Annotated in this window: 59 protein-coding genes, 2 tRNA genes and 4 pseudogenes (1 of these 65 running past the window's edge); 42 read left to right on the top strand and 23 right to left on the bottom strand. The window is 56.8% G+C overall.

The window, feature by feature from the left end:
* The first annotated feature begins 180 nt into the window (after positions 1–180).
* Together ACQ4MY_RS22280 and ACQ4MY_RS22285 are read left to right on the top strand one after the other, a co-directional pair.
* Positions 181–657: a hypothetical protein gene (locus ACQ4MY_RS22280; protein ID WP_440096487.1), complete on the top strand. Its 477-nt coding sequence runs from the start codon at positions 181–183 to the stop codon at positions 655–657.
* The gene (locus tag ACQ4MY_RS22285; protein WP_440096488.1) at positions 654–902 is read left to right on the top strand and encodes a hypothetical protein; all 249 of its coding nucleotides are present in this window, start codon (positions 654–656) and stop codon (positions 900–902) included. Before ACQ4MY_RS22280 ends, ACQ4MY_RS22285 begins: the two co-directional genes overlap by 4 nt.
* Positions 903–1,039: 137 nt before the next feature.
* Here the strand turns inward: ACQ4MY_RS22285 and ACQ4MY_RS22290 are convergent, their stop codons facing one another.
* The gene (locus ACQ4MY_RS22290) at positions 1,040–1,399 is read right to left on the bottom strand and encodes a hypothetical protein (RefSeq protein ID WP_008083244.1); all 360 of its coding nucleotides are present in this window, start codon (positions 1,397–1,399) and stop codon (positions 1,040–1,042) included.
* Between the two features lie 507 nt (positions 1,400–1,906).
* Here ACQ4MY_RS22290 and ACQ4MY_RS22295 point away from each other — a divergent pair.
* Positions 1,907–2,362: a DUF2214 family protein gene (locus ACQ4MY_RS22295; protein WP_440096489.1), complete on the top strand. Its 456-nt coding sequence runs from the start codon at positions 1,907–1,909 to the stop codon at positions 2,360–2,362.
* 209 nt (positions 2,363–2,571) lie between these two features.
* Here the strand turns inward: ACQ4MY_RS22295 and csrA are convergent, their stop codons facing one another.
* On the bottom strand, positions 2,572–2,766 hold the full coding sequence (gene csrA, locus ACQ4MY_RS22300) for a carbon storage regulator CsrA (protein ID WP_003179932.1): 195 nt from the start codon (positions 2,764–2,766) through the stop codon (positions 2,572–2,574).
* Positions 2,767–3,016: 250 nt separating this feature from the next.
* Between csrA and ACQ4MY_RS22305 the strand changes: the two genes are divergently transcribed.
* Together ACQ4MY_RS22305 and ACQ4MY_RS22310 are read left to right on the top strand one after the other, a co-directional pair.
* Positions 3,017–3,385: a hypothetical protein gene (locus ACQ4MY_RS22305; protein ID WP_008083248.1), complete on the top strand. Its 369-nt coding sequence runs from the start codon at positions 3,017–3,019 to the stop codon at positions 3,383–3,385.
* 87 nt (positions 3,386–3,472) lie between these two features.
* Complete coding sequence (locus ACQ4MY_RS22310) at positions 3,473–4,384, top strand: siderophore-interacting protein (protein ID WP_440096491.1); 912 nt, start codon at positions 3,473–3,475, stop codon at positions 4,382–4,384.
* A gap of 58 nt (positions 4,385–4,442) precedes the next feature.
* Here ACQ4MY_RS22310 and ACQ4MY_RS22315 read toward each other — a convergent pair whose 3' ends face one another.
* The 3 genes from ACQ4MY_RS22315 to ACQ4MY_RS22325 all read right to left on the bottom strand — a co-directional run bounded on the left by ACQ4MY_RS22315 (position 4,443) and on the right by ACQ4MY_RS22325 (position 6,696).
* On the bottom strand, positions 4,443–5,135 hold the full coding sequence (locus tag ACQ4MY_RS22315; protein ID WP_008083251.1) for an endonuclease: 693 nt from the start codon (positions 5,133–5,135) through the stop codon (positions 4,443–4,445).
* Between the two features lie 4 nt (positions 5,136–5,139).
* Complete coding sequence (locus ACQ4MY_RS22320; RefSeq protein WP_371924610.1) at positions 5,140–5,409, bottom strand: DUF1654 domain-containing protein; 270 nt, start codon at positions 5,407–5,409, stop codon at positions 5,140–5,142.
* A 198-nt stretch (positions 5,410–5,607) separates the two neighbouring features.
* Positions 5,608–6,696, bottom strand: coding sequence for an asparaginase (locus tag ACQ4MY_RS22325; protein ID WP_440096492.1), 1,089 nt, complete (start codon positions 6,694–6,696; stop codon positions 5,608–5,610).
* Positions 6,697–7,037: 341 nt separating this feature from the next.
* On the opposite strand from ACQ4MY_RS22325, the gene ACQ4MY_RS22330 reads away from it, so the two are divergent.
* From ACQ4MY_RS22330 to ACQ4MY_RS22365, 8 genes are all read left to right on the top strand, one after another.
* Positions 7,038–7,484, top strand: coding sequence for a hypothetical protein (locus ACQ4MY_RS22330; protein ID WP_008083258.1), 447 nt, complete (start codon positions 7,038–7,040; stop codon positions 7,482–7,484).
* A 196-nt stretch (positions 7,485–7,680) separates the two neighbouring features.
* Complete coding sequence (locus ACQ4MY_RS22335) at positions 7,681–8,637, top strand: sugar ABC transporter substrate-binding protein (RefSeq protein WP_007913476.1); 957 nt, start codon at positions 7,681–7,683, stop codon at positions 8,635–8,637.
* Positions 8,638–8,693: 56 nt separating this feature from the next.
* Complete coding sequence (locus ACQ4MY_RS22340; RefSeq protein WP_008083260.1) at positions 8,694–10,247, top strand: sugar ABC transporter ATP-binding protein; 1,554 nt, start codon at positions 8,694–8,696, stop codon at positions 10,245–10,247.
* Positions 10,244–11,221 carry an ABC transporter permease gene (locus tag ACQ4MY_RS22345; protein ID WP_008083263.1) on the top strand — a complete coding sequence of 326 codons (978 nt, stop codon included), beginning with the start codon at positions 10,244–10,246 and terminating at the stop codon, positions 11,219–11,221. Before ACQ4MY_RS22340 ends, ACQ4MY_RS22345 begins: the two co-directional genes overlap by 4 nt.
* A gap of 9 nt (positions 11,222–11,230) precedes the next feature.
* Entirely contained in the window at positions 11,231–12,250 is a 1,020-nt protein-coding gene (locus tag ACQ4MY_RS22350) for a LacI family DNA-binding transcriptional regulator (protein WP_440096493.1), read from the top strand.
* Positions 12,251–12,274: 24 nt separating this feature from the next.
* On the top strand, positions 12,275–13,192 hold the full coding sequence (rbsK, locus tag ACQ4MY_RS22355) for a ribokinase (RefSeq protein WP_440096494.1): 918 nt from the start codon (positions 12,275–12,277) through the stop codon (positions 13,190–13,192).
* Positions 13,189–13,593, top strand: a complete 405-nt coding sequence (gene rbsD / locus ACQ4MY_RS22360) for a D-ribose pyranase (RefSeq protein WP_008083269.1) — start codon at positions 13,189–13,191, stop codon at positions 13,591–13,593. Before rbsK ends, rbsD begins: the two co-directional genes overlap by 4 nt.
* A 31-nt stretch (positions 13,594–13,624) precedes the next feature.
* Positions 13,625–14,653: a nucleoside hydrolase gene (locus tag ACQ4MY_RS22365; protein ID WP_008083271.1), complete on the top strand. Its 1,029-nt coding sequence runs from the start codon at positions 13,625–13,627 to the stop codon at positions 14,651–14,653.
* A 148-nt stretch (positions 14,654–14,801) separates the two neighbouring features.
* Here the strand turns inward: ACQ4MY_RS22365 and ACQ4MY_RS22370 are convergent, their stop codons facing one another.
* Positions 14,802–15,008 (bottom strand): hypothetical protein, encoded by a 207-nt coding sequence (locus ACQ4MY_RS22370; protein WP_440096495.1) that lies wholly within the window; start codon positions 15,006–15,008, stop codon positions 14,802–14,804.
* Between the two features lie 132 nt (positions 15,009–15,140).
* On the opposite strand from ACQ4MY_RS22370, the gene ACQ4MY_RS22375 reads away from it, so the two are divergent.
* Together ACQ4MY_RS22375 and ACQ4MY_RS22380 are read left to right on the top strand one after the other, a co-directional pair.
* Positions 15,141–15,446: a hypothetical protein gene (locus tag ACQ4MY_RS22375; protein WP_007913485.1), complete on the top strand. Its 306-nt coding sequence runs from the start codon at positions 15,141–15,143 to the stop codon at positions 15,444–15,446.
* A gap of 167 nt (positions 15,447–15,613) precedes the next feature.
* Entirely contained in the window at positions 15,614–15,931 is a 318-nt protein-coding gene (locus ACQ4MY_RS22380; RefSeq protein ID WP_008083276.1) for an I78 family peptidase inhibitor, read from the top strand.
* A 72-nt stretch (positions 15,932–16,003) separates the two neighbouring features.
* On the opposite strand, the gene ACQ4MY_RS22385 is transcribed toward ACQ4MY_RS22380, so the two are convergent.
* Positions 16,004–16,216, bottom strand: a complete 213-nt coding sequence (locus ACQ4MY_RS22385; RefSeq protein WP_003179963.1) for a cold-shock protein — start codon at positions 16,214–16,216, stop codon at positions 16,004–16,006.
* Positions 16,217–16,506: 290 nt separating this feature from the next.
* Entirely contained in the window at positions 16,507–16,809 is a 303-nt protein-coding gene (locus ACQ4MY_RS22390; RefSeq protein WP_008083281.1) for a hypothetical protein, read from the bottom strand.
* Between the two features lie 371 nt (positions 16,810–17,180).
* On the opposite strand from ACQ4MY_RS22390, the gene thrS reads away from it, so the two are divergent.
* From thrS to ACQ4MY_RS22435, 9 genes are all read left to right on the top strand, one after another.
* Positions 17,181–19,103, top strand: a complete 1,923-nt coding sequence (gene thrS, locus ACQ4MY_RS22395) for a threonine--tRNA ligase (RefSeq protein ID WP_007913488.1) — start codon at positions 17,181–17,183, stop codon at positions 19,101–19,103.
* Positions 19,103–19,654 (top strand): translation initiation factor IF-3, encoded by a 552-nt coding sequence (gene infC / locus ACQ4MY_RS22400; RefSeq protein ID WP_170947229.1) that lies wholly within the window; start codon positions 19,103–19,105, stop codon positions 19,652–19,654. The genes thrS and infC overlap by 1 nt, the downstream gene beginning before the upstream one ends.
* A 60-nt stretch (positions 19,655–19,714) precedes the next feature.
* Positions 19,715–19,909, top strand: coding sequence for a 50S ribosomal protein L35 (gene rpmI / locus ACQ4MY_RS22405; protein WP_002553160.1), 195 nt, complete (start codon positions 19,715–19,717; stop codon positions 19,907–19,909).
* A gap of 28 nt (positions 19,910–19,937) precedes the next feature.
* Complete coding sequence (rplT, locus tag ACQ4MY_RS22410; RefSeq protein WP_007913489.1) at positions 19,938–20,294, top strand: 50S ribosomal protein L20; 357 nt, start codon at positions 19,938–19,940, stop codon at positions 20,292–20,294.
* A 109-nt stretch (positions 20,295–20,403) separates the two neighbouring features.
* Complete coding sequence (gene pheS / locus ACQ4MY_RS22415; RefSeq protein ID WP_003226365.1) at positions 20,404–21,420, top strand: phenylalanine--tRNA ligase subunit alpha; 1,017 nt, start codon at positions 20,404–20,406, stop codon at positions 21,418–21,420.
* A gap of 26 nt (positions 21,421–21,446) precedes the next feature.
* Positions 21,447–23,825, top strand: coding sequence for a phenylalanine--tRNA ligase subunit beta (pheT, locus tag ACQ4MY_RS22420; protein WP_440096496.1), 2,379 nt, complete (start codon positions 21,447–21,449; stop codon positions 23,823–23,825).
* A 3-nt stretch (positions 23,826–23,828) separates the two neighbouring features.
* Entirely contained in the window at positions 23,829–24,131 is a 303-nt protein-coding gene (ihfA, locus tag ACQ4MY_RS22425; protein ID WP_002553164.1) for an integration host factor subunit alpha, read from the top strand.
* Positions 24,112–24,468, top strand: coding sequence for a MerR family transcriptional regulator (locus ACQ4MY_RS22430; protein ID WP_003179985.1), 357 nt, complete (start codon positions 24,112–24,114; stop codon positions 24,466–24,468). The genes ihfA and ACQ4MY_RS22430 overlap by 20 nt, the downstream gene beginning before the upstream one ends.
* 89 nt (positions 24,469–24,557) lie before the next feature.
* Positions 24,558–24,634, top strand: a tRNA-Pro gene (locus ACQ4MY_RS22435).
* A gap of 79 nt (positions 24,635–24,713) precedes the next feature.
* Here ACQ4MY_RS22435 and ACQ4MY_RS22440 read toward each other — a convergent pair.
* The 3 genes and pseudogenes from ACQ4MY_RS22440 to ACQ4MY_RS22450 all read right to left on the bottom strand — a co-directional run.
* Positions 24,714–25,866: pseudogene (locus ACQ4MY_RS22440) on the bottom strand (tyrosine-type recombinase/integrase).
* Positions 25,752–26,165 (bottom strand): hypothetical protein, encoded by a 414-nt coding sequence (locus ACQ4MY_RS22445; RefSeq protein WP_440096497.1) that lies wholly within the window; start codon positions 26,163–26,165, stop codon positions 25,752–25,754. Before ACQ4MY_RS22445 ends, ACQ4MY_RS22440 begins: the two are co-directional and overlap by 115 nt.
* Before the next feature lie 179 nt (positions 26,166–26,344).
* Positions 26,345–26,665 (bottom strand): annotated as a pseudogene (locus tag ACQ4MY_RS22450) (hypothetical protein); the annotation flags it as partial.
* On the opposite strand from ACQ4MY_RS22450, the gene ACQ4MY_RS22455 reads away from it, so the two are divergent.
* A complete protein-coding gene (locus ACQ4MY_RS22455) occupies positions 26,642–26,869 on the top strand; it encodes a hypothetical protein (protein WP_440096498.1) in 228 nt (75 codons plus the stop codon). The pseudogene ACQ4MY_RS22450 and the gene ACQ4MY_RS22455 sit on opposite strands and share 24 nt — an antisense overlap.
* On the opposite strand, the gene ACQ4MY_RS22460 is transcribed toward ACQ4MY_RS22455, so the two are convergent.
* Both ACQ4MY_RS22460 and ACQ4MY_RS22465 read right to left on the bottom strand, forming a co-directional pair.
* Positions 26,848–27,228, bottom strand: a complete 381-nt coding sequence (locus tag ACQ4MY_RS22460) for a hypothetical protein (RefSeq protein ID WP_440096499.1) — start codon at positions 27,226–27,228, stop codon at positions 26,848–26,850. The genes ACQ4MY_RS22455 and ACQ4MY_RS22460 overlap by 22 nt on opposite strands.
* 75 nt (positions 27,229–27,303) lie before the next feature.
* Complete coding sequence (locus tag ACQ4MY_RS22465; protein ID WP_440096500.1) at positions 27,304–27,645, bottom strand: hypothetical protein; 342 nt, start codon at positions 27,643–27,645, stop codon at positions 27,304–27,306.
* Positions 27,646–28,031: 386 nt separating this feature from the next.
* Between ACQ4MY_RS22465 and ACQ4MY_RS22470 the strand changes: the two genes are divergently transcribed.
* From ACQ4MY_RS22470 to ACQ4MY_RS22480, 3 genes and pseudogenes are all read left to right on the top strand, one after another.
* Positions 28,032–28,307 (top strand): recombination protein NinB, encoded by a 276-nt coding sequence (locus ACQ4MY_RS22470; protein ID WP_440096501.1) that lies wholly within the window; start codon positions 28,032–28,034, stop codon positions 28,305–28,307.
* Between the two features lie 297 nt (positions 28,308–28,604).
* The gene (locus ACQ4MY_RS22475) at positions 28,605–29,696 is read left to right on the top strand and encodes an acyltransferase family protein (protein WP_440096502.1); all 1,092 of its coding nucleotides are present in this window, start codon (positions 28,605–28,607) and stop codon (positions 29,694–29,696) included.
* A 100-nt stretch (positions 29,697–29,796) separates the two neighbouring features.
* A pseudogene (locus ACQ4MY_RS22480) lies at positions 29,797–30,222 on the top strand (cell wall hydrolase).
* A gap of 13 nt (positions 30,223–30,235) precedes the next feature.
* On the opposite strand, the gene ACQ4MY_RS22485 reads toward ACQ4MY_RS22480, so the two are convergent.
* Positions 30,236–30,484 (bottom strand): hypothetical protein, encoded by a 249-nt coding sequence (locus tag ACQ4MY_RS22485; protein WP_440096503.1) that lies wholly within the window; start codon positions 30,482–30,484, stop codon positions 30,236–30,238.
* 454 nt (positions 30,485–30,938) lie between these two features.
* A pseudogene (locus ACQ4MY_RS22490) lies at positions 30,939–31,172 on the bottom strand (tyrosine-type recombinase/integrase); the annotation flags it as partial.
* Between the two features lie 310 nt (positions 31,173–31,482).
* Between ACQ4MY_RS22490 and ACQ4MY_RS22495 the strand changes: the two are divergent.
* Positions 31,483–32,607, top strand: coding sequence for an acyltransferase family protein (locus ACQ4MY_RS22495; protein WP_440096504.1), 1,125 nt, complete (start codon positions 31,483–31,485; stop codon positions 32,605–32,607).
* 57 nt (positions 32,608–32,664) lie between these two features.
* Here ACQ4MY_RS22495 and ACQ4MY_RS22500 read toward each other — a convergent pair whose 3' ends face one another.
* The gene (locus ACQ4MY_RS22500; protein ID WP_440096505.1) at positions 32,665–33,789 is read right to left on the bottom strand and encodes an acyltransferase family protein; all 1,125 of its coding nucleotides are present in this window, start codon (positions 33,787–33,789) and stop codon (positions 32,665–32,667) included.
* Positions 33,790–33,885: 96 nt separating this feature from the next.
* Here ACQ4MY_RS22500 and ACQ4MY_RS22505 point away from each other — a divergent pair, with 96 nt between their 5' ends.
* The 4 genes from ACQ4MY_RS22505 (at position 33,886) to ACQ4MY_RS22520 (ending at position 38,261) form a co-directional block, all read left to right on the top strand.
* A complete protein-coding gene (locus ACQ4MY_RS22505; protein ID WP_440096506.1) occupies positions 33,886–34,275 on the top strand; it encodes a cell wall hydrolase in 390 nt (129 codons plus the stop codon).
* Positions 34,256–34,483 carry a hypothetical protein gene (locus ACQ4MY_RS22510; protein WP_440096507.1) on the top strand — a complete coding sequence of 76 codons (228 nt, stop codon included), beginning with the start codon at positions 34,256–34,258 and terminating at the stop codon, positions 34,481–34,483. Before ACQ4MY_RS22505 ends, ACQ4MY_RS22510 begins: the two co-directional genes overlap by 20 nt.
* Positions 34,484–34,631: 148 nt before the next feature.
* A tRNA-Ser gene (locus ACQ4MY_RS22515) sits at positions 34,632–34,700 on the top strand.
* 417 nt (positions 34,701–35,117) lie between these two features.
* Complete coding sequence (locus tag ACQ4MY_RS22520; protein ID WP_440096508.1) at positions 35,118–38,261, top strand: DEAD/DEAH box helicase; 3,144 nt, start codon at positions 35,118–35,120, stop codon at positions 38,259–38,261.
* Positions 38,262–38,355: 94 nt separating this feature from the next.
* On the opposite strand, the gene ACQ4MY_RS22525 is transcribed toward ACQ4MY_RS22520, so the two are convergent.
* Positions 38,356–38,967, bottom strand: a complete 612-nt coding sequence (locus ACQ4MY_RS22525) for a type II secretion system protein GspJ (RefSeq protein WP_440096509.1) — start codon at positions 38,965–38,967, stop codon at positions 38,356–38,358.
* Positions 38,964–39,425, bottom strand: coding sequence for a type II secretion system minor pseudopilin GspH (gene gspH / locus ACQ4MY_RS22530; RefSeq protein ID WP_440096510.1), 462 nt, complete (start codon positions 39,423–39,425; stop codon positions 38,964–38,966). Before gspH ends, ACQ4MY_RS22525 begins: the two co-directional genes overlap by 4 nt.
* Before the next feature lie 111 nt (positions 39,426–39,536).
* On the opposite strand from gspH, the gene ACQ4MY_RS22535 reads away from it, so the two are divergent.
* The gene (locus ACQ4MY_RS22535) at positions 39,537–39,968 is read left to right on the top strand and encodes a type II secretion system protein N (RefSeq protein ID WP_440096511.1); all 432 of its coding nucleotides are present in this window, start codon (positions 39,537–39,539) and stop codon (positions 39,966–39,968) included.
* A 6-nt stretch (positions 39,969–39,974) separates the two neighbouring features.
* Here ACQ4MY_RS22535 and gspI read toward each other — a convergent pair whose 3' ends face one another.
* Positions 39,975–40,361, bottom strand: a complete 387-nt coding sequence (gene gspI, locus ACQ4MY_RS22540) for a type II secretion system minor pseudopilin GspI (RefSeq protein ID WP_440096512.1) — start codon at positions 40,359–40,361, stop codon at positions 39,975–39,977.
* A 147-nt stretch (positions 40,362–40,508) separates the two neighbouring features.
* Between gspI and gspG the strand changes: the two genes are divergently transcribed.
* The 7 genes from gspG to gspF all read left to right on the top strand — a co-directional run bounded on the left by gspG (position 40,509) and on the right by gspF (position 49,032).
* Positions 40,509–40,958 carry a type II secretion system major pseudopilin GspG gene (gspG, locus tag ACQ4MY_RS22545; protein ID WP_440096513.1) on the top strand — a complete coding sequence of 150 codons (450 nt, stop codon included), beginning with the start codon at positions 40,509–40,511 and terminating at the stop codon, positions 40,956–40,958.
* An 8-nt stretch (positions 40,959–40,966) separates the two neighbouring features.
* Complete coding sequence (gene gspK, locus ACQ4MY_RS22550) at positions 40,967–41,953, top strand: type II secretion system minor pseudopilin GspK (protein WP_440096514.1); 987 nt, start codon at positions 40,967–40,969, stop codon at positions 41,951–41,953.
* Positions 41,950–43,128, top strand: coding sequence for a type II secretion system protein GspL (gene gspL, locus ACQ4MY_RS22555; protein WP_440096515.1), 1,179 nt, complete (start codon positions 41,950–41,952; stop codon positions 43,126–43,128). The genes gspK and gspL overlap by 4 nt, the downstream gene beginning before the upstream one ends.
* Positions 43,121–43,663 carry a type II secretion system protein GspM gene (gene gspM, locus ACQ4MY_RS22560; RefSeq protein WP_440096516.1) on the top strand — a complete coding sequence of 181 codons (543 nt, stop codon included), beginning with the start codon at positions 43,121–43,123 and terminating at the stop codon, positions 43,661–43,663. Before gspL ends, gspM begins: the two co-directional genes overlap by 8 nt.
* A complete protein-coding gene (gspD, locus tag ACQ4MY_RS22565; RefSeq protein ID WP_440096517.1) occupies positions 43,660–46,068 on the top strand; it encodes a type II secretion system secretin GspD in 2,409 nt (802 codons plus the stop codon). Before gspM ends, gspD begins: the two co-directional genes overlap by 4 nt.
* A gap of 346 nt (positions 46,069–46,414) precedes the next feature.
* Entirely contained in the window at positions 46,415–47,821 is a 1,407-nt protein-coding gene (gene gspE, locus ACQ4MY_RS22570) for a type II secretion system ATPase GspE (protein WP_440096518.1), read from the top strand.
* Positions 47,821–49,032 carry a type II secretion system inner membrane protein GspF gene (gspF, locus tag ACQ4MY_RS22575; RefSeq protein ID WP_440096519.1) on the top strand — a complete coding sequence of 404 codons (1,212 nt, stop codon included), beginning with the start codon at positions 47,821–47,823 and terminating at the stop codon, positions 49,030–49,032. Before gspE ends, gspF begins: the two co-directional genes overlap by 1 nt.
* Before the next feature lie 362 nt (positions 49,033–49,394).
* Here gspF and ACQ4MY_RS22580 read toward each other — a convergent pair whose 3' ends face one another.
* Positions 49,395–50,537 carry a pectate lyase family protein gene (locus ACQ4MY_RS22580; protein ID WP_141126758.1) on the bottom strand — a complete coding sequence of 381 codons (1,143 nt, stop codon included), beginning with the start codon at positions 50,535–50,537 and terminating at the stop codon, positions 49,395–49,397.
* A 199-nt stretch (positions 50,538–50,736) separates the two neighbouring features.
* On the opposite strand from ACQ4MY_RS22580, the gene ACQ4MY_RS22585 reads away from it, so the two are divergent.
* Positions 50,737–51,492, top strand: coding sequence for a FadR/GntR family transcriptional regulator (locus tag ACQ4MY_RS22585; RefSeq protein WP_008079675.1), 756 nt, complete (start codon positions 50,737–50,739; stop codon positions 51,490–51,492).
* A gap of 4 nt (positions 51,493–51,496) precedes the next feature.
* Here ACQ4MY_RS22585 and ACQ4MY_RS22590 read toward each other — a convergent pair whose 3' ends face one another.
* The 3 genes from ACQ4MY_RS22590 to ACQ4MY_RS22600 all read right to left on the bottom strand — a co-directional run.
* Positions 51,497–52,390: an SMP-30/gluconolactonase/LRE family protein gene (locus tag ACQ4MY_RS22590; RefSeq protein WP_440096520.1), complete on the bottom strand. Its 894-nt coding sequence runs from the start codon at positions 52,388–52,390 to the stop codon at positions 51,497–51,499.
* Positions 52,387–53,229 (bottom strand): NAD-dependent epimerase/dehydratase family protein, encoded by an 843-nt coding sequence (locus ACQ4MY_RS22595; RefSeq protein WP_008079677.1) that lies wholly within the window; start codon positions 53,227–53,229, stop codon positions 52,387–52,389. The genes ACQ4MY_RS22590 and ACQ4MY_RS22595 overlap by 4 nt, the downstream gene beginning before the upstream one ends.
* Before the next feature lie 95 nt (positions 53,230–53,324).
* Positions 53,325–53,666 carry the final stretch of an oligogalacturonate-specific porin KdgM family protein gene (locus tag ACQ4MY_RS22600; protein WP_016987796.1) on the bottom strand. 384 nt of this gene lie beyond the right edge of the window, so the window shows 342 of its 726 coding nt (coding positions 385–726); the start codon falls outside the window, past its right edge; it ends in the stop codon at positions 53,325–53,327.

The raw sequence follows: 53,666 nt of genomic DNA on the forward strand, positions 1-53,666 counted from the left end.
AAATACAAAACGCCCGATGCGGTGCATCGGGCGTTTTGAGACTGAAACAGGTGTAAACCTATTTCAGGACTAGACACTGCGATTTGCAAAACTTTTGCAAAACATCCCACCTGATGTTTCTGTTAGAGCATTTTCAACTCTGCAGAGCGTCAAGGCACAGCAAGTAAATGGAGAGATGAAATGGAGCTTCGTACCGAGTTAATGCCGCCTGTGCTGGATGAATCCCGGGTTGCCCGACTGACCAAGCTGGCGCAAGAGATTGATTGCGGGCACCCCGAGCAGACGCTAAGTCAGTTGGCGCAATTCAATCGTGAGGCCATGACCGAACTTGAGTTCATCGACTTCCAGGGCATTTATGGTGGTCAGGATCACGATACGTGGGTTCGCAAGATCCTGGCCACGCCTTACGAGCAGCGCGTGGCGGACATCACCAGGCAAGAGTTGATCGAACTGGCTCGCAGGGTCATGGAGGGCGATGGCGCCGATCATGACGTCGAGTTCTGGCTGAGCATGCTGGAAATCAACATTCCGAATGAGCGGATATCGGATTTGATTTTCTGGCCAGACGAATACTTCGAAGATGTCAGTTATTCGCAGGCACTGTCCCCAGAGCAGGTGATCGATATCGCCTCAAAGGATGGACAGGCCACACCGTGAAAGTGCTCGCCACCATCCTGTGTCCCGTGAGCGCGGGTGTGCAGGGCGGGCTACGGACACTTGAAGTCCCAGGCGTCAACGACCAGGTCCTCAACCTCTTCGCCTGTCGTCGTGATGCCCAGGCATTCGCTGTTTTTTTGGTAATGGAATTCGCAATATTGCACGCCTTGGGTGCATCGCTCGATTTCTACAATGCCGATTCTTTCCAGTTCTACGGCAGTGCCAACGGGTTGCAGCTCTTTTGACGCGCTTGGCTGCCAGCCGTGTTTGATCAATGCTTTTCGCGCGGATAGAAACGGCATGCCTGTTTCAATCGGGATGTCGGTTGCGCAGGCAAACGCGCTGGAGAAACAAAGCAGGATGCAAGCGCCGGGGAGGCATCTCACTTTTCAAGGTTTTCCTGTTCTACGTCAGGGCATTCAAAGTTCCACGAGTAAATTCTCATGTCTTTGATCTCTTCCCCGACGGTGCCTACACCTAGGCAGGTGTTGTTTTTGGTGTAGTTGAAGATGCAGTACTGAACGCCCATGGAGCAGGATTCAACTTCAACAAAGCCTTTTCTCATTAGGATGTTTTCGACACCGTATTCGCCAGAATAGGTTTTGTTAGGTTTCCAGCCACTTTGCAGCAGTGCTTTTCTCGCGCTGACAAACGACATGCCTTCTTTGATAGGCACATCGGTCGCGTTGGCGAAGAGGCTGATGCAGCACAAGAAGCTGATGAGCAGGGTTTGGTGTTTCATTTTTCGCGGCCATCAACGCTTGTGGGGTTCTGGCGCGGCTTGCGTGGATTGTGCAGGCCTCCACGACGAATGAGGGGCGAGGGCGTCCTGTCCATAGGCGAAGAAGTTTTCAATGTTTACCGTCCGTGTAAATCTGCGCGCGAATAATCCTCCTGCGCGGAAGCGGGGGTCAACAACTCTTACACTGTCAGATTGGTTGATTTTTGACCGTCTGTCGCCAGCGTCCTTTTAAAAAGTGTGGATATTGAATGACTTACGATGATTATTAACCGACCGGTTATCAAAAATAAGTTGTTACACGTCGATTGATTCAGTAACATTCGCCCCGCGTTCACCACCACGGTTTATGCATTTTTAAATCCCAAGCTTCCATCAGCTGCTTGGGATTTTTTTTGCCTGCGATTTGGCATTTCTACCGTCGTCCTGACAATTGCGCACGGGCAAAACCATTCTTTTTCAACTACTACTGACTGGCCGATTTTCAACTCTTTGCGCAGGAGTGTGTCGATGCTGGTTCACTGGTCGCTTGCTGCTATTCATCTACTGGCGTTTGCCCTGGGGTTCTGGGCGGTGCTCACGCGAGGCATTGCATTCAGTCGCCTGGCGGCTGGGACGGCGGATGCCGGTCGTGTACTGATCGCCGATAACCTATGGGGTATTTCTGCCGTGATTTTGCTGATCACCGGTGGAATGCGTGCCTTCGGCGGTTATGAAAAGGGCACTGACTATTACCTCCACCAGCCGCTGTTCCACCTGAAGATGACGCTGTTCGTGCTGGTTCTGCTGGTCGAGCTTGCACCGATGATCACGTTGATCAAATGGCGCATTGCCTCAGCGCGGGGCACGGCGTTCGATACCTCTCGGGCAAAGTTGTTTGCGCGAATCAGTCATGTTGAAGCGCTGTTGTTGGTGCTGATCGTGATTGCAGCGACTGGGATGGCGCGTGGCGTGACATTTGGCTAGGAGGGCAAATTCGCTGAGTCCTATCGGAAATGTCCGACAGCCAGACTCAATCATGGCGGGTAGTATCGCCGGAACAGGAGGGGGTGAAGGGGCTCATGTGTCAGGCGCCGTGCCCAAGGGGATTGGGAAGCGGGTGGCAATACGGCGCGTGAATCTTTAGCCAGTCATTACGCGCAGGTAAAAGAACTGGCTACTGACTGCAATGTGGCTCAGGGCGTTTGTGGCTTGTCCGGTGCGGTCAGGCCAGCCTGAATGCGCTGATAAATTTCTTCTCGGTGCACGGCAACGTTTTTTGGAGCGTTGATGCCGATGCGGACTTGTTGGCCGCTTACGCCGAGGATGGTGATCGTAATGTCATCACCAATATTTATGCTTTCACCGACTTTGCGGGTGAGTATCAGCATGGTCTTCTCCTTGATTGCTTTGTAGGGCACCTGATTCAGACAGTGCAGAGGTCGGTGGTACGTATAGATTAGTGCGAAGTCTCACGGTTTGGGTGCCTCTTTCTGACGCGCAGAAGCGGCATTAATTCCCAGGGCGTAACTATACAGAGGCTGCAATCATCAATCTCGTTGTTTTGTGCCCATTTTGCGGGGCTCGCGAAGTATTTTTGAATGTTAAGATCGCCGCTTTGAGAATTTCGAGGAAAGCGTTGTGCGCAAATTGGTCTGGGTAGTCGCGGCACTGGTTTTGGCCGGTTGTGGTGAAGGCAAGAGTGTAGACGTGCCGAAGCCGAAAACGGCAGTGACAGCAGCGCCTGCGGTGGCCTCTGCTCCGCAGTGGGATCTTGAGGTGCGCGGTGAAACGCCTCAAGCGGTCAGCGACTTGAGCGGCTGGCTGATCGAGCATGCCTTCGTGCCCACAGTCATCAAGGACAGCAGCGGCAAGACGCGCATTCTGATTGGCCCGTTCAATTCCCAGGCCGAGGCTGAAGCACGAAAGGTGCAAGTGGACGCCGCCTTGGTGAAGGCGAAAAAGCAGAACGTTGAATCGGTGCTGGTCGAGCATCCGCTCACCCCGTAAGCGGTCCGTTCGGCGGAGCTGCCTAAAGGCAATCAAACGCGATTCGTTCCTATTGGAGTCGCTGATGATTTCCACAAGGAGCTCCCCATGGCCTCCGCCAATCCGTACAAATTGTTCGATGTTGTCCTGCACCGTAAAACCCGGCTGAGCCCGCACATGATGCGGATCACTCTCGCCGGTTCACCTGTCAACGAAATGGCCACTTGGGCGCCGGATCAGCGGGTGAAGCTGTTTTTTCCGGCCGCTGACGGTTCGCAATCAAGTCTCGCCCAGGAAGAGGGCTGGTACGCTCGATTCAAGTCGATGCTGGCCGATCGACGTCCCGCGATGCGCACCTACACCATCCGTCATCTGCGCGCCGAACAGGGTGAAGTGGATATCGATTTTGTCCTGCACGGTGAAACCGGTCCGGCCTCACGTTGGGCGTTGCGTGCGCAGCTAGGCGATTCGATGCAGATTCTTGCCCCTGACAATCATTTTTCAGCGCGTGAAACTGGCGGATTCGAATGGAAGCCCCCGCAAATCCTCAAACAATTATTGTTGGTAGCTGACGCCACGGCGCTGCCGGCGGCCATGGGCATTCTCGATGAGTTGGCGGCGCTCGCCGAGCCGCCGCAGGTGCAGGCCTTTTTCGAGGTGGACAGCGCTCAGGACATGCTTGCCGTGCCGGACTGGCCGGGGTTGTCGGTGCAATGGTTGATTCGCGATCAGGCAAATGAAACGGCCGCCGGAACACTGATGGTGGAAGCCGTGCGTGAGGCGACCTTGCCCGTCCATTTATCGCCAGCGGGGCGTGCAATCGAGTTGGCCGATGTCGATATCGACAAAGACATTCTCTGGGAAATTGCCGATACCGCCCCTGAAGGATTTTACGGCTGGATCGCTGGTGAGTCGGCAGCGGTGATGAGTTTGCGCCGGTACCTGATCAAGGAATGCGGCATCCCGCGCGAGTCGCTCAACCTGATGGGCTATTGGCGTTACAACAAGGCCGGCAGCTAGTCACAAACGAAAAGGCCCCGAGCATCACACTCGGGGCCTTTTGTTTTTACGCGTCTGTTCAGCCGCAGGTTTTCAGATTCACCGGGCCGACAAATTCGTTACCACGTCCCATCACGCACGCTACGCTCTGATTGCGCTGGCGCTCCCAGTCTTGCACCGGGTAAGTCTTGTCCCAGGCTTCATACAATTGCCGATCCTGTTTCGACAGGCGCAAGCCATATTGCTTGCTCATGTAGAAATAGGTGCGGGCAATCATGCCGCGAATCGACGGGCGAGGCATGACCTTCTTCGCCTTGAAATCGACCTGGGTCAGGCACGAACCGTACTGCCCGGATTGCACCGGCAGCCAGCCGTAGCTGAAGTTGCTGCGGTCGCCATTGACCTCGCCAATGCTCGGCACCAGGTTATGCAGATCGGCTTCGGCTTTTTGATAGGTCGGGTCGTAACGCGTGCAGTTCTTGCGCCCACCTTCTTGCCAGCATTGGCGCTGATGGCCAAATTGCCAGGCCGGCACAATGTGTTCCCACTCGATGCGCGACGCGCGCTTGGCATTCTTGCGCGGGACGTAACCACACGCCTTCAGATCGACCTTGTTGCCAGTGTATTTGCACCCGCAATAAAACTCGGTGGACTGCGGTGCGTAGAGCTTCCACGCAACCTTCTTGGCTTCAGAAAAAGTGCGTGGCGCCCCAGCCTGGGCGCCAAAAGCGATGAACGATAACAACAGCAAAGCAAAACAGCGGACACTCATTGAATCAATCTTCCTTCGGCACAACCCAAAAAATCTGCACGCCACCGTCGTCGCGGTAGGCAAGGGTAACGTTGTCGTTCTCGTCGATTTCCTCGAGCAGGCGCTCCCACTCATCCATCGGCTCGTCCGGCAGACGGAAGATCAGCGCCGCTTTGGCTTTTTGTGCGGTAGGGGAGTTGATGATTTTTTGAACGCGCAGACCCATGCGTTCGAAAGCGTCAGGAGCATCAGGGGAGGTGGCCACGAGGTTATCCTTATTGAGCTGTACGTGCATACAGTATTTAACTGTAAGCATTTTCGCAACTGCTTAAAATTCAAGAAAATCCTCTGACAGCGGTTTTCCGAATTTGGTGTAAGGCGCGTCGTGTTTTTTGTAGGAAAAATGCAGGAGGGATGTGGGCGACACACCACTCGCCCGGTAAACGAGTGGCGTGAAGAGTGCCCGATCAGGAAAAGGTCGGGCGAAGGTCAATCAGTATTCCCAGAACATCCGCTGCAGCTCTTTGCTGTCATTGGTTTTGGTCAGTGCGACCATGGCCAGGATGCGGGCTTTCTGTGGGTTCAAGTCGTGCGCGACAACCCAGTCATACTTGTCGTCAGGCTGTTCGGCGTTACGTAGAACAAAACCGCCGGCATTGACGTGGGACGAGCGAATGATTTGCACGCCGTCCTTGCGCAGTGCTTGCAGGGTTGGCACTACGCGCGAGGACACCGAGCCGTTGCCGGTACCGGCATGGATGATTGCCTTGGCGCCCGATTGGGCCAGTGCCTTGTAGGCGGTATCGCTGACGTTGCCGTAGGAATAGGCGATCTCTACGTCAGGCAGGCTCTTGATGTTCTTGATGTCGAATTCCGAATCCATGGTGTGGCGCTTGGCAGGCAAGCGGAACCAGTAGGATTTGCCTTCAACCACCATGCCCAGTGGGCCCCAGGCGCTTTTGAACGCTTCGGTCTTGATGTTGATCATTTTGCTGACATCGCGACCCGACTGGATCTCGTCGTTCATGGTCACCAGTACGCCTTTGCCGTGAGCTTCTTTGCTGCTGGCGACGGCCACGGCGTTGTACAGGTTGAGCATGCCGTCGGCGGACATGGCGGTGCCCGGGCGCATCGAGCCGACAACGATGATCGGCTTGTCGGTTTTTTCCACCAGGTTGAGGAAGTACGCGGTTTCTTCGAGGGTGTCGGTGCCGTGGGTGATGACGATGCCGTCGATGTCTTTGCTGTCAGCCAGTTCGGCGACGCGACGCCCCAGTTGCAGCAGGTTGTCGTTGGTGATGCTTTCGGAAGCGATCTGCATGACTTGTTCGCCACGCACATTTGCCAGTTTGCTCAGCTCGGGAATGCCGGCGATCAGTTGCTCGACGCCGACCTTGGCCGCTTGATAGGTCGCACTGTTGGCCGCGCTGGCGCCTGCGCCGGCGATGGTACCGCCGGTGGCAAGTACCACGACATTGGCGAGTTTGGTCTGGGTTTCGACTTCTTTTGCCTGAAGGGCGGTAGGCAGGAGCAGGAGGAGGGCCAAAGCGCCCGGAACCAAGGTGTTGAAAGCAGATTTCATTATTTTTCTCTCTAGTAGTGAGACGGTGCTGATGCAGGTTCATCTAGATACACCCCGAACCGATCTGGATGTCCGGGGTGCAGAGGAGGGAGCAGGATCTGTACCAGACGTACTATGCTGGAGAAAAATGTTTAACCTGATGATTTACATCAATATTTTGTAGATGGTCGAATCGTTGGTACGAAGCGCTCATCCGGGTTTCCGAACACCGGCGGGGTAGTTGTTCGGCTGACCGAAAAGTACAAGCGGTGATCGGGACGGTTGTTTCCCGCTCTCGGCTAAAGAAACCGCCGTGCAGGCCGATGCGTGTTCAAGGAATCTGGATTTATTGAGGAGTTAACATGTCACTGTCGGTTGGTTTTCCAAATGCCAGCGCTATCACCATTGGCGGCAAGTCCACGGCCACCGTTAATGCGCTCAGCGATGCGACTGCCGAGACTTCCACGCAGTTGTTGGGCAAGGAAGAGGGCGATTCCAAGCAGGTCAGAACCGGCGGTGCCGCGCAGGAAGACAGCAAGGCTCAGAGCGGCGGCGATCAAAGCATTGCGGTAAAAATGCTGCTCAAACGCATGCAGGAACTGCAAAAACAATTGCAGGAACAGCAGCAACAACTGGCGGCCGCGCAAGCTGCAAGTTACCCAACGCCGGAAGCCAAGGCGACTGCAGTCATGTCGATTCAGGGGCAGATTGCTGATACCAACGGTGCACTCTCGGAAGTTTCCGGCAACCTGATCAAGGAGCTGGCAAAAGATTCCAGCAGCGGCGGCCTGATCAGCACCACGGCGTGACAGTGGGGCGAATCGAGCGATTCGCCCTGCAACAATTACTATTTCTGAATGTTGACAAATGTCGGCGGGATTCGCATAGTCTGGTCTACGCAAACGTTTGCGCGGCTTTCTCGGTGGAGTATTCCGTTGAACAAGCCAAAGTAGCTTACGCCAGCGCAAGCGTTGCTCACAATAATCATAAGATCGGAGTGAACCCATGAAGCTGCCATTCGCTGGACGCCTTCTTGCTGTCGCTATGCTGGCTGCCACAGCCGCCGCACTACCTGTCTCCTCGGCGTTCGCCGAATCTGCTGAAAAACCCAAAGTCGCGCTGGTCATGAAATCCCTGGCCAACGAATTCTTCCTGACCATGGAAGATGGCGCCAAGGCCTACCAGAAAGAACACTCCGCCGATTTCGACCTGATCTCCAACGGCATCAAGGATGAAACCGACACCGCTGGCCAGACCCGTATCGTCGAGCAGATGATTCTGGCCAAGGTCAATGCTCTGGTGATCGCGCCTTCTGATTCCAAGGCCATGGTGCCGGTGATCAAGAAAGCCGTCGACGCCGGCATTACCGTGATCAACATCGACAACCAGCTCGATCCGGCCATCGTCAAAAGCAAAAACATCAGCGTGCCTTTCGTAGGCCCGGACAACCGTAAAGGCGCGCGTCTGGTCGGCGAATACCTGGCCAAGCAGCTCAAGGCCGGTGACGAAGTCGGCATCATTGAAGGCGTTTCGACGACGACCAACGCGCAGCAGCGTACCGCGGGCTTCAAAGATGCGATGGACGCCGCGCAGATCAAGATTGTTTCCCTGCAGTCTGGTGACTGGGAAATCGACAAGGGCAACAAGGTTGCTGCGTCGATCCTCAGCGAATACCCGGACGTCAAAGCGCTGCTGGCCGGTAACGACAGCATGGCCGTCGGCGCCGTTTCCGCCGTACGAGCCGCCGGCAAGGCTGGTCAGGTGAAGGTCGTCGGTTACGACAACATCAATGCGATCAAGCCGATGTTGAAGGACGGCCGTGTGCTGGCCACTGCTGACCAGTTCGCTGCCAAGCAAGCTGTGTTCGGCATCGAAACCGCGCTGAAAATCATCAAGGGCGAGAAAGTCGACAGCGGCGCCAACGGCGTGATCGAAACACCGGTCGAGCTGGTCACCCAGTAAGTCTTCTGGCGACACAACGGCGCTCGTCCGTCCGGGCGAGCGCATGGAGAGTTTTTATGTCAGTTTCCGCCCCGAACGCTGTCCTCTCGGTCAGCGGTATCGGTAAGACCTATGCGCAACCGGTGCTGACCGGCATCGAGTTGACGCTGATGCGCGGTGAAGTGCTGGCGCTGACCGGCGAGAATGGCGCCGGTAAAAGCACCTTGTCGAAAATCATTGGCGGACTGGTCACCCCGACCACTGGCCAGATGCAGTTTCAGGGCAAGGATTATCGCCCTGGCAGCCGTACCCAGGCCGAAGACCTCGGCGTGCGCATGGTCATGCAAGAACTCAATCTGTTGCCGACCCTGTCGGTGGCGGAGAACCTGTTTCTCGATAACCTGCCGAGCAACGGTGGCTGGATCAGCCGTAAGCAATTGCGCAAAGCTGCCATCGAAGCCATGGCACAAGTCGGCCTCGACGCAATCGATCCGGACACACTGGTCGGCGAATTGGGTATCGGCCATCAGCAGATGGTTGAAATCGCCCGCAACCTGATCGGCGATTGCCATGTGCTGATTCTCGATGAGCCGACCGCGATGCTCACCGCGCGCGAAGTTGAAATGCTCTTCGAGCAGATCACCCGCTTGCAGGCGCGCGGCGTTTCGATCATCTACATTTCCCACCGCCTCGAAGAGCTTGCCCGTGTGGCGCAGCGCATTGCCGTGCTGCGTGACGGTCATCTGGTCTGCGTCGAGCCGATGGCCAACTACAACAGTGAGCAATTGGTCACCTTGATGGTGGGCCGCGAGCTGGGCGAGCACATTGATATGGGCGCGCGCAATATTGGCGCCCCAGCGTTGACGGTCAAAGGCCTGACTCGCTCCGACAAGGTTCGCGATGTTTCCTTCGAGGTGCGTGCCGGCGAGATTTTCGGGATTTCCGGACTGATCGGGGCAGGGCGCACAGAGTTGCTGCGCTTGATCTTCGGTGCAGACACCGCCGACAGCGGCACCATCGCCCTCGGTTCGCCAGCGAAAGTGGTCAGTGTGCGCTCGCCGGTCGATGCGGTGCGCAATGGCATCGCGCTGATCACTGAAGACCGCAAGGGCGAAGGTTTGCTGCTCAGTCAGTCGATCAGCGCGAACATTGCGCTGGGCAACATGCCGGAAATTTCCAGCGGTGGTGTCGTCAATAACGGCGATGAAATCGCCTTGGCCAAGCGTCAGATCGACGCCATGCGCATCCGCAGTTCGAGCCCGACACAGCTTGTTTCAGAGTTGTCCGGTGGCAACCAGCAGAAGGTCGTGATCGGCCGTTGGCTGGAGCGTGATTGCTCAGTGTTGCTGTTCGACGAGCCGACCCGTGGCATCGACGTCGGCGCCAAGTTCGACATTTATGCATTGCTCGGCGAATTGACGCGCCAGGGTAAAGCGCTGGTGGTGGTGTCCAGTGACCTGCGCGAACTGATGCTGATCTGCGACCGCATCGGCGTGTTGTCGGCCGGGCGTCTGATCGACACGTTCGAGCGCGACAGCTGGACCCAGGATGATTTGCTTGCCGCCGCGTTCGCCGGCTACCAAAAACGTGATGCGTTGCTCAACGAAGCGGCGCCTAGGGATCTCCCATGAAAACTGCATCTCCTGCCGGCAAACGTAGTGGCAATTTCTACGGCCTGGGCACTTATCTCGGTCTGGCCGGGGCCTTGCTGGCGATGATTGCGCTGTTCTCGGTCTTGAGCAGCCACTTTCTGTCCTATAACACCTTCAGCACCTTGGCCAACCAGATCCCGGATTTGATGGTGCTGGCGGTCGGCATGACGTTCGTATTGATCATCGGCGGCATCGACCTTTCGGTCGGTTCGGTATTGGCGCTGGCGGCATCGACGGTCAGCGTGGCGATTCTCGGCTGGGGCTGGGGCGTGTTGCCCTCGGCGTTGCTGGGCATGGCGGTGGCGGCACTGGCCGGCACAGTCACTGGGTCGATCACTGTCGCGTGGCGGATTCCATCGTTTATCGTCTCTCTCGGCGTGCTGGAAATGGCTCGGGGCCTGGCCTATCAGATGACCGGGTCGCGCACTGCCTACATCGGCGACTCGTTTGCCTGGCTGTCGAACCCCATCGCGTTCGGTATCTCGCCGTCGTTCATCATTGCCTTCCTGGTCATCATCATTGCTCAGGCGGTTCTGACCCGCACCGTGTTCGGTCGCTACCTGATCGGCATCGGCACCAACGAAGAAGCAGTGCGACTCGCCGGGATCAATCCGAAGCCGTACAAGATTCTGGTGTTCAGCCTGATGGGGTTGCTGGCCGGTATCGCGGCGCTGTTTCAGATTTCCCGTCTGGAAGCAGCTGATCCGAATGCCGGCTCAGGTCTGGAACTGCAAGTGATCGCGGCCGTGGTCATCGGCGGCACCAGCCTGATGGGCGGGCGCGGTTCGGTGATCAGCACCTTCTTTGGCGTGTTGATCATTTCCGTACTGGCGGCCGGTCTGGCGCAAATCGGTGCGACTGAACCGACCAAACGTATCATCACCGGTGCGGTGATCGTCATCGCCGTGGTGCTCGATACTTATCGCAGTCAACGCGCCAGTCGACGGGGCTAAGAAACCGATATGGCAACGATCAAGGATGTGGCGGCGCTCGCGGGGATTTCCTACACGACCGTGTCCCACGTGGTGAACAACACCCGGCCGGTCAGCCAGCAAGTGCGGCTGAAAGTCGAGGCGGCGATCAAGAGTCTCGACTATGTGCCGAGTGCGGTGGCGCGCTCACTCAAAGCCAAGACCACCGCGACCATCGGCCTGCTGGTGCCCAACAGTCTGAACCCGTACTTTGCCGAGTTGGCGCGGGGTATCGAGGATTACTGTGAGCGTAACGGCTACTGCGTGATCCTCTGCAACTCCGACGACAACCCGGAAAAGCAGCGCAGCTATTTACGTGTCCTGCTGGAAAAACGCATCGACGGTTTGATTGTTGCCTCCGCCGGCGGTGACAGTGGTCTGGCGCAAGGGCTGGCGGGTGTGAAAACGCCCATGGTCATCGTCGACCGGGGTCTCGACGGCGTCGATGCCGATCTGGTGCGCATCGACCACGAGTACGGCGCCTACCTCGCGACTCGCCATCTGTTGGAATTGGGTCACCGCGACATCGCCACCATCGGCGGCCCGGCGAGTACCAGCGTGGCGCAGATGCGTCAGGCCGGTTATTGCCGGGCGCTGAAAGAGGCCGGTATCGAAGTGCGCCAGGCGCGCATGCTGGAAAGTGATTTCACCAGCACCGGCGGTTACAACGCGGCAGCGATCCTGCTCGAAGACAACCCGCCCAGCGCGATCTTTGCCGGTAACGACATGATCGGTATCGGCGTGCTGCGCGCAGCGGCGGAGCGCAACGTGCGTGTGCCGAGCGAGTTGTCGGTAATCGGCTTCGACGATATCCAGATGAGCCGCTACGTATACCCGGCGCTGACCACCGTCGGCCAGTCGATCCTGCAACTGGGTGAGATGGCGGCTGAAGTATTGTTGCGAAGGATTGCCACCCCGAATCTGGGCACCGATCAACGCATCGTGACCCCGAGTATTGTCCTGCGCGAATCGACCGCGCCGCTGTCCGGCGTGTTCACCGAATACCGCTGAAACCGAATTGACGAGTAATGATGTATGCCAGCAAATGTAGTGGTAATAGGCAGCCTGAACATGGATCTGGTGACCCGGGCGCCACGCCTCCCTGTAGGCGGTGAAACGCTGATCGGTCATTCCTTTGCCACGGTGTCCGGCGGCAAGGGTGCCAATCAGGCCGTCGCCGCTGCGCGACTGGGGGCGCAAGTGGCGATGGTCGGTTGCGTCGGCAACGACGACTACGGCGTGCAATTGCGCGACGCCTTGCTGGCCGAGCGGATTGATTGCCAGGCGGTGAGCGTTGTCGAGGATTCCAGTGGCGTGGCGCTGATCGTGGTCGATGACAACAGCCAGAACGCGATTGTCATTGTCGCTGGGGCCAATGGCGCGATGACACCGGCAGTGATCGACCGTTTTGATGCCGTGTTGCAAGCGGCTGACGTCGTCATCTGCCAGCTGGAGATTCCCGACGCAACCGTTGGCCATGCGCTGAAAAGGGCGCGTGCGCTTGGCAAAACCGTGATCCTCAACCCGGCGCCGGCCAGCCGTCCTCTGCCCGCTGACTGGTTCACAGCGATCGATTATCTGATCCCCAACGAAAGCGAGGCGAGCGCGTTGAGCGGGTTGCCGGTGGACTCGCTGAAATCCGCTGAAAAAGCGGCCAGTCACCTGATCGCCATGGGTGCGGGCAAGGTCATCATTACCCTCGGTGCTCAAGGCTCTTTGTTTGCCAACGATCAGGGTTTCGAGCATTTCCCGGCGCCGAAAGTGCAGGCCGTCGACACCACAGCGGCGGGGGACACCTTCGTCGGTGGTTTCGCCGCTGCATTGGCCGCTGGCAAATCAGAAGCCGAGGCGATTCGCTACGGGCAGATCGCTGCGGCACTGTCGGTCACTCGTGCCGGCGCGCAGCCGTCCATTCCAACCCTATCTGACGTACAGGCCTTTAAACCCGCATGAAAAAAACTCCTCTGCTCAACGTCGCGTTGTCGCGGCTGATTGCCTCCCTGGGCCATGGCGACATGGTGGTCATCGGTGACGCCGGGCTGCCGGTGCCGCCAGGTGTCGAGCTGATTGATCTGGCGCTGACCCACGGCGTGCCGGATTTCGTCAGCACCTTGAACGTCGTGCTCAGCGAGATGCAGGTGGAAAGTCATGCGCTGGCCAAAGAGATCTTCGACAAGCAACCGACGGCGCTGAATACGCTGGACGCGTTGAATGAAGAGGGCGCCTTGGGGCGTCGCGATCTGCTCAGTCACGAGCAATTCAAGGTGCTTAGCCGACAGGCGCGGGCGATTGTTCGTACCGGCGAATGCCAGCCGTACTGCAACATCGTGCTGGTCGCCGGGGTTACCTTTTAATTTTTGATTTCACCAGCACAAGGAATGCGCCATGCAACGCTATGCTCTGAAACTGCACCAACTGCTCCGGAGTCTGCTGCTCTTGTCCGTTATCTCTGCAACCGGCGCTCACGCGGCGGAAAAAATCGATCTGATCATCGACACCGATCCAGGCGCTGACGATGTCGTCGCCTTGCTGTTCGCCCTGGCCTCGCCGGACGAGCTGAATATTCGCGCGCTGACTACCGTGGCCGGCAACGTCCGTCTGGACAAGACATCGCGTAACGCCCGCCTGGCCCGCGAGTGGGCAGGGCGCGAAGACGTACCGGTTTACGCCGGAGCGCCGAAGCCGTTGATGCGCACGCCGATCTACGCCGAGAACATCCATGGCAAGGAAGGCCTGTCGGGTGTCGCCGTGCATGAGCCGAAAAAAGGCCTGGCTGAAGGCAATGCGGTCAATTACTTGATCGATACCCTGAAAACAGCCAAGCCGCACAGCATCACTATCGCCATGCTCGGTCCGCAGACCAACCTGGCGCTGGCACTGATCCAAGAGCCGGAAATTGTTCAGGGCATCAAGGAAGTGGTGGTCATGGGTGGCGCGCACTTCAATGGCGGCAATATCACCCCGGTTGCCGAATTCAACCTGTTTGCTGACCCGCAAGCGGCCGAAGTGGTGCTCAAGAGTGGCGTGAAACTGACCTATCTGCCGCTGGACGTGACCCACAAGATTCTCACCAGTGACGCGCGCCTGAAGCAGATTGCCGCGCTGAACAACAATGCGAGCAAAATTGTCGGCGACATTCTCAACGAGTACATCAAGGGCGATATGGAGCACTACGGTATTCCAGGTGGTCCGGTGCATGACGCTACCGTTGTCGCCTACCTGCTCAAGCCTGAGCTGTTCACCGGTCGTTCGGTGAATGTCGTGGTTGATAGCCGTGAAGGGCCGACTTTCGGTCAGACCATTGTTGACTGGTATGACGGCCTGAAGGCGCCGAAGAATGCGTTCTGGGTGGAAAATGGCGATGCTCAGGGCTTCTTTGACTTGCTCACCGAGCGTCTGAAGCGTTTGAAATAAAGCATTCGCACTCGCAGAAGGTGCGTCGCCAGGAAGGCCGCCTTCGCGAGCAAGCTCGGCTCCTACAAATTAACGCGACCCTGTAGGAGTCGAGCTTGCTCGCGAAGAGGCCCGCACAGACACCCCGAACGTTCGATCCTGCAAACCTTCATGCCTTTTCCACGTGTTCGATTTTTTCAGTCGGATATCGCTCGAAAATCTGCTTGATGAATTGCTGGGCCGCTTCCGTGCCCAGCTCTTTGACCAATAGATCGATCCCGATCAGTGCCAGTTCTTCCGTAGTCCCCGGACTATAGGAGCTGTGTCCGTCTGCCCACTTGGCTTTAATGTCGGCGTCGATGCTGATGGTGGTCATGAGGTACGCTCGAGAAGTCGCGAAGTCTGTGCGTCGAGTTAACCATTTTGTCGGGCATTTGGCACTGCGACTTAGGCATGAGCGGAGTGCTATGCGACACTTGGTCTTTTACGGCTTTCCAAGGATCGTGCTGTGCAGATCGATTTGAATACCCCTGACGGCCTCACGCTTGATGCCGTGCGCCAACTGCTCGCCTCGGCCAGTGACGACGAACACACTCAATTGCGTGTGACGAAGGGCGGTATTGCTTACATTTCCTCAGGCGTGACCGGTGGTCAGGATATCGACGGCCTGCTGTTCCGACTCGAAACCTGGGCCAAGGGCTCCGGTTATGTGGGCAATGTCGCGGCCAGCGATGAGGTGTGGGTGATGCAGATTTTCAATGCGCTAAAGGACAATTGGCCGAATCCGCCGTACGACTACATCGACGTCTACTGAGCACCGTTAATATTCAGTCACGATTGATTGATGAAGAGCCGGTTGTCGCTCAGGCACACTCGGCGTTTTTCCGATAGTGGGGCAAGGTGATGGCATTTGCCGTGAAACCAAACGCCGGAATGGCGGTCGCACGATCTCAGCTTAACTTTTGAAAACAAGGAGGCTTCATGCCTTTGAAGTTCGCGACACTGGGTGCACTTATGGCCGTTGCCATGTTGGCCGGTTGCAGTACGACCTCCAGCGAGTCGGCAAAGGATCCGGTGGCGACCGAAGCCGGTCACAGCCGTTGTGAAGCATCGGCGGCGCAATTCGCCATCGGCAAGAAAGCTTCGCCAGAGCTGCTGGAGCAGGCGCGGGCCAAGGCGGGTGCGCAGAATGCACGGTTCCTCAAGCCGACCGATATGATCACGCTGGAATACCGTTCTGATCGCCTGAACCTGAACACCGATAACAACCTGGTGATCAATCGCGTCAACTGCGGCTGATTGCAGGGCGCTTTTGTTGCAGGCATAAAAAACCCCGTCACATGGACGGGGTTTTTTTAGTGCGCCGAGAAATTACTCTGGGCGAACCTGTGCAGCTTGCATACCCTTTTGGCCTTTCTCAGCCACGAAGGAGACGGTCTGGCCTTCTTTCAGGCTTTTGAAACCGTCGGATTCGATAGCTTTGAAGTGTACGAACAGGTCGTCACCGCCACCTTGAGGAGTGATGAAGCCGAAGCCTTTTTCATCGTTGAACCATTTAACGGTGCCGGTTTGGCGATTAGACATGGTGTATCTCCAAGAAACATATATTTTCAGTAGTACTGTGCTGCTCAGGCCAACTGGGCACACCGGAGTATCATAGTCGAAATGTTCGCTTTGGTAGCCCCCCGGACGTGCTGTTTGCCAATCAGTCGTGTTTTCTTTACTGCCTTTATCGGCTGAAAGCCCCGGTTTACAAGGCTTTCAGCGGAACGTAAAGACGATAAAAAAACCTGTAAAACCTGCATAAATCGTCTGAAAAGACGCAAATTCAGCCCTTTTCAAGGGCGCTGAGCCGGTTCAGAACGCTTTTTTGATCACTTTTTCGCCGGGGTGTTGGCCTTGCATTTGGCGATTTGGCCCAGCGCTTTCTGCTGCAGTTCAGGGGTGGCCTTATTGTCCATCAGTGCCTGAATGTCGCTCGCTGGATAGGATTTGATGGCGTCAGCGCCACAGGCGCAATGAGATTTGGCCGCCGCAGCGCCAATCTGAGGGGTCGCCGCCTGGGTGCACTGCGCCATGTACTTCTCGCGTTCACCCTTCGGCCAATCGGCGTGGGCGCTCAGCGGCAGCAGCAGAACAATGGGGGCGACTACGGCGAACAGGGTATTCAGACGCATGCGAGGATGCTCCTTGTGGGTCAATGTCTTGTTATCTGAGGGCTTGAAGGCCGATCAAGTTCAGCACTCTGGCATAAAAACGGACGATTTGCCTTCTGATCAAACAGAGACATAAGTGACCGCTCATCTGTGCTAGCATGCCGGGCTCAAGCGTTCTCAGGCGCCGGATGGCCTTCAGCCCCGGACGCGGTCAGCGTGCGAATACTTCGATTTGAATCCCAGTCACTCTGGTTCGGTTTTCCGGTTGGCCGCAAGGCTCCTGCCGCTGTAAGGCAGGCGTTCGTCATTGAATGGCCTGGATCGGATCTTGTACTGGCTCATCCCAACCCACGTGACCTTTGGTAGGGGTCACCACTAGGAGAGGAGGCGCCATGCCAACTATTACTCTTCCCGACGGCAGTCAACGTTCATTCGATCACCCGGTTTCCGTAGCCGAGGTCGCCGCATCCATTGGTGCTGGCTTGGCCAAAGCCACTCTGGCCGGCAAGGTCAATGGTCAACTGGTTGACGCCAGCGACATCATCAGCAGCGACGCGACCCTGCAAATCATCACGCCAAAGGATGAAGAGGGGCTGGAGATCATTCGCCACTCTTGCGCTCACCTGGTGGGTCATGCGGTCAAGCAGCTGTACCCGACCGCTAAAATGGTCATCGGTCCGGTCATCGACGAAGGCTTCTATTACGACATCGCCTTCGAACGTCCTTTCACTCCGGACGACATGGCTGCGATCGAACAGCGCATGCAGCAGCTGATCGAGAAAGATTACGACGTGATCAAGAAAGTCACTCCGCGCGCCGAAGTGATCGAAGTGTTCAAGGCCCGTGGCGAAGACTACAAACTGCGCCTGGTCGAGGACATGCCGAACGAACAGGCCATGGGTCTGTACTATCACGAAGAATACGTCGACATGTGCCGCGGTCCGCACGTGCCGAACACGCGTTTCCTGAAATCCTTCAAGCTGACCAAGCTGTCCGGTGCCTACTGGCGCGGCGACGCCAAAAACGAGCAGTTGCAGCGCGTTTACGGCACCGCTTGGGCAGACAAGAAGCAACTGGCGGCTTACATCCAGCGCATTGAAGAAGCTGAAAAGCGCGATCACCGCAAGATCGGCAAGCGTCTGGGCCTGTTCCACACCCAGGAAGAATCCCCGGGCATGGTGTTCTGGCACCCGAACGGCTGGACGCTGTACCAGGTGCTCGAGCAGTACATGCGCAAGATCCAGCGCGACAACGGCTACCTTGAGATCAAGACCCCTCAAGTCGTTGACCGCAGCCTGTGGGAGAAATCCGGGCACTGGGCCAACTACGCCGACAACATGTTCACCACGCAGTCGGAAAACCGCGACTACGCCATCAAGCCGATGAACTGCCCATGCCACGTGCAGGTGTTCAACCAGGGCCTGAAAAGCTACCGCGAGTTGCCGATGCGTCTGGCCGAATTCGGTGCCTGCCACCGTAACGAGCCGTCGGGTGCGCTGCACGGCATCATGCGTGTACGGGCGTTCACTCAGGACGACGCTCACATCTTCTGCACCGAAGAGCAGATGCAGGCTGAATCCGCCGCGTTCATCAAGCTGACCATGGACGTTTATCGCGACTTCGGCTTCACCGACGTCGAAATGAAACTGTCCACTCGTCCGGAAAAACGCGTCGGTTCTGACGAGTTGTGGGATCGCGCTGAAGCTGCACTGGCTGCAGCCCTTGATTCTGCGGGCCTGCCGTACGATCTGCAGCCGGGTGAGGGTGCGTTCTACGGTCCGAAGATCGAGTTCTCGCTAAAAGATTGCCTCGGTCGCGTCTGGCAATGTGGTACCTTGCAGCTCGATTTTAACCTGCCTGTCCGTTTGGGCGCTGAATACGTCTCCGAAGACAACAGCCGCAAACACCCAGTGATGTTGCACCGCGCGATCCTCGGTTCCTTCGAGCGTTTCGTCGGTATTTTGATCGAGCACTATGAAGGTGCATTCCCTGCGTGGCTCGCGCCGACCCAGGCGGTGATCATGAATATCACTGATAAACAGGCAGATTTTGTTGCAGAAGTTGAAAAAACTCTCAACGAAAGCGGATTTCGTGCCAAGTCCGACTTGAGAAATGAAAAGATCGGCTTTAAAATCCGCGAGCATACTTTGCTCAAGGTTCCCTATCTCTTGGTAATCGGAGATAAGGAAGTCGAGATGCAGACTGTCGCTGTGCGTACTCGTGAAGGTGCTGACCTGGGCTCGATGCCCGTCGCCCAGTTCGCTGAGTTTCTCGCGCAAGCGGTTTCCCGGCGTGGTCGCCCAGATTCGGAGTAATTATTATTAAGCGTGAAATGAGACAAGATAAACGAGCTGCACCGAAAGCCCCGATCAACGAGAATATCTCGGCACGCGAGGTTCGGTTAATTGGGGCTGAAGGTGAACAGCTTGGGATTGTGTCAATTGAAGACGCGCTTCTTAAGGCTGAAGAGGCCAAACTGGATTTGGTGGAAATTTCCGCCGATGCAGTACCCCCTGTTTGCAAACTGATGGACTACGGCAAATCGATCTTCGAGAAGAAGAAGCAGGTTGCCGCGGCCAAGAAAAACCAGAAGCAGATTCAGGTTAAAGAAATCAAGTTTCGTCCAGGGACGGAGGAAGGGGATTACCAGGTAAAACTGCGCAACCTGGTACGTTTCCTGAGTGATGGGGACAGGGCCAAGGTATCCTTGCGATTCCGCGGCCGTGAGATGGCCCACCAGGAGCTGGGGATGGAACTCCTCAAGCGGGTTGAAGCTGACCTGCTCGAGTACGGTTCGGTCGAACAGCATCCTAAGATGGAAGGACGCCAGCTGATCATGGTCATCGCCCCGAAAAAGAAGAAGTAATCAACAGGGCACGGCAGGCCTTCTGATTATGTTTATCAACTGAATGCGGAGTATCCGAACATGCCAAAAATGAAAACCAAAAGTGGTGCTGCTAAGCGGTTTCTGAAAACTGCTAACGGTATCAAGCACAAGCACGCTTTCAAGAGCCACATCCTGACTAAAATGTCGACCAAGCGTAAGCGTCAACTGCGCGGTAGCAGCTTGCTGCATCCGTCTGACGTGGCAAAAGTCGAGCGCATGCTGCGCCTTCGTTAATTTTAGTCAAGAATAGAGGAAGTAACTCATGGCTCGTGTAAAGCGTGGCGTCATTGCCCGTAAGCGTCACAAAAAAATTCTGAAACTTGCTAAAGGCTACTACGGTGCACGTTCGCGCGTATTCCGTGTTGCCAAGCAAGCGGTAATCAAGGCAGGCCAATACGCCTACCGTGACCGTCGTCAGAAAAAACGTCAGTTCCGCGCTCTGTGGATCGCTCGTATCAACGCTGGTGCTCGTGTTAACGGTCTGTCCTACAGCCGTTTCATCGCTGGCCTGAAAAAAGCGTCCATCGAGATCGACCGTAAGGTTCTGGCTGATCTGGCAGTGAACGAAAAAGCGGTGTTTGCTGCGATTGTCGAGAAAGCTAAAGCCACCTTGGCTTAAGTACCCCCGACAATCACCCGGCCTCACTTCCGTGGGGCCAGGTGGTAAACGTCTTAAATAGGGGAAGAGCCTTCAAGCTCTTCCCCTATTTTGTATCTGGAGTCTGTACATGGAAAACCTGGATGCGCTGGTCTCTCAAGCACTAGAGGCTGTGCAAAGCGCTGAAGATATCAATGCCCTGGAGCAAATCCGGGTTCAATACCTTGGCAAAAAGGGTGAATTGACTCAGGTGATGAAGACCCTGGGGAATTTGCCGGCAGAAGAGCGTCCGCAAGTCGGCGCCCTGATCAACGTTGCCAAGGAGCGTGTTACAGGCGTTCTCAATGCGCGCATGGCCCTGTTTGAAGAAGCCGAACTGGCTGCCAAACTGTCCGCCGAATCCATTGACGTAACGTTGCCGGGCCGTGGTCAGACCTCCGGTGGTCTGCATCCGGTGACCCGTACTCTGGAACGTGTTGAACAGTTCTTCACTCGCATCGGCTACGGCATTGCCGAGGGCCCTGAGGTTGAAGACGACTATCACAACTTTGAAGCGCTCAACATCCCAGGCCATCACCCGGCCCGGTCGATGCATGACACCTTCTATTTCAATGCCAACATGCTGCTGCGCACCCATACCTCGCCGGTACAGGTCCGCACCATGGAATCGAAGCAGCCACCGATCCGCATCGTCTGCCCAGGCCGTGTGTATCGCAGCGACTCCGATATCACCCACTCGCCGATGTTCCACCAGGTCGAAGGCCTTCTGGTTGATCGCGACATCAATTTTGCCGATCTCAAAGGCACCATCGAAGAATTTCTGCGGGTGTTCTTCGAGAAAGAACTGGCCGTACGTTTCCGTCCTTCGTACTTCCCGTTCACCGAGCCATCCGCCGAAGTCGATATGGAATGCGTGATGTGCAGCGGTAAAGGCTGCCGCGTCTGCAAGCAGACCGGCTGGCTGGAAGTGATGGGTTGCGGCATGGTTCACCCGAACGTGCTGCGCATGTCCGGCATCGACCCGGAAGAGTTCTCCGGCTTTGCCTTTGGCATGGGCGTCGAGCGTCTGGCCATGCTCCGTTACGGCGTGAACGACTTGCGTCTGTTCTTCGACAACGACTTGCGGTTCCTCGCGCAATTTCGCTAGTCGTAACGAATTCTTAGGAGAGCAGGATGAAATTCAGTGAACAATGGCTGCGTGGCTGGGTTAGCCCGCAGGTAAATCGCGACGAGCTGGTTGCTCGTCTGTCGATGGCCGGTCTTGAGGTCGATAGCGTTACGCCGGCCGCCGGTGTATTCAGCGGCGTGGTCGTGGGCGAGGTGCTGAGCACCGAGCAACACCCGGATGCCGACAAGTTGCGCGTTTGCCAGGTGAGCAATGGCGCGGAAACCTTCCAGGTCGTGTGCGGTGCGCCAAACGTGCGTCCGGGCCTGAAGATTCCGTTCGCCATGATCGGTGCCGAGCTGCCGGGCGACTTCAAAATCAAGAAAGCCAAGCTGCGTGGCGTTGAGTCCAACGGCATGCTGTGCTCGCAAGCCGAGCTGCAAGTCGGTGAAGGCAACGACGGTCTCATGGAGCTGCCGGCAGATGCGCCGGTGGGCGAAGATTTCCGTGTGTATCTGGATCTTGAAGACGCCAGCATCGAGGTCGACCTGACCCCGAACCGTGGCGACTGCCTGTCCCTGGCCGGCCTGGCCCGTGAAGTCGGCGCGCTGTACGACGCACCGGTTACCCGTCCGGTGGTCATGGCCATTCCTGCCGTGCACGACGAAGTGCGTTCGGTAGAAGTACTGGCCCCTGCTGCTTGCCCGCGCTATCTGGGTCGTGTGATCCGTAACGTTGATCTGTCCAAGCCAACCCCACTGTGGATGGTTGAGCGTCTGCGTCGCGCCGACGTGCGCAGCATCGATGCTGCCGTCGACATCACCAACTACGTGATGCTCGAACTGGGTCAGCCACTGCACGCTTTCGATCTCGCCGAAATCAATGGCGGCATCCGTGTGCGCATGGCGGAAGAGGGCGAGAAGCTGGTATTGCTCGACGGTCAGGAAGTCAGCCTGCGTAGCGATACGCTGGTCATCGCCGACCACACTCGCGCTCTGGCGATTGCCGGTGTGATGGGTGGCGAGCACAGCGGTGTGTCCGCGACCACTCGCGACGTATTCTTGGAATCCGCATTCTTCGACCAGATCGCTGTCGCTGGCAAGGCTCGTTCCTACGGCCTGCACACCGATGCGTCGCACCGCTACGAGCGTGGCGTTGACTGGCAACTGGCCCGTGAAGCCATGGAGCGCGCCACTGGCCTGCTGCTGGAAATCACTGGCGGTGAAGCTGGCCCGATCATCGAGACCGTCAGCGAACAGCACCTGCCATCAATCGCGCCGATCACTCTGCGTTCCCAGCGCATCGCTCAGATGCTGGGCATGGAAATGGATTCGGCACAGGTCGAGCGTCTGCTCAGCGGTTTGGGTCTTGGCATTACTGCCGACGGTGAAGGCCAGTGGCGCGTAGAAGTGCCAAGCCATCGCTTCGACATCAGCCTGGAAGTCGATCTGATCGAAGAACTGGCTCGCCTTTACGGTTACAACCGTCTGCCGGTGCGTTACCCGCAAGCTCGCCTGGCACCGCAAGCCAAGGCTGAAGCGCGTAGCGACCTGCCGGAACTGCGTCGTCTGCTGGTGGCTCGTGGTTATCAGGAAGCGATCACCTACAGCTTCATCGATCCACGTCAGTTCGAACTGTTCAACCCGGGCGTCGAGCCGTTGTTGCTGGCCAATCCGATCTCCAATGACATGGCGGCAATGCGCTCTTCGTTGTGGCCAGGTCTGGTCAAAGCGCTGCAGCACAACCTCAACCGCCAGCAAGATCGCGTGCGTCTGTTCGAAAGCGGTCTGCGCTTCGTTGGTCAGCTCGGAGGCCTGAAGCAAGAGCCGATGCTGTCCGGTGTGGTTTGCGGTAGCCGTCTGCCGGAGGGCTGGGCGCAAAGTCGCGACACTGTCGACTTCTTCGACGTCAAAGCAGACTTGGAAGCGGTGCTGGGCTTCGCCGGTGCGCTGGATTCGTTCACTTTCGCTCCGGGCAAACACCCGGCGCTGCACCCGGGTCAAACCGCGCGCATCGAGCGGGAAGGGCGTGAAGTCGGTTTCATCGGTGCCATTCACCCTGAACTGTCGAAAGCTCTGGGGCTGGACCGTCCGGTCTTCGTTTTCGAGCTGGTCCTGGCTGAAGTGGCACTCGGTAAAATGCCGAAATTCCACGAGTTGTCGCGCTTTCCTGAAGTGCGTCGTGACCTTGCACTGATTGCGCACAAAGACGTCGCCGCCTCGGCAGTACTGGACGTAATCCGTGAAAATGCAGGCGAATGGCTCACAGATCTCAGGCTGTTTGACGTATATCAGGGTAAAGGCATTGATCCTGATAGAAAAAGCCTTGCAGTTGGCTTGACCTGGCAGCATCCATCGCGCACTCTTAATGACGATGAGGTGAATTCGACGACGCAAAATATCCTCACCTCGCTCGAACAAAGGTTGAACGCCACGTTAAGGAAGTGACGTATGGGGGCTTTGACGAAAGCTGAGATGGCGGAACGTCTGTATGAAGAGCTGGGCCTGAACAAGCGGGAAGCCAAGGAATTGGTCGAACTGTTTTTTGAGGAAATCAGGCACGCTCTTGAAGACAACGAGCAGGTCAAATTGTCCGGTTTCGGCAATTTCGACCTTCGGGACAAACGCCAGCGGCCTGGCCGCAACCCGAAAACGGGGGAAGAAATCCCGATCACGGCTCGCCGTGTGGTCACCTTTCGTCCAGGGCAGAAGTTGAAGGCCCGAGTTGAGGCTTATGCTGGAACCAAGTCATAACGACGAACTTCCCGTCATCCCGGGCAAACGCTACTTCACCATTGGTGAAGTCAGCGAGCTGTGTGCCGTAAAGCCACACGTGCTGCGCTACTGGGAGCAGGAGTTTCCTCAACTCAACCCCGTCAAACGCCGCGGAAACCGCCGGTATTATCAGCGCCAGGATGTGCTGATGATCCGGCAGATCCGCGCGCTCCTTTATGATCAAGGTTTCACCATCGGCGGCGCACGCTTGCGCCTGTCCGGCGATGAGGCCAAAGACGACACTACCCAATACAAGCAGATGATTCGGCAGATGATTGCTGAATTGGAAGATGTGCTGGTGGTTCTCAAGAAATAAAAAGCAGCGTTTGAATACTTCCAGTTTTCAAAAGCTTGCGCTATATTCTTGAGCGTTCTTCGAGGTGAAGAACGAGTTGCAAGACCAGTCGGGGCGTAGCGCAGTCCGGTAGCGCACTAGCATGGGGTGCTAGGGGTCGAGTGTTCGAATCACTCCGTCCCGACCATATAATTCAATGACTTAGGCCAATGTTTACAGCATTGGCCTTTTTCATGCGCGTGACATTTGCGTGACTTCTCCATTTATCACGCCTGCTTCCTCTTCAAAATTGTCAGCACCGGCCCACGCGAATCGGTTGCTGATACCATGTTCGCAGCCTCAATCAGATGCCCCAGCTCAGCGCCCGAATAGTGACTGGTGATGCTGCCGTTCTTGTGACCCAGAAGTGCCTTTCGGTCTTCTTCGGTTACTCCCGCCGCTCGAAGGCGACGGCCAAACGTATGCTTTAAATCGTGAATCCTGATCGACAGATAGCCGGGGTGAGCGGGGCGAAGGTTTTCCTCCTGCCAGAGTTTCGCCGCTCTCACTCTCGCCTTCTTCCAAGCCGAGTCGTTCATCCGATGCATTGCGTTGCCGTTGTAAGGAAAAACCCATTCCTTGCTCAGGCCGCGCTGCTTATCAATGATCGACTTGGCAACACTGTTCAGCACCACCAGGCGCTCGTCGCCATTCTTAACGCCAGACCGTTCGTGTCTGCCGCCAAAGTCAGCCGGGATCAGGAACACGCTGGTACCGAGCTCCGGTACCGAAATCTCCCAGTCCCACCTCAGCTTGCAAACTTCCTGCTCGCGGCAGCCGGTGTTTACCTTGAACAGCGCCATCGTCTGCAGGTGAGCCGGCAACTCTCCGAAAAGGATCGACTGTTCTTCCCATGTCATGGGGTAGGGCTCGCGAACTTTCTTCTTTAAGTCCAGCTTGACCAGCGTCGGCACCGAATCAAGCCATGGCCTACGCTCCTCGTCCCGCCACTTCCTTGCGCAAAGCGATAGAACCCGGATTACCCGCTCGATTGAGATGTTTATCGTGCGCGGCGCTACCGGCTTCAACTGCTTGCCGCACGGCAACACCATTCCCTTCAAACGATCCTTCACGAACGGCTCAAGCGCGTGGTCATCGATATGCGTCAATGGCAGGTCTTTGAGATAAGGGTGCAAATGCTTCAGGTGATGCGCCGTCAGCTTGATTGACGGTCTCAAGCAGAAACTTCGTCGCTGCCTCTTCCCACGTCCTGATCCGGCGCACGCCGTACACCATCTGCTGCCTAAGCTGCTCGAGGCGATGTATCAGGTATTGCTCTGCTTCTTGCCTGTCACCAGTTCCAGTGCTTTCTCGAAGTCGCTCAGCTCGGAAAACTTTGTCGATTTGCCAGACCCCACCTTTCTGGTAGAGACCGGAGATCGCTTTTCTCGCCATTGTTTGCCTCCTTTGGCTTCACCCTGGCGCTCGCTGCGGGGGTGATTGTTGTCCTGATACGTGGCCTTTTCAACCGACTTGCTTTCGACGTAGGCGTCAGCCCACTCATCGAGCTCGATTCGATCGAAGGCCACACCTTGTTTCCCGATCGGAAATTCTCGAACGCTTGGTCGCACTGTTTTGTTGAATTCGTCCCGGCACATGCCGAGGTAACCAGGAGCATCGCCAAACCTTATGAAGCGCGGTTGAATGTTGCTGGCCTTTGCCGCTGTGGCGCTTGCCATGTGATGCTCCATGCCGCGCGTGGCAGAAGGTGGTGATGCGTCATGCGCCGGCCTTGGCCAGAACTGCGTCGATCAGCTGCACAGTGACGTGCAGCGAAATCTTTTCATCAGTGTCAAACCAGTCGGGCGCGCCCGTCTTGAGTGCCATGGCGATTACTTGCCGTGACTCACGGAGCGTCGCGACCGATATCCCAGAAGCGCTGGCCCCAGTGTCCTGCCGGCGGCGGGTTGCTGTTCTGCGCGCCAAGTGCCAGTGCGCCGACCGCAGCATCCAGAAGGTCGCGCTTATAGGCGTTGTCGCCATCGACGCTCAGGCCCCGCCGGCGCAGCGTCGAAACCACCTCATTCAGGTCGAGCCCTTTGTCCTGCAGCACGATGTCGAGTTCTGGTTTTTCCGGGGATCGCCGGCTGGCGTGACTCGTAGAAGTGGGGAATTTGTGTTCGGCCCGGCATGGGGCCGGATCAAGGAGAAGTAGATGAATTTCAGCAGCAAGCCACAGGAAGAGCTCTCAGAACTCTTGGAGCAAGGCGCCTCAATCGAAATTGCCGTGGGAGCTAGACCCATTGCAGAGCTCATTATGCTCGCTGTTCACGCGAGAGAAGGTCGCGGTCAGCTAGTTCTCAAGGCGACGTCCAATCTTGACCATAAGAGTTTTGTTTCCCTCTCTACGTACGGAAAAGGTCACCTCCTGTTCAAGGACTGATCCTTGTCGACAATTTCGTCATCTGGCTCGCCGGGAATGCTGGTTAAGTGGAGCAATCCGGCAGCTCTCAACTGTCGCAACACCTTTTCACGTGGCTCATAGGGTGTCGTGACACTCCGCAATGTCCATGCCTGAGTCTCGAAATCAGTGGCGATCAAGTTGCGCAGCAGGTTCTGATACACCTCCTGCTGGTTGTTGAAGCCATGGTCGACTATGACCTTCTTCAGATCTGGCTTGAACACGCCGGCGACCTCAGCCGTAAACTTCTCGACGCCCAAAGCAGCGTTCTTTGCTGCAGCCTTCTCGCACTTCCTGCGCTGCTTCTTGGCTTCCTCCGTCAGTTCTTTTTCCTCGGCCATGGTCTACCTCTTCAACTCCGCTGGCCGGCAAGTCCAGCCACGTCTGTCGTTAGCGTTGTTGGGGTCTGGAGCGTCTCACGCAGCTACCTTCACCTGATGCCAGGCGCCGGCGGCGTAGACCAGCTTCGCGGCTTGGGCTTCATCCATCGATATCTCGCCCGGAATGGCGATCCAGCCTGATGCAACCAGATGGGTCGGGTTCGCGCTGTTGCGCAGCTCCAGGTAGTAATGCTCGATGGCATCGGTCAGGCGCTCGACCTCGTAGATTCCCTCGGGCGAGATATCGACCGACTTGATGTACTCGGCGCCGCGCTCGTCGCGACACATGGCGCCGATGTAGATCGTCCAGCGGTAAGAGAAATCGAATATCGCGTTACCCAAGAGGATGCTTTCCACATTGCGAGAATGCTCGATCACGACGCATCCAATCCTCAAGCGCTATCAGTCGCCATTCAGGCCATCGATCTGATCAAGGCTCAATTGTTGGAGAGAGGCCCCGTGAGTGGTGCAGAGGACCTGATGCCACGACCATCGACAAGCAAAAAATCCAGAAGCTGCTGTGGGCCGAAGCGGCATCCTTCCGTGCCGACTGCGCAGACTGGAAGCGCAATACAGAAGCGCTGCAGGACTTTCTCGGAGAAAAGACCGTGGGGAGGTGGCGCTGGAGCTGCTGGCTGAGAACGAGGTGCTGCGTAAAGCGCTGAGTGGCGTTCGTGAGTCTGTGCAGCGCGAATACTGGGATGAATGCGCGGGGCTCGAAAAAAATCGACCCTCGATACCGCCTTTAGCGAGGCGGTACAGCCATGAACCCCGAATACACGCTCCGCGACCAGCGCGACATCAACCGCCTCGCCGGTGTGCTGCACGCCATCGACCTGAGCAAGCCGAAGGTGGTGGTGATCCGCGACGAGAAACGTCCTGACGTCTGCAACCGGAAAATGTGGGCAATGCTCAAGGACGTATCCGAGCAGGTCATCTGGCACGGCAAGAAGCTGACCAGTGAGGACTGGAAGTGCCTTTTCAGTGCCTCGCTGGAAAAGCAGCGTGCGGAGCTGGCCTCGACGGTGGCTTCGTGGTAATGGCGGTATCGACCCGCAAGCAATCGAAGAAGTGGTTCAGCGATCTGTTCGAGCTGATGCATGAGCCTCCCATCCCAGAAATTAATGCCGCCCCAGTTTTCAGCGCCATCGAAACCCCCTGATGTTAAGCAGTCACAACGATCCGTAAAATGCCAGGCTCATGGTTGATTCCGGCAAGAGCTACGCTACAGCCCTTGTCCTGATGAAAGACTCGTATAGTTAGGCGGTTCCGTGTGTTATTCTTGAATTACATTGGATACAATTTGCACTATTAATGATTTTTCAGGTTTATGGGACATGCTTGCGAACTATAAAAGTGAAGCAAAAAGAATTTTAGGGCTTGATGGGCTTAGAGCGCTATCTGTCATTGCGGTATTTTTCCACCATACCGGTGGAACTTTGATGAAGGGAGGCTACATTGGTGTTGAGGTTTTCTTTGTATTAAGTGGATACTTGATTACAAGCATTTTATGTAGAGAAAAAGATAAAACTGGATCTATTGATTTCGTCGGATTTTATATGCGTCGTGCCAGACGCTTGTATCCTGCATTGATTTTGTTGCTAATTGCCGTCGCAGCTTACTGTGCTGTCTATAATAAATATAATTTGACGCTTGAGACTATTCCATCTCTGCTTTACGTGATGAATTGGTATCGGGCTTTTGAATGGTACGATGCCGTGCTGACAGGTCACACCTGGTCGCTAGCAATCGAAGAGCAGTTTTATTTGTTATGGCCGCTGCTGTTATCGTTGCTAATATGGCTTTCGCCTCGAAAGCTTCCGCTTTTCATTTTTGCATTAATATTGAGCGTCGTGGCTTGGAGAACGTACCTGTTTCTCGGTAATGCGAATTTGGCTCGAATATACAATGGGTTTGATACGCATGCTGATGCTTTGTTGATAGGGGCGTTGTTGGCTCTAGTGTCTACCGATGTGCTGCGTCGAGTAGGTCTCCTCTGGATTCCTGCTCTTGTATTTCTTCTGGCTGTTCTATTTAATCAGGAAATGACCGACTTCTCGCTTAGTAGACATGGCTTCGGTATTGTTGCAGTAGCGTCAGCAATGGTTATCGCTAAAGTTGTTTCGGATCAAAACTCCATGCTCGTAAGAGTTTTGAGTGTTAAGCCATTGGTTTGGCTTGGGATGGTTTCATATGGATTCTATCTTTGGCACTACCCATTGATACAAGCTGTTATGTATGGAGGGCACGATCCGATCTTGGGTTTCTATGGGTCGCTGGCCTATCCAATTCCATTTTTAGTCGGCACAATTTTTTTGGGCACGCTTTTGATCACTTGTATTTCCTGGTATTTAGTGGAAAAGCCAATCATGAATTATGCTCATAAAAAAATATCATCGCGTTCACCGAAAATTCAAACGGTTAGTTGATTGTATTTCAGCATTCTTACTGTGATGGAAGAAGAATTGTAAATATTGTTTTTAATCTCAGCCCGCTAAAAAGCGGGTTTTTTTCGTCCGGAGAAAAGTGATGACTGTAACCGATAAAGACCGCGACATCCTTGCCCGCACCTTGTGGGGCGAGGCCCGCGGCGAAGGTACGGCCGGCCAGATCGCCGTGGCCTAGACGATCCGCAACCGCGTGTTTGATGGGCAGACCAGTTCGTGGTGGGGTGAGGGATACGCCGGTGTGTGCCAAAAGCCTTACCAGTTCAGCTGCTGGAACAAGAACGACCCGAACTTCGCCAATCTCGTCGGAGCAAAGCAGATCCCGTCCCGGGAGTTGGCGCAGGCCCGGATCGCTGCCGACCAGGTGATCGACGGAAAGGTGCCTGGTCCAACCGTTGGCGCGACGTACTATTACGCGCTCAGCATAGAGACGCCGCCGGCGTGGGCAGCGAAGGCAAAGCAGACCCTGCGGCTGGGCGGGCACGTCTTCTTCAGGGACGTACCCTGAGCCTGCATTCGCCTCAATCTTCCTCGTTATCAAGGCGCTCCTTGAGCAGGCGCTGATTTTCTTGGTGAAGATAGTCTCTCTGGTGCGCAAGGTCTGCAAATCTGCGATTTTCGCTCAGTAAATCCGACTCAGTGTTCTGAAGCTTTGCTCTGAGAGAATCCCTCTCCTGCGTTAGCGCATCATTATCTCGAACCAAACCCTGAATATTTTCCAGAGCTCGCTCCAGCTGAAGGGTGAGTGCTTCGAATTCGTTTTCGTACATCCGGAGCTGGTGCCGGCAGGCTTGGAGCGGCGTCGGGCAGCCGAGCCAGTCGTTGGTGTCTTAAATTTAGAGGGGATCCACGAGTGCGTCTTGCTGATACTGTTTGGATGCACAGTAATCGGGGCGTGTCCGATGAGCGAGGGTGAGGCGACGAGCTGTAGGATTTTGGATTAATATTCTTTCGGCAGGACGCCGGAGTTGTGTGCGCGAAACCTCACTTGGAGGCCGCGTGTTTTCGTTTGCATAAGCACAAAAAAACGGATGTTTTGCTACCCTGAAAGTACGGTTTTATCCTTTAAAACAATAGCTTAGGTTGCTACAGTTCCCAGCATGGAGTGCTAGGGGGCGAGTGTTCGAATCACTCCGTCCCGACCATGTAATTCAATGACTTAGGCCAATGTTCACAGCATTGGCCTTTTTCATGCGCGTGACATTTGCGTGACTTCTCCATTTCTCACGCCTGCTTTCTCTTCAAAATTGTCAGCACCGGCCCGCGCGAATCGGTTGCTGATACCATGTTTGCAGCCTCAATCAGATGCCCGAGCTCAGCGCCCGAATAGTGACTGGTGGTGCTGCCGTTCTTCTGACCCGCAAGTGCCTTTTGGTCTTCCTCGGTTACTCCCGCCGCTCGAAGGCGACGGCCAAACGTGTGCTTAAAATCGTGGATCCTGATCGACAGATAGCCAGGGGTTCAACTACGACAATCAGAGATTCTGAAAGGGGATGCGTTAGCTCAGCTTGGGTGAGGATGCCCAAAGCCTGATAGGCCCGCTTCAAGCTGGTGTCGAAATCAATGAGATTATTGATGAGGATCGAGCGTGCTGGCTGGCGTGTAAACGTTATTTAGTTGCTTTGGGTAAAACATCTGAGAGAGAGGGATGGCCTCAAAGGCCGGACTGGCCAGTGCTGCCGAAATGCTGAATATCTTTAGAGGGATGGTCATCCACGTTCGCAAGTAATGTAGAATCTTTCCACAGTAATCCAGTGGAGCGCACGGTTTGTCATCATTGTTGAATCGCAGGGAAGAGTCATTAGATGCTCTACGCGGCTTGGCTGCTTTAGTTGTAGTTATTGCTCACACTACCATCGCAGGTCTTTATAAAGTAGAGCCATTATGGGGCTATCTGAAGTGGTCTCCATTAAAAATATTTTGGTCTGGACATCAAGCGGTAATTTTATTCTTTGTACTTAGTGGCTTTGCCTTGGCGAGGATGTGGCAGGATTTAAAGAATAATCGATACGATGCGTATTTTGTTGCGCGAGTAGTCAGATTGTATCCTCCATATATAGCTTCAATTATGCTGGCGCTTATTGTTTACAATGCGGCCTCAGGCATTATCGAGTGGGATGGCGGGTGGATGAGTATTCCGAAGCCTGATTTCAATCTGGGGCTATTAATTAATCATGTAATGATGATTGGTCAGTTCAATACGTCGGAGGTGAATCCGCCTATTTGGTCTATTGTGCATGAGATGCGGATATCCATAATTTTTCCATTAATTTACCTTCTCGTTTCCAGATTCAATGGGTGGGCTGTAGGCGGATTCTACTTGGTATCGACATGGATAGGCTGGGCAATGCTTGGAAACGTGCAACTTTCTGGCGTGCAAGGAGATATTCTGCAGACGGTGCACTACTCAACGTTTTTTGCGGTTGGTGCTTTGATTGCGCTGCGGCAAGACTCTATATGTTCGATGTTCAATGGTGTTTTTCAGTCAAAGAGGATATTGCTATGGTCATTGGCTTTAATCTTGTACGCTTATCCGTTTGATAATCCTTGGAATCTAGGGTGTCGAGCATTTGGAGATATGGCTATTGGTATCGGGTCAGCAATGATCGTATGTCTCGCACTGACAATGAGGTCAAGTGTGCTCGTAACGTTTGGAGGTTATTTAGGCAAGATATCCTATAGTCTTTATTTGAATCATATACTGGCTCTTAATATCTCGATTTTGTTTTTTTATCGTGAATATGGCGCCGCAGTTGTTTGGTTTGTAGCTATATTGAGTGCGCTGCTAATTTCCACGGTCATGCATAAAGTTGTAGAAGTACCTTCGATTTCAGCATCTAGATATCTGCGTAAAAGAATTTCACGACTAGGGCGGTCAAAGAAATTGAGGTGATCGTGCCAAGATTTGAGTGCCCGCATAAGCGGGCTTTCGTTTGCAGGATGAAAATTTTCACCCGACGGCCACTGGCGATCGTGCTGGGGTGAATCGACACTCAAGGTATTTATACGATAACGCGCTGAAAAAAAACGTTACGATAACTGCCGCAGTGCTAGCTATTGTTAGCTGGGATAATGGGCTGTCGTTATAATACTTTGCTGTTTTTGCAATCAATGGGAAAAATGGTAGGTGCCAGAGATAAATGCTGTAGCTCGATCTTCCTATGTGTGTTATCCAATTTAGCTCTAATGCTTTTATTATTTTGTTGTCTTGGCTAGAGTTGATGATGTAGTAGGTGATCATGGCAATCGATACAGCGATTGCCGTGTAGCCGTATGATTGAAGCCATGGCACCGTCTTAAACTGAGTGGTTTCTAAGGTAATGCAAAATAACGTTGTAAATAGACTCGCGAGCCCAGCGCTTCCTATTAGGTTTCTCAAGATGATTGAGTTGGATTTTTTGAGTGTCGCTAGAAGAATCCCGCAGGCGATTGCGTCCCCTCTGCATAGAGTAAATGAATATATCGCATTGTCATAATTTATATGTTCAAGGTTGGCAATTACTAGTCGAGAGCTAATAGCTAGGCAGATGGCGGTCACTGCGATTAAGCGAACTGACGATATGAGGCACATAGCGACAGGCAAAAATAAATAGAAGTGCCACTCAACTGCAAGCGACCAGAAGTGAACCAGGGTGAATTCGGAACTGCCAAGCGCCGCTCTATCGCCGAAAATAGAAGGGATGTTCGACGACATCGTCCATATTAGATACTGGTTCTCTAGAATTTTGCTGTTCGGATAAAACGCTAGGGAGAGTATGACAATGCATATAGAGCATGCTAGATATGCTGGCAGCAGTCGAAGTGATCTTCTTTTAATAAATTGCGTATATGCGGTGAATGATCTTATAGGTTTTTTGATAAGAATTGATGATATTAGGTAGCCGGAGATAACGAAAAATATATCTACTCCAATCCACCCAACAGATACGATTTTTTCTAGTGCCCGACCTAATAAACCAATCTCTATAAGAGCACCTGGAAATACCGCGAGATAGTGGAATGCGATTACTAATATTACTGAGACAGCTCTAAGCCCATCGAGCCCAGGTATATAGTTTTTTTTAAGAGAATCCATGTCGCTTAAAGTACCTTTGTTGACAGAAAAAAACGTTGAACATTCTACCCAATGCCCGCGAAAGAGCGGGCTTCTTTTTGCCTGGAGAAAATCCTGATGAGCGTGACCGAGAAAGACCCCGACATCCTCGCTCGCACGCTATGGGGTGAGGCCCGCGTGAAAGGCTCGTCGGGCCAAGTCGCCGTGGCCTTGGCGATCCGGAACCGCGTGTTCGACGGCAATAACAATTCGTGGTGGGGCGAGGGCTACGGCGACGTGTGCCATGAGCCGTACCAGTTCACCTGCTGGAACAAGACCGAGCCCAACTATCAGTTCCTGATCGGCGTGAAGCAGATCCCTTCCCGCGAGCTGGCGCAATGTCGCATCGCTGTTGACCAGGTGATCGACGGAAAGGTATCGGATCCCACCGGCGGCGCCACGCACTATGATGTGAGCGAAGCTGTTCGCAGTCGGTCGATACGCTGGCATGCAGCTCAACCAGTTTGAATATCCGCTCACGCTCCTGACGCAGTTGAGTTGTCAGTTCCTGAATTTCGTTCTCGCACATGCTGAGCTGATGCCGACAGGTTTCGAGCGGCGTCGGGCAGCCAAGGCAATCGTCGGTGTCTTCTATATAGAAGAGATCCACGAAGGCGCCGTGCTGACCACTGTTTTTATATACAGTGATCGAGTCGAGGCAGCCGGGCGAGGGTGAGGCGACGAGCTGTAGGATTTTGTATTGGTGTTCAGTCGGCAGAACGCCGGAGAGGGCGCCAAAAAGGCTCAGTGACTTTCCGAGTGACTTTGTAAAACACAGTTGCGCATCGTTGCAGCGAGCGCCCGGCGCGAAGCCTCGGGTTTGGCGGGCTGTAGGCCAGTCCGCTTGCATGGGGTGCTAGGGGTCGAGTGTTCGAATCACTCCGTCCCGACCATAATTCCTGAGTAAAATCAGACACTTAAGCCGATCAGATGGATCGGCTTTTTTGTGCCTGCGCAAAACCAGCGCAAAACTAGCCGGTGATTTCACTGACATTCACGTCTGGAAATGCCTCCGACCAGACGATTTTGGCATGACCTTTCGGGTGGCTCCGTGATTAGTTGCTCACTCGCAACGTCGACAGCTTGTTCCGCCGTTCTGGCCGCCTTCAGTTACAGGTGCCGTGAAACCGCGTGTCCCCGCGTTCTTTTCAATAGCAAGATTTCCATTGACTGACTAGACGCGCTTGCGTGTGAGCCGCTTACTGATACCTTGTTTGCCATCTTAATAGGCTGGTTCGGCGCCGCCATCGCGCGGTGTCCTGCGGTCGCTGTATTTTCAGGTTGGAACTGCTAAAGGATTTTTTCTCATCATGACGATGGCCAACAACGACAGCGTGCTCGATTTCTGGCACAGCATTGAGTTTTTCAACGCTTACGATCTTGATAACAGCCTTGATGAGGCGCGTGCTTCGCGCAGCGTAGAGCTGGTCAGTGAGGCCACTCTGGCCGAGGGGATGTGGGAAAGGCAGCTTGATCGTCGCCGCGTGCTCTACTTGCTGCCATTCGACGTGTCTCACGTCACGTCATTGATTGAAAAGTATGTCGAGGGCCCGGTAGCCAACGAAATCAACCGCGTGCGTGACAGTGAGATGGCATCGACCGGCCTCACGTGTTACGCCAGGCTTACGCTGGACCGCAAAGGTAAACCTGACTTCGATGGTTTGAGTGTATCAGCGCTGCCTTGGGCGCTCGGCAGGCTGATCAAACATGACCTCGGCACTTTATGCGCGGTCGATTTCGAAGACAGTGTGCGCGTGCTCAAACGCGGTCTGGCAGATGACTGGTCGCAATCACAGGGCAACCTTTCGGGGTCTGAGCTGATCGCGCAAATCGTCACTCGTTTGCGGTTTTGGGCAGGCTTTCACTTGCCGCTTTCGGACTGGGCTTACATGGATATCTGGCCGCTGCCCAAGGGTAAAAATGCTTTAACGGCGACAGAACCTGATGAACCAGAGACCGAAAGTACGTCTGAACAAGCGCAGGTCGATGACTTGCCGATTCTCAACAGTTTTTATGTACATGACCTCGCTCAAGCCAAACGCCTGTTGAATAGCGAGCATCCGCCGCGGGCCTTGCAGGCTTACCTGGCGCTGGCGGATCGGCAGAAAACCGACCTCGATACTGAAGCTGGGCAAGAGGCGATCCGCGCGGCGCTGCAACCGGAAAAAGGTATCAGTGGCCGCTGGCCTTCTGAAAGCCAACACATTCAGTCTCTGATGCAACAGTTTGCGCTGAACAGCATGCGTGACATGCCTGTCGGCGAGGTGATTGCCGTCAACGGGCCACCGGGCACCGGCAAAACCACATTGCTGCGTGATCTGATCGCGCATTTGGTGGTCGAGCGGGCCGATGTGCTGTCACGGTTGGAGAAGGCCAAAGATGGCCTGAGTAGCCAGAGTGTCACAGCGGTTTTCAACAAGAACAGTTACCAGGTTCCGCAGCTGTGCGAGGCACTGACGGGTTTTGAAATGGTGGTTGCTTCTACCAACAACGGTGCCGTAGAGAACCTGTCTCTTGAATTGCCGCAGCTCAAGGGAATCGACCCACGTTTTTCCAATTGGGGTTACTTCAAAGAGGTGGCCACCCGTTACGCAGGTGCCCATGTCAGCAAACCCTGGGCAGCCCCCGAACCCGTCTGGGGTTTGGTTTCGGCCGCATTGGGGAAGAAAAGCAACCGCAGACGCTTCCGCGATATTTTTGTCAATCGTGCGGTGCTGCCCACGGATAAACCCGGCGACAAGTTTCTGAGTATGGACAAAATTGACCGGCCCGCTTGGGAAAAGGTCGGCGCCATGACGTATCGGCACTACAAATCCGGCACTCAGCGCCCAGATTTTAGAAGCGCCAGGCAGCGTTACATCAAGGCGCGAGAAGCTTATGACGAGCAACTCCAGCATCTGCAAACGCTCTCCACGCTCTATGAACGACTGCACAAGATGTTTCCTGCCATCAAGGCAATGTGGCCGGCAGCGCCGGCTCTGGGTGCGGATAATCTGACCGAGTTGCTCAATGGTTGCGCGCGTTTGGTCAAGCGCTTGGAAGACCGGCAGTTGGTGCTCGAGCGCAAGCTGGGGCCGGCGTTTTTTCGCTGGCTGGCGCAATGGTTTCGCAAGCCACTCTATACACAATGGATCAATGCCTGTGCCGATGCCGACAAGGCACGTGAATTCGTGAGTGAGTTGCATGATCTGCCAGGGCTGCTCAAAAGCTGCGACGTTCAGCTCTGGGATGGTAAACCGCTGGACAGCAAGGCCAATCAATCGCACGCGTTCTGGCAGGGCAGCACGTTCAATGCGGTACGCAGCGATTTGTTCGTTGCTGCGATGACGCTGCACGAGGCGTTTTTTCTCGAAGTGGCGGACAATCAGCTGATACTTGCCTTGACCGCCATGCTGGAGCGTCCGCCACAGCAGAGCGCTCGCCGAGCATTGTGGCAGTGGATTTTCATGCTCACGCCAGTGGTGTCGAGTACCTTCGCCTCGATCCGTGCACAGTTTGCCGGACTTGAGGCCGAGGACCTTGGCTGGTTGATCATCGACGAAGCAGGGCAAGCCGCACCACAGGCTGCGGTGGGCGCAATCATGCGGGCCAGGCGAGTCGTGGTGGTGGGTGATCCATTACAGATTGAACCGGTGGTGACGCAATCGACCCGACTGCTCGACACGCTGGGCGGGCATTGGCTGGGTGACGGCCGCTCGCGCTATGCAGTCAACAGTCACTCGGTGCAAACCTTCGCCGACCGTGGTTACCATCAGGGCGTCAAGCACCCGCTGGACGACGATAAGTACATCGGTATTCCATTGGTCATGCACCGTCGATGTGACAACCCGATGTTCGACATCTCCAACCGAATAGCCTATGGGATACGCATGCAGCATGCCAAAGAGTCGAGCATTACGGCTCACCCGGTGTTGGGCGTCAGTGCCTGGTGGAGTGTGGTCGGAGAGTCGTTGGACGGGACCAAGTATATCGATGCTCAAGGGCAGCGATTGCTTGGCGAGTTGGTTCGGCTTTACCAGTCAGGCGTCGGTGAAGGCGACGCGTCGCTACCACCGGTATTCATTATTACGCCATTTCGCGAAGTGAAAGCGGGGCTGGTGCGTTTGTTGGGTGATCCGGACGCCTGGGCCGTGGAGCTTCCTGCTGGCATCAAGGTGCCGGCCAATCTCGCGACGTGGGTGCGCAGATGTATCGGCACGGTACACACGTTTCAAGGCAAGGAAGCCGATAGCGTGTTCTTTGTGTTGGGTTGCGATTCGAGTCGTCAAGGCGCTATCGACTGGGCCTCGTCGAGTCCGAATCTGTTGAACGTCGCAGTGACCCGAGCGAAAAAACACCTGTATATAATCGGTGATCAGGCGCTTTGGGGCGGCCAGCCGCATTTTGATGTTGCGCTTGAATACCTGACCAAGGCAAAGGCCAGCCAGCAGGCTCTGATCCCCGAACCGCTTTGAGGGGCTGGCCAGTCAACTGAAAGCCCGGCTTGACCAAGACCAATGTGCGCAGCTGTTTCGATGCTTGAAGGGGGAAGGTGTTTGATTCTTCCCCTTAGTCCAGTGGCCCCACTACCTGCCGATAATGCTCCTCGCCCTGCGGCGTCTCTTGAGTCAGGCGAATCTCCAGACCTTGTGGGTTTTCTTTGCGGTTCCCACTGAGTTGGCGCCAGCCCATGTCTGCCTCCCAGACGCGCACTTGCAGGTCGCTGATGCTGTCGAGTACGGCCACGGCTTCTTTGGGGGCGGGCAGGGGATATCGATTGCGGGCTGGCGCAGCGGCACGGTACAGGGTTTGATTTTTCAGCCACCAGCGCACGCGCTGCAAACCGTCCTGCGGGTCTGCGGCGCTGCGGATCACGTCGAGACGAAAACTCTGGTTGTCCGTGCTGCGCACGCTGATCGCGGCGGGGCCTTGAGGTGGGTCATCGTCGTTGTTGGTCAGGTTCGGCTCGCGCAGTTCGATGCTGGCGCGCAACGCCACATCGCGTTCCAGTTGGTGCAACGTGCGCAATAGCGCTTCGGTTTGCTCGGTGCTGGCCTGCAAGTGACTGTCGGCGCGAGTCACGCTGTCCAGACCGCGCCAGGCGATCAGGCTGACGATGGCCATCAGCATGATCGCGACCATGACTTCGATCAGCGTGAAGCCGTCTTGACGGGCATTCATAGTCGGTTTGCCAACTGTATTTTGCCGGCCGCCGTGCGTTGCACGATGAGTGTGTGCTGACCGTCCGAGAGTTGCAGTTGCAAGGGAGAGTCAAACCATTCGGCTTGTAGCACGACCGGCCGTTGAGGCGTGACTCTTATGGTCAGCGAAGGTGTTTCCCATGTGCGCGGATGCAGTTGCGGGTCGGCCAGAAAGTGATCGCGGCCCACGCCCTGTTCGTCACGACGGCTAAAGTGAAAGCCTTTCTTGTCCGTCAGCCACGTGATCGGGCGCCCGTCTGCCAGCGCTTCGGCCTGGGCGATTTGCAGCAATTGGATCAAGCGATTGGCGTCCCTGCGCAGCTGTTGCGCCGGGTCGGGCTTGATGCTGAGGCTGACGGCGGCACTGGCGATGCCGATGATGATCAGCACCACCATCAACTCGATGAGGGTGAAACCCTTTTGTCTGTCCTTGGTCATGCTGCAACGTTCCTTCGTCGTGAATCTGTCCTGGATTCGAATGATCAGCCCGGATAAAAAACCGCCGGTTGTCCTGTAGACTGCGCTGCAAGACAACAGGGAGGTTGGGTCTTGGCATTTACTTTTCGTTTATCGGCAGCACAACTGCTGCAGTCGGCGGCGCTGGTCGCAGCAGTGGCAGGGGGGCTGTTCTGGTCATCGTTGTTGTTGACGTCGGCAGAGTCCCACGTCCCCGTGGTGGAGCCGCAGGCCTTGGCTGCACGCGCCGACACTGCTGCCTTGCAGTGGTTTTCCAACCAGTCTGCACCCGTGGAGATCAAGGTCTCCGGGCTGATGGCGGGAGTGCAGGGTGCGGTAGCGATCCTCACACTCAACGATGGGCCTGCACGCAGTTTTCTGGTGGGTGACCGTCTGACCCAGGACATGCGTGTGGTGGCCATTGAAAAAGATGCTGTGGTGATTGAGCAAGGTGCGCAGCAGCGTCGATTAAAGGTCAGCACGTTGCCCGACATCCCGGCACTGCCTCGATTGACTCGCCCCTGAGCCACGTCATTGACGCTGTTCAAGCGGTTGGCTGAGCAGTGTTTCCAGTTGCGCCAAGGGCGGCGCTTCACGCTCGCGATCGGTTACCAACACCTTGACGCGCACCAGTCGGCCATCACCGCGCGCTGTGATTGATTGCTCGCAGCGCAGTTGCAAACGTCCTTGATCGCACTCGAACGTTCTCAGTCCGGAAGGAAAGCGTCCTTCCAGACGCAGTTCGGCGAGTCGGCTTTGCGCTGCCAGTAAAGCGATCGAACGATCGCGCAACAACCCATTACTTTGAGTCATCAGACCGGCAACGCGTACCGCCGCGGACATGGCCACGGCGATGATCGCCAACGCCACCAACACCTCGATCAGGGTAAAACCTCGCTCCTTGCGCATCGCTTCCATAGCCGGCTCTGGGGTGAATCAGGTCGGCAGAATAGCACCCGATTCTCGACCGATGTGCAGAAAAAACACGGCGTTAATGAGTGTTGTACGATGACTGGCTTTTGTTACACTGCGCGCCGAATTGTAATCAAGCCAAGGAAGGTTGAAATGGATTTCGCGCGCGTCAAATCTCAGTCCGCGGGCCGAAGCGGCCAGGCGGGTTTCACCCTGATCGAGATCATGGTGGTGGTGGTCATCCTCGGTATTCTCGCCGCGATGGTCGTGCCCAAAGTGCTCGATCGCCCTGATCAAGCCAGGGCGACGGCGGCCAGACAAGACATCGCCGGCCTGATGCAGGCACTCAAGCTCTATCGCCTCGACCACGGTACTTTCCCGAGTCTCAACCAAGGGCTCAAGGTGTTGGTGGAGCGTCCGGCTGACGCAAAAAACAGCAACTGGCGTTCTTATCTGGAGCGCTTGCCCAATGACCCTTGGGGTCGTCCTTACAACTATTTGAATCCTGGCGCGAACGGCGAAGTCGACATCTTCTCCCTCGGTGCGGACGGGCAGCCAGACGGCGACGGCGTCAATGCCGATATCGGTTCCTGGCAGCTCTAAGCGTCGCGATGAAATCGACTTCGTCGACAGCGACGAAACAGCGTGGCATGGCAATTATCAGCGCCTTGCTGATCGCCGCCGTGGTGGCAGTGATTGCCGGTGGCATGCTCACCCGACAGAGCGTTTTCACCCGTTCCCTTGAAGCTGAACAGTCTCGCGTGCAGGGTGGCGCGGTGCTGTTGGCTGGCCTGGAAGTGGGTCGGCAATTGCTGAACGATGCCCGCCTGCAAGACAGCCTGACCCGACTCGATCAGCCATGGGCGCAACCTCTCAAAAGCATTCTGGTGAACTCATCGAGTGGTGCTTTTGAAGGGCGTCTGGAAGACCAGCAAGGCAAGTTCAATCTGCGCAACTTGATCAGCAACGAACGGGTTGATCTCGGTCAGGTGCGCAGCTTCGAAAGGCTCTGCGAAATGATTGGCATCGACGCCGGCCTCAGTCAGCGCATCAGCGAACGAGTCATTGCCGCGTACCCGCGAGTCATGAGTTCGCCAGACGTCGGGCAAAGCACTGGCCAAATCGGTTTTGACAGTGGTCGATTGACTTCGCCGAACGCCAGTCGCAGGCCGTTGCCTGCGACCCGGCCGATGCTGCGCAGTCTTGAGGAGTTGCGGGGGCTGGACGGTATGAGCGATCAGGCGATGGCTCGGCTGGGTCAATACGTAAGCATTGTTCCGGCCAGAACCTGGGTCAATGGCAACACGGCGAGCGCCGAGGTTCTGGCGGCGGTGGTGCCTGGGCTGTCGCTGTCACAGGCCAGGGCATTAGTGGTCGAGCGTGATCACGGTCAGTGGTTTATCAACCGTGGAGACTTCGTCAATCGCCTGCGTTTGCCGCACCTGACGGTGGACGGGCTCAATGTCGGGATCAGCAGCGAGTGGTTCCAGCTGCGCGGACAGGCGCGTAATGAGCAACGCCGTGTGAGCCTGGAGGCGTTGCTGCATCGTCCACAGGACGGCATGCCCAAAGTGATCTGGTCGAGGTTCGGTGCATGAGTCGCTTGCGAATCGCCTTGCCGCCGCTGCATCAATTGACCTCGCACACAGAGTTTGAATGGGCATGCCTGGATCAGGCAGGGCGCGTCATTCAGACCGGTGTCAGTACGTTGTCGCTGTTGGAGCAGGAATCTCGAGCGCAGGCTGTGGAATGTTTTCTTCATCCCGCAGACAGCGTGCTCACTCGCCTGCAACTGCCACCGCTGTCGGCGACGAAAATAGCGGCTGCGGTGGCCTGTGCGGCGCAGGCGCTGATACTCGGTGGCAGTGAACAGATGCACGTCGCCCACAGCGCTCGAGAGGGCAGTGGAGATGTTTATCTGGCGTGGCTTGCGAAGGCTGAGCTTCAGCGATTGGGTGAGTTGTTGAGACGGCATCGACTGAAGCTGCGAGGTCTTTACCCCGCGCCTTATGCGTTGCCGGTGCCACTGGCCGGGCAGATCAGCGCGTGCGTGCTGGACGGGCAGTTGTTGCTGCGCCTCAGCACTGAGCAAGCCTCGGTGGAACCGATGGTTGACGAGCGACTGCAGGCGCTTTTAGCCGGTGGCAGTGCCGTGCAGTGGATCGGTGACGACATGCCTGCGGCTGTGCTTGAGCACAAACCTGCGGATCAGCGCTGGGCTGGCGCCGCACCCGGATGGGGGCTGCACGGCGGTATCGAAAAAACCGCAGAGCCCACGCCGGTCGGGGGGCGGACAGTGTTTTGCTGTGCCTTGGCGGTGGCTGTATGGGTTGCCGGTCTGAACCTTTACGCGGCTCGCGAAGCCAGCCAAGGCCAGCAAATCAAGGCGCAGATGAGCGAGCGAGTGAAGCAGGCGTTCCCTGAGTTGCCGGTCATTCTCAACCCGTTGCAACAGGCGCGTCAGCAGTTGGCGGTGCGTCAGAGTGGAGCGGCGACGGACGCCGATCATGGTTTTGCCTACCTGGTGCAGAACGCTGCCAGTGCGATGCCTTCTATGGCGGGCAGTGTTCAGCGGCTGACTTTCGATCAAGGCCGTTTGCAGTTGGAACTGGCCGCTGATACGCCGCACACAAGCGCCGAGGGCTCGGTGACGGGGGCGCTCAGTCAGGCAGGGCTGGCGGCTGTGCGTGATGACAACGTCTGGACGTTGAGCGCGCAAGTTGAGCCGGAGTCTGCTGACAGCGGCGCCATTATGGATAACGACGATGAGTGAATGGTTGGCGCTGTATCGAGGCCGTTGGGTGCAATTGCGTCAGCAGATTGAGCGGCATTGGCGATCACTCACGTCGCGCGAGAAACGCATGGTGGCGGGTACTGCGCTGATACTGGGCGGCGTGTTGATCTGGTTATTGCTGATCGAGCCCCCGCTGAAAAAGCTCGATTTCTGGCAGACCGAAACGCCGAAATTACGCTCCCAGGCGGCAGCGCTGGAGTTGCTGTTGCGCGAGGTGGCGAGCCCGCCCGCCGGGCAGAGCCTCGAACAGTCGTTGCAACAGTCGCTCGACGCCAGCGGGCTGGCTGGGCACTACCGATTGCAGGCCGTGGCTGGCGCGTGGCAGTTGACGTTCGAGGAGGCTGCGGCTGATGCGGCGATCAGTTGGTTGTTGAGCAGCCCGGTACAGTTTTCACTGGAAGTGGTCGAGGCTCGTTTGCAGCGTGCAAGTGAGGTCAAGGTCAATGATACGGCAGGCACTCTGTCGGGAACCGTTCGCATGGATCAGGCGCAGGGCGCTAAGGAAGCTTCATGAAGTGGTCAGGTTCCAATTGTGTACGTACGGCCGCGCCGTTTCTGTTGTTGGCGTTAAGCGCATGCAGCACCACCACCACCACCACCACCACCACGCCGCAGAATCAACCGCCGCTGCTGGTCGACAGTGAACTGGGCCGCCCGCTGGCCAACACCCAGCGCAGCGGCGACGCGGTGCTCGACCGCGAACGTGCGCAGGCCCAGGCGCGACCGGCGCCGAAGCAATTGCACAACATCAGCAAGAGTGCGCGCAGTGGGGCCGCGTCATCGGGTATCGCGTTGCCGAGCAATCCTTTGGGCGATCAACCGGTGACGCTGAATTTTGTCGACGCCGATATTCAAGCGGTGGTGCGGGCGTTGTCGCGGTCGACCGGGCAGCAGTTTTTGGTCGACCCTCGGGTCAAGGGCACGTTGACGCTGGTTTCCGAAGGTCAGGTGCCGGCGCGGCAGGCTTACGACATGTTGCTGGCGGCGTTGCGCATGCAGGGTTTCAGTGTGGTTGATGTCGGCGGTGTGGCGCAGGTGGTGCCGGAGGCGGATGCGAAACTGTTGGGTGGGCCGATTTACAGCGCTGACAAACCGGCGGGCAATGGCATGCTCACGCGCACGTTTCGCCTGCAATACGAGAACGCGGTGAACCTGATTCCGGTGCTGCGGCCGATCGTTTCGCCGAACAATCCGATCAATGCCTATCCGGGCAATAACACCATTGTCATCACCGATTACGCGGAGAACCTGACCCGCGTTGCGCAGTTGATTGCGAGCATTGATTCGCCGAGCGCGATTGACACCGATGTGGTGCAGATTCAGAACGGTATCGCTGCTGACATTGCGCCGATGGTGGCGGATTTGTTGGATGCGCCGGGCAATGATCCGACGCAGAAAATTGCGGTGATTGGTGATCCGCGTTCCAACACCATCATCATTCGTGCCGGCAGTCCGGAGCGTACCGAGCTGGCGCGTAATCTGATCTACAAACTGGATAACGCGCAGAGCAATCCGAGCAATCTGCATGTGGTTTATCTGCGTAATGCGCAGGCTGCGAAACTGGCGCAGGCTTTGCGGGGTTTGCTCACGGGAGAGAGTGACAGCGGCACCAGCGACAGTGCGCGATCGGTGCTCAGTGCGATGGGTAGCAGCACCGGTGGCAGCGCTGGGCAGAATGGCCAGAGTGGTACGCAAAGCAGCGGCTCAACATCGACTAACAGCAGCGGCAGCACGGGCGGCAGTTACGCGCAGGGCAGCGGTGGCAGTGGTGGCAGCGCAACCGGTAGCGGCGGCTCACAGAACAGCGAACAGAACGTCGCTTTCAGTGCTGGCGGTGTGACTATTCAGGCTGATGCAACCACCAACACCTTGTTGATTTCTGCGCCAGAACCGTTGTACCGCAACTTGCGTGAAGTCATCGATCTGCTTGACCAACGCCGCGCGCAAGTAGTGATTGAAAGCCTGATCGTCGAAGTCGGCGAGGACGATGCCAGTGAGTTCGGTGTGCAGTGGCAGACCGGCAACCTCGGCGGTAACGGCGTGATCGGTGGCGCGAATCTGGGTGGTTCCGGCATCAACGTCAATGGCAAAACCAGCATCGACGTACTGCCGCAAGGGTTGAACCTGGGCTACGTCAACGGCACCGTCGATATCCCTGGCATCGGCAAGATCCTTGACCTGAAAGTGCTGGCCCGGGCGTTGAAGAGCAAGGGCGGCACCAACGTGCTGTCGACGCCGAACCTGCTGACGCTGGACAACGAAGCGGCGAGTATTTTTGTCGGTCAGACCATCCCGTTTGTCAGCGGCAGTTACGTGACTGGCGGCGGGGGCACCAGCAACAACCCGTTCCAGACCGTGACCCGTGAAGAGGTCGGTTTGAAGCTCAACGTGCGCCCGCAGATTTCCGAGGGTGGCACGGTGAAGCTCGATATCTATCAGGAAGTCAGCAGCATTGATGAGCGCGCCTCGAACAGTGCGGCGTCGGCGGGGATTGTCACCAACAAACGCGCGATTGATACCAGCATTCTGCTCGATGACGGGCAGATCATGGTGCTCGGCGGGTTGCTGCAGGATGGCTACAGTCAGAGCAACGACGCGGTGCCATGGCTGGGCAGTCTGCCGGGGATTGGTGCGCTGTTTCGCAACGAGCGCCGGGCGATCACCAAGACCAACCTGATGGTGTTCCTGCGCCCGTACATCATCCGCGACAGCGAAGCGGGGCGCAGCATCACGCTCAACCGCTACGACTTCATGCGCCGCGCGCAGGGTGGTTTGCAGCCGGAACGCAGCTGGGCAATGCCGGACATGCAGGCGCCGCAGTTGCCGACGGCGGCGCAGGGAGTGCCGGCGGTGGCGCCCACCGCAGGCCCACGCGCCACGATCAAAGCCGTGCCAATTGAAGGGAGCACGCGCTTTTGAAACCTGCCCTCAATCTGAAACCCACTCCTGTGGCGAGGGGATTCATCCCCGATGGGTTGCGAAGCAGCCCCAAAACCTGCAGCCACATTTTTTCAGACATACCGAGTGTTTCTGGTTTGCGACTGCTGCGCAGCCGAACGGGGATGAATCCCCTCGCCACAGGGGACCGGATTGCCAAAGCAATCGAGTGCAACACCGGACCTGTAGGAGCTGCCGAAGGCTGCGATCTGTTGATCTGGATTTTCGACGGACCCAAGGGGCCAAAGATCAAAAGATCGCAGCCTGCGGCAGCTCCTACATGGGGTTGGGGGGTGGGCAATGCCACAGGGGATCTGGAGGGTTTGAGATGAGTGTGTTGCCTTACGCCTGGGCCAAGGCGCAGCGGATTTTGTTGTGTGATGGGGTGTTGACGGTGTGCCCGTCGACGCCGGGCTGGTCGATCAGTGAGGCGCGGCGGCAGTTTGCTGCGACCACGATTCAGCGGGTGCGCGATGATGAGCTGGATGGTTTGCTGGCCGCCGCTTACGCCGACACCGGCAGTGCGGCGGCGGTGGTCGGGGCGGCGGAGAACGAAGTTGATCTGGATCGGCTGATGCAGGACATGCCGGAAATCACCGACCTGCTCGACACCCAGGACGGCGCGCCGGTGATTCGCATGATCAACGCGCTGCTGACCCAGGCTGCGCGCGATGAGGCCAGCGACATCCACATCGAACCGTTCGAAAGCCATTCGGTGGTGCGCTACCGCGTCGATGGCACGCTGCGCGATGTAGTCTCGCCGCGCAAGGCGTTGCACGGTGCGCTGGTGTCGCGGATCAAGATCATGGCCCAGCTCGATATCGCCGAAAAACGCCTGCCGCAGGACGGTCGCATTGCCTTGCGCGTGGCCGGGCGGCCGATTGATATTCGCGTCTCCACGGTGCCGACCGGGCATGGCGAACGGGTGGTGATGCGTTTGCTCGATAAACAGGCCGGGCGTCTGCATCTGGAAACCCTCGGCATGGACGCGCAGGTGTTGGCCAAACTCGATCACCTGATCCGCCAGCCCCACGGCATCGTCCTGGTCACTGGCCCCACCGGCAGCGGCAAAACCACCAGCCTGTACGCCGCACTCGCGCGGCTCGATGCGAGCACCAGCAACATCCTCACCGTCGAAGACCCGGTGGAATACGACTTGCCGGGGATCAGCCAGATCCAGGTCAACGCCAAAATCGACATGACCTTCGCCCTCGCGCTGCGGGCAATCCTGCGCCAAGACCCGGACATCATCATGATCGGCGAAATCCGCGATCTCGAAACCGCGCAAATCGCCGTGCAGGCCTCGCTGACCGGGCATTTGGTGTTGGCAACCTTGCACACCAACGACGCGGTGTCGGCGGTCAACCGCTTGATCGACATGGGCGTCGAACCGTTTCTGTTGGCGTCTTCAATGCTCGGCGTTTTGGCGCAGCGCTTGGTGCGGCGCCTGTGCAATCAGTGCAAACAGGAAGATCCGGCGACACCTGGCACCTGGCGCCCGGTGGGGTGCGCGGCGTGCAATCAAACCGGCTACAGCGGCCGCACCGGCATCCACGAATTGTTCTGCATCGACGACGACATCCGTACCCTGATTCACCAAGGGGCAGGGGAGCAGGCCTTGCGCGCCTCAGCGGCCAAAGCCGGGATGTTCAGCCTGCGTGAGGATGGCGAACGCTGGATCCGCAGCGGCGCCACCGCCCCTGAAGAAATCCTCCGTGTGACACGGGACGCCTGATGAATCGCTATCGTTTTGAAGCCGCCGACGCGACCGGCAAGATTGAATCCGGGCACCTTGAGGCGGACAGTCAAAGCGCCGCTTTCACAATATTACGCGGGCGCGGGTTGACCGCGTTGTCGGTACACAAGGAAAGCGACGTTGCCCAACACGGCGGCGGTGGGTTGTTCAGCGCCAAACTCTCCGATAACGATCTGGCCTGGGCCACACGGCAATTGGCGAGTCTGCTCGGCGCCAGTCTGCCGCTGGAAGCTGCACTCAGCGCCACAGTCGAACAGGCCGAGAAAAAACACATCGCCCACACCCTCAGCGCTGTGCGTGCAGATGTGCGCAGCGGCATGCGTCTGGCGGAGTCGTTGGCGGCAAGGCCACGGGACTTTCCCGAGATCTACCGCGCGCTGATTGCGGCGGGGGAGGAGTCCGGCGATCTGGCGCAGGTCATGGAGCGGCTCGCCGACTACATCGAGGAGCGCAACAACCTGCGGGGCAAGATTCTTACCGCGTTTATCTATCCGGGCGTGGTCGGTCTGGTGTCGATCGGCATTGTGATTTTCCTGCTCAGCTACGTGGTGCCGCAGGTGGTCAGTGCGTTTTCCCAGGCGCGGCAGGACTTGCCGGGATTAACCCTGGCGATGCTCAACGCCAGTGATTTCATCCGCAGTTGGGGCTGGTTGTGTGCGGCGATCATCGCAGGCGCGTTCTGGAGCTGGCGCTTGTATCTGCGCAATCCGGCAGCACGTTTGAGTTGGCATCATCGGGTGTTGAAGTTGCCGTTGTTCGGGCGATTTATTCTGGGCCTGAACACCGCACGTTTCGCCTCAACGTTGGCAATTCTCGGTGGCGCCGGGGTGCCGTTGTTGCGCGCACTGGAGGCGGCGCGGCAGACCTTGTCCAACGACCGCTTGAGTTTGAGTGTCACTGAAGCAACGGCCAAGGTGCGTGAGGGCGTGAACCTGGCGGCAGCGTTGCGCGTGGAGAATGTGTTTCCACCGGTGCTGATTCACCTGATCGCCAGTGGCGAGAAAACCGGTTCACTGCCACCGATGCTAGAGCGCGCGGCGCAAACCCTGTCGCGCGATATCGAACGGCGGGCAATGGGCATGACGGCGTTGCTGGAGCCGCTGATGATTGTGGTGATGGGTGGGGTGGTGCTGGTGATTGTGATGGCCGTGTTGCTGCCGATCATTGAGATCAATCAATTGGTCCAGTAGTGGTGTAGTTGCGCAGGGCCTCATCGCGAGCAGGCTCACTCCCACAGGATTCTGTGTTGTGAAGTAAATTGCATTCGATCATTGAGAGCACTGAGTTGATCCAGTAGTGGTGTGTCTGATTTTTCGCTGGTGTCTGACCTGGCCTCATCGCTAGCAAGCCAGCTCCCACAGGTTTTGGTGTTGTGTCGCAGATCGCATTGACCACATGGCTCCTTGTGGGAGCTGGCTTGCCAGCGATGGGGCCAGTCGGGGCAATAAATAATCCAGTTTTTTTCAGGACTTCACCCCTGCACGGTCTTCAAGCAGACATGAAAAAGCCCTCGTCACCGAGGGCTTTTCATTAACGCGGTTACATCGATCAATCAGATCTTGCCAGCGCCAGCCTTGGCTTTAACATCAGCAGCGACTTTGTCCGCGTTCAGCGGAGTGTAGCTGTAAGGCGGGGTCCAGCCGATGCTCGAACTCCACGAACAGCTCAGTGCGCTGCCATTGAGTGTCGAGCCTTGGTCGCGGTAAACGCTGCCGCCGTAGTCGCCGGCGATTTTGTCGCAGCCGCTGATGCCGGAGATTTCGAAAGCGTTTTTCTCGGAAAAAATCTTCGAGTTTTTGCCCACGCCGTGCGCGTAGCTGAACGGGTAGACCTTATGACTGGTGCTGCCCACGTGATAGTTGTTGTACAGGTGCACCTGGCCGAAGCGAACGCGTGGTGCGCGTGCGGAGATGTTTTCGAACAGGGTATTGTGAATCGTGACCTTGAGCTTGCCATCATCGGTGGTGCGGCTGTCGCTCGAACCGATCAGGTTGTTCTTCTCGTGCGATTTGAACGCCGAGTAGGAAATGGTCACGTAGTTGGCACCGTTCTTCACGTCCAGTGCGCCGTCGTGGTGTTGCTTTGGACGACCGTTGGCGGTGCCGTTCTGGTCATCGGTGCGGCGGCCATCGGTGAAGGTGACATGGTCGACCCACACATTGTTGGCGCCTTCGATGGTCAGCCCGTCGTACTCGGAGTTCCAGTTGCCGGCGCTGCCGTCATTGGCGTCCCAGATCGGCTCGGGATCCCACGGGTTTTCGATGGTGATGTTGCGGATGATCACATCGTTTTCCTTGGCATAGAAGAAACCCTCGCGGATCTCCGCCGTGCTGCTCGTACCGACGATGGTCGTCTTGCCCGGGATATCCAGACGGCCGCGCTTTTTCATATCGGCGGTCGTCGTATAAGCTTTGCCTTCGCTGACGTCGATGAGCCCGGTAATCTTGATGATGCGCCCGTTGGTACCGACCGACGCGCTGAGTGCGGCTTTCAGTTCGGCGGCGTTCTTCACGGTATAGATGTTGTTGGCTGCGGCTTTGGAGCCGCCCTTGGTGCCACCGTTTTGCGTGGCCCAGCCCGTCGTTGCAACATCGAGCCAGATATCGGCCGCTTGTGCAGGCAGGCTGGAAAACAGCAGGCTGCCGACGATGGCGCTGGCCAGTTTGCAGGCCGTGAAGGTTGATGGTTTTGTCATGAGTAATCAGATCCTTGATTAACTTGAGTGTTTTACACGCGAAGTTTCGACGTGTTTCTCGAGCGGACGTCCTTATCGCCATTGCAGCGAATCGAACGTCCGCTGCATGAGAAATCCTATCATGTGAACTGGTGCGTTGTCGTACAACTGAATGGGCTATGATGCGTAATTATTCGAAAATTCGAGATTTTTGTTGCTGATGGACAGACCCAACGCCACACCCAATGTTCGTCGCCGGCATCGCAGCCTGGCGGAGGACCTGGTCACCGAGCTGTCCCGACGCATTTGCAGCGGCGAACTCGCGCGCGCGACGAAGCTGCCGACTGAATCTCAGGTCATGGCCGAGCACGGCGTCAGCCGCACAGTGGTGCGCGAGGCGATATCGCGTCTGCAGGCAGCAGGCCTGGTGGAAACCCGTCACGGTATCGGCACCTTTGTTCAGGACATTCCCAGTCCGAGCGGTTTTCGCATTGATCCGGACAGCATCGTCACCCTTGAGGATGTCCTGGCGGTGCTTGAGTTGCGCATCACCCTCGAGGTCGAGGCCGCTGGCCTGGCGTGCGCGCGACGTACCGATGAGCAACTGCAACTGATGCGTGACTCGCTGGACGCCATCAATTCCCGCGCCGTCAGCGTCGACTACGCCGTGTCGGCGGATTTCCAGTTCCACCAGCAAATTGCGCTGGCCACCGGCAACCGCTATTTCACCGACATCATGCTGCACCTGGGCGCGAACATTCTGCCGCGCACACGCTTGCATTCCAAACGCCTGGAGAATGACCGCAAGGAGCCGTATCTGGAGCGCCTCAGTCGCGAGCATGAAGACATTTACATTGCGATTGTCCGGCGTGATTCCGACGCCGCACGCGCAGCCATGCGCTTGCATCTGTCCAACAGTCGCGAGCGTCTGCGCCGCGCCTACGAGGCTGCAGACGCGGCGGCGTTGAACGTCTGAAGCCTCAGGCGCGGGCCTTGGTTTCGGGCAGGCCTTGAACGCCTGGGTTGAGGGCAAAGACTCCGCCCGCCAGTGGCTGATCGGTGAGGTCGATGCCTTGCGGGCGAATAGAGGTGACAAACAGGGTGTCCAGCCGCGGGCCGCCAAAGGCGCACATCGTCGGTTTCTTCACCGGCACTGGCAACGCGCGATCCAGTTTCCCCTGCGGGGTAAAGCGCAGCACCAGGCCGGCATCAATTGCGCAGATCCAGTAACAGCCGTGTGAATCGACGGCCGCTCCGTCCGGTCGACCGGGGTGGTCGTTCATGTCGACGAACAAGCGGCGGTTGTGCGGCGTGCCGCTGTCGATGTCGTAATCGAAGGCCCAGATCAGTTGCCGGCTCGGGTGCGAGTCGGACAGGTACATGGTGCGGCCGTCGGGGCTGAACGCCAGGCCGTTGGGCACCACGAGTTCCTCCAGTTGCGGCGCCAGCACCGATACATCGTTGGGGTTTTGCGCGTCGTAGCGATACAGCGCGCCGACCGCCTCGGCGCCCATGGCGGTTGGCATCGAGCTGGCCCAGAAGCGTCCCTGACGATCGCAACGACCATCATTGAAACGCATCCTCGGGCGGGCGTGCTCGACGCCGATGAGCTTTTCCGCAGCCAGACGTCCGTCAGCCTGCGGGCGCAATTTGAACAGGCCACTTTCCTGCGCGCCCAGCCAATGTCCCGCTTCGCTGCGGGCGATACAGGCGAGCATTTCGTCCGCCTGCCAGCAGTCGGTCTGGCCGTCGAGTTGCCAGCGATGCAAGCGGCCGGCCGGAATATCCACCCAATACAAGGCGTTCTCGTCGGCTTGCCAGACCGGGCTTTCACCGGTGGCGTTGCGCGCATCGACAATCAGTTCGGCCGTCATGAGCGCGTCTGCGCTGGCGCTTCAAACGGACCTGCTGCGGTAAAGGCGCCGCCCTGGTACAAGCGGTCGGGATGGTCGGCGGCGAGTGCCGGTTGTTGTTCGACCTGTGCGCGAAAGGCCTCGGAACTGTCCTGCGGCGCAAAGCCCAGGTGCGCGGCGTGGCGGTTGTTCCACCACTGATCACGGTTGGCGGACACCCCGTACACCACGCTGTGCCCGACATCGCTGGCCAGCAGAGCGCGGGCGATCAGGTGCTCGAGATCGGTATAGCTCAACCAGGTCGCCAGCATGCGCAGGTTGCGCGGTTCGGGGAATGAGGAACCGATGCGCAGGCTCACTGTTTCAATGCCATAGCGGTGGAAATAGAAGGTTGCCATGTCCTCGCCGTAAGCCTTCGACAAACCGTAATAACCGTCCGGGCGACGCGGCGAATGGGCGTCGATCTGTTCGTCCTGCGAGTAGAAACCGGTGACGTGGTTGGAGCTGGCGAACACGATGCGCTTGACCCCGTGCAGGCGCGCGGCCTCATAAACATGAAAGGTGCCGCGAATATTCGCCTCGAGGATTTCTTCGAAGGATCGCTCCACCGAGATCCCGCCCAAATGCACGATGGCATCGATGCCCTCGGCCAGCGCGGCGACAGCGGCCTTGTCGCTCAGATTGCAGTTGATCACTTCATCATGCGCGCCGCGGCTCGGCGTCATCGCACTGATGTCCGAGGAGCGGACGATGTCGGCGTGAACCTGCAAGGTTTCGCGCAGAATCTGGCCGAGCCCACCGGCGGCGCCGGTCAGCAAAATACGGTTGAAGGGTTTGGCCAGCGTGGTTTGTGTGGTCATGGTCGGGTCTCCATTACGCGGTGGTGAAGAGGGTGGGCGGCAGGGTGTCTGCCCGACAAGCGATGCGCGCTCGCCAGGCAAAAGCTGCGCGCGGCTTACATGAAGTTGTATTGCACGCCCAGACGCCAGCGAGCCTGGCGGTCGGGTGAGGTGGACTCGACTTTGATGTCGCCGATTTCCATGAAGGGCGCCCATTGTTTGGTGAGCTTGTATTTGACGATCAGGTTCTGTTCGTAGTCGCTCTTCTTGTTGTCGTAGCGGATGTAGTCGGTCTTGAAATAGATGAACTGATATTCGTAAGCCCACTTGTTGGCTGGCGTGTAGCCGAGCCAGCCTTCGAAGCGGTGGGTAGTCTGGTCATCCTTGTAGTGATCGGGCATGTCTTTGTTGACCTGATCGCGATCGAGTTTGCGCAGGTCCAGGCGATAGCGCGTCGC

It is taken from the genome of Pseudomonas sp. SM4, assembly GCF_051913165.1.
Lineage (GTDB): Bacteria > Pseudomonadota > Gammaproteobacteria > Pseudomonadales > Pseudomonadaceae > Aquipseudomonas.

What these genes read in the sequence shown, in the direction of transcription:
- thrS (WP_007913488.1), top strand. Translation starts at nt 17,181, where the DNA reads ATGCCAACTATTACTCTTCCCGACGGCAGTCAACGTTCATTCGATCAC.
- ACQ4MY_RS22595 (WP_008079677.1), bottom strand. Translation starts at nt 53,229, where the DNA reads ATGACCACACAAACCACGCTGGCCAAACCCTTCAACCGTATTTTGCTG.
- ACQ4MY_RS22525 (WP_440096509.1), bottom strand. Translation starts at nt 38,967, where the DNA reads ATGAATGCCCGTCAAGACGGCTTCACGCTGATCGAAGTCATGGTCGCG.
- ACQ4MY_RS22290 (WP_008083244.1), bottom strand. Translation starts at nt 1,399, where the DNA reads ATGAAACACCAAACCCTGCTCATCAGCTTCTTGTGCTGCATCAGCCTC.
- rbsK (WP_440096494.1), top strand. Translation starts at nt 12,275, where the DNA reads ATGCCAGCAAATGTAGTGGTAATAGGCAGCCTGAACATGGATCTGGTG.
- gspL (WP_440096515.1), top strand. Translation starts at nt 41,950, where the DNA reads ATGAGTCGCTTGCGAATCGCCTTGCCGCCGCTGCATCAATTGACCTCG.
- ACQ4MY_RS22475 (WP_440096502.1), top strand. Translation starts at nt 28,605, where the DNA reads ATGCTTGCGAACTATAAAAGTGAAGCAAAAAGAATTTTAGGGCTTGAT.
- rplT (WP_007913489.1), top strand. Translation starts at nt 19,938, where the DNA reads ATGGCTCGTGTAAAGCGTGGCGTCATTGCCCGTAAGCGTCACAAAAAA.
- gspK (WP_440096514.1), top strand. Translation starts at nt 40,967, where the DNA reads ATGAAATCGACTTCGTCGACAGCGACGAAACAGCGTGGCATGGCAATT.
- ACQ4MY_RS22385 (WP_003179963.1), bottom strand. Translation starts at nt 16,216, where the DNA reads ATGTCTAATCGCCAAACCGGCACCGTTAAATGGTTCAACGATGAAAAA.
- ACQ4MY_RS22460 (WP_440096499.1), bottom strand. Translation starts at nt 27,228, where the DNA reads ATGGCCGAGGAAAAAGAACTGACGGAGGAAGCCAAGAAGCAGCGCAGG.
- ACQ4MY_RS22345 (WP_008083263.1), top strand. Translation starts at nt 10,244, where the DNA reads ATGAAAACTGCATCTCCTGCCGGCAAACGTAGTGGCAATTTCTACGGC.
- ACQ4MY_RS22330 (WP_008083258.1), top strand. Translation starts at nt 7,038, where the DNA reads ATGTCACTGTCGGTTGGTTTTCCAAATGCCAGCGCTATCACCATTGGC.
- ACQ4MY_RS22390 (WP_008083281.1), bottom strand. Translation starts at nt 16,809, where the DNA reads ATGCGTCTGAATACCCTGTTCGCCGTAGTCGCCCCCATTGTTCTGCTG.
- gspM (WP_440096516.1), top strand. Translation starts at nt 43,121, where the DNA reads ATGAGTGAATGGTTGGCGCTGTATCGAGGCCGTTGGGTGCAATTGCGT.
- ACQ4MY_RS22340 (WP_008083260.1), top strand. Translation starts at nt 8,694, where the DNA reads ATGTCAGTTTCCGCCCCGAACGCTGTCCTCTCGGTCAGCGGTATCGGT.
- ACQ4MY_RS22370 (WP_440096495.1), bottom strand. Translation starts at nt 15,008, where the DNA reads ATGACCACCATCAGCATCGACGCCGACATTAAAGCCAAGTGGGCAGAC.
- ACQ4MY_RS22320 (WP_371924610.1), bottom strand. Translation starts at nt 5,409, where the DNA reads ATGCACGTACAGCTCAATAAGGATAACCTCGTGGCCACCTCCCCTGAT.
- ACQ4MY_RS22445 (WP_440096497.1), bottom strand. Translation starts at nt 26,165, where the DNA reads ATGGCAAGCGCCACAGCGGCAAAGGCCAGCAACATTCAACCGCGCTTC.
- ihfA (WP_002553164.1), top strand. Translation starts at nt 23,829, where the DNA reads ATGGGGGCTTTGACGAAAGCTGAGATGGCGGAACGTCTGTATGAAGAG.
- ACQ4MY_RS22485 (WP_440096503.1), bottom strand. Translation starts at nt 30,484, where the DNA reads ATGTACGAAAACGAATTCGAAGCACTCACCCTTCAGCTGGAGCGAGCT.
- ACQ4MY_RS22505 (WP_440096506.1), top strand. Translation starts at nt 33,886, where the DNA reads ATGAGCGTGACCGAGAAAGACCCCGACATCCTCGCTCGCACGCTATGG.
- rbsD (WP_008083269.1), top strand. Translation starts at nt 13,189, where the DNA reads ATGAAAAAAACTCCTCTGCTCAACGTCGCGTTGTCGCGGCTGATTGCC.
- ACQ4MY_RS22365 (WP_008083271.1), top strand. Translation starts at nt 13,625, where the DNA reads ATGCAACGCTATGCTCTGAAACTGCACCAACTGCTCCGGAGTCTGCTG.
- ACQ4MY_RS22470 (WP_440096501.1), top strand. Translation starts at nt 28,032, where the DNA reads ATGAACCCCGAATACACGCTCCGCGACCAGCGCGACATCAACCGCCTC.
- gspH (WP_440096510.1), bottom strand. Translation starts at nt 39,425, where the DNA reads ATGACCAAGGACAGACAAAAGGGTTTCACCCTCATCGAGTTGATGGTG.
- gspE (WP_440096518.1), top strand. Translation starts at nt 46,415, where the DNA reads ATGAGTGTGTTGCCTTACGCCTGGGCCAAGGCGCAGCGGATTTTGTTG.
- gspG (WP_440096513.1), top strand. Translation starts at nt 40,509, where the DNA reads ATGGATTTCGCGCGCGTCAAATCTCAGTCCGCGGGCCGAAGCGGCCAG.
- ACQ4MY_RS22510 (WP_440096507.1), top strand. Translation starts at nt 34,256, where the DNA reads ATGCAGCTCAACCAGTTTGAATATCCGCTCACGCTCCTGACGCAGTTG.
- ACQ4MY_RS22350 (WP_440096493.1), top strand. Translation starts at nt 11,231, where the DNA reads ATGGCAACGATCAAGGATGTGGCGGCGCTCGCGGGGATTTCCTACACG.
- ACQ4MY_RS22295 (WP_440096489.1), top strand. Translation starts at nt 1,907, where the DNA reads ATGCTGGTTCACTGGTCGCTTGCTGCTATTCATCTACTGGCGTTTGCC.
- ACQ4MY_RS22430 (WP_003179985.1), top strand. Translation starts at nt 24,112, where the DNA reads ATGCTGGAACCAAGTCATAACGACGAACTTCCCGTCATCCCGGGCAAA.
- ACQ4MY_RS22335 (WP_007913476.1), top strand. Translation starts at nt 7,681, where the DNA reads ATGAAGCTGCCATTCGCTGGACGCCTTCTTGCTGTCGCTATGCTGGCT.
- ACQ4MY_RS22455 (WP_440096498.1), top strand. Translation starts at nt 26,642, where the DNA reads ATGAATTTCAGCAGCAAGCCACAGGAAGAGCTCTCAGAACTCTTGGAG.
- pheS (WP_003226365.1), top strand. Translation starts at nt 20,404, where the DNA reads ATGGAAAACCTGGATGCGCTGGTCTCTCAAGCACTAGAGGCTGTGCAA.
- ACQ4MY_RS22325 (WP_440096492.1), bottom strand. Translation starts at nt 6,696, where the DNA reads ATGAAATCTGCTTTCAACACCTTGGTTCCGGGCGCTTTGGCCCTCCTC.
- ACQ4MY_RS22500 (WP_440096505.1), bottom strand. Translation starts at nt 33,789, where the DNA reads ATGGATTCTCTTAAAAAAAACTATATACCTGGGCTCGATGGGCTTAGA.
- rpmI (WP_002553160.1), top strand. Translation starts at nt 19,715, where the DNA reads ATGCCAAAAATGAAAACCAAAAGTGGTGCTGCTAAGCGGTTTCTGAAA.
- ACQ4MY_RS22590 (WP_440096520.1), bottom strand. Translation starts at nt 52,390, where the DNA reads ATGACGGCCGAACTGATTGTCGATGCGCGCAACGCCACCGGTGAAAGC.
- ACQ4MY_RS22280 (WP_440096487.1), top strand. Translation starts at nt 181, where the DNA reads ATGGAGCTTCGTACCGAGTTAATGCCGCCTGTGCTGGATGAATCCCGG.
- gspI (WP_440096512.1), bottom strand. Translation starts at nt 40,361, where the DNA reads ATGGAAGCGATGCGCAAGGAGCGAGGTTTTACCCTGATCGAGGTGTTG.
- gspF (WP_440096519.1), top strand. Translation starts at nt 47,821, where the DNA reads ATGAATCGCTATCGTTTTGAAGCCGCCGACGCGACCGGCAAGATTGAA.
- gspD (WP_440096517.1), top strand. Translation starts at nt 43,660, where the DNA reads ATGAAGTGGTCAGGTTCCAATTGTGTACGTACGGCCGCGCCGTTTCTG.
- pheT (WP_440096496.1), top strand. Translation starts at nt 21,447, where the DNA reads ATGAAATTCAGTGAACAATGGCTGCGTGGCTGGGTTAGCCCGCAGGTA.
- ACQ4MY_RS22520 (WP_440096508.1), top strand. Translation starts at nt 35,118, where the DNA reads ATGACGATGGCCAACAACGACAGCGTGCTCGATTTCTGGCACAGCATT.
- csrA (WP_003179932.1), bottom strand. Translation starts at nt 2,766, where the DNA reads ATGCTGATACTCACCCGCAAAGTCGGTGAAAGCATAAATATTGGTGAT.
- ACQ4MY_RS22315 (WP_008083251.1), bottom strand. Translation starts at nt 5,135, where the DNA reads ATGAGTGTCCGCTGTTTTGCTTTGCTGTTGTTATCGTTCATCGCTTTT.
- ACQ4MY_RS22380 (WP_008083276.1), top strand. Translation starts at nt 15,614, where the DNA reads ATGCCTTTGAAGTTCGCGACACTGGGTGCACTTATGGCCGTTGCCATG.
- ACQ4MY_RS22310 (WP_440096491.1), top strand. Translation starts at nt 3,473, where the DNA reads ATGGCCTCCGCCAATCCGTACAAATTGTTCGATGTTGTCCTGCACCGT.
- ACQ4MY_RS22580 (WP_141126758.1), bottom strand. Translation starts at nt 50,537, where the DNA reads ATGACAAAACCATCAACCTTCACGGCCTGCAAACTGGCCAGCGCCATC.
- ACQ4MY_RS22585 (WP_008079675.1), top strand. Translation starts at nt 50,737, where the DNA reads ATGGACAGACCCAACGCCACACCCAATGTTCGTCGCCGGCATCGCAGC.